Below are 44,975 nucleotides of genomic sequence, written 5' to 3'. Positions count from 1 at the left end.
CCTGCCCCGGCGGCGGCTGCCGGCGGTCCGGCGGGGGAGGGAGCTGCCCTCGGCGCGGCGCCACCTGCGTGTGCTGCTCGGGCGGCTGCCGGTGTGGTTGCTGCTCGGGCGGTTGCTGGCGGGGCGGTTGCGGCCGGCGCAGGGCTTGCGTCGGCTGGTGTTGCTCAGCCCCGGGCGGGTTCTGGACACGCGGGCGCACGCCCTCGAAGCGTTCGGTGGGCATGTCGTCCGGGTTGACACGCTTGCGCCGCACCGGCTGTTCCGGTTCCTCCGTCTTGGCCTTCGAGGGTTCCGGTTCCGGGACCTCGGGCTCGGCGACCGCTGGCTCGTCGACCGTCTCCTGCATGGCGATCTTCGCCGCCAAGAAGGTCGTGATCGGCACGGAGGCCACCAGACCGATGCTGCCGACCAGGGTACGCACGATCTCCTGGGCCACGGTCTCGGCGGTCAGCAGATCCGTGAGCCCGCGGCCGCTGGCCGCGTAGGCCAGCAGCAGCGGCAGGCCCGCGCCGGCGTAGGCCATCACCAGCGTGTTGACCGAGGACGACATGTGGTCGCGGCCGATGCGCAGCCCGGCGGCGTACAGGTCGCGCCAGCCGAGCTTGGGGTTGGCCCGCCGCAGCTCCCACACGGCGCTGGTCTGCGTGACCGTGACGTCGTCGAGCACACCGACGGAGCCGATGACGATGCCGGCCAGCAGCAGGCCTCGGGCGTCGATCCCGTGCCCCAGCACGGAGATCAGGTTGGCGGTGTCCTCGTCCAGGCCGGTCAGGTTCGCCACCACGGAGAACAGCCAGCCCAGCACGCCGATCAGGCCGAGGCTGACCAGGGTCCCGACCACGGCGGTGGATGTTCGCGCCGACAGGCCGTGCGTCAGGTACAGCACGATGAACATGATCACCGCGGCGCCGACCACGCCGACCGACAACGGGTCCTTTCCGGCGGCCATCGCCGGCAGTACAAAAAGGACGATGACCACGAAGGTGAGAACCAGCGCGCCCAACGCCTTCAGACCCTGCATCCGCCCCAGGATCAACACCGCCGCCGCGAACAGCACACCCAGCAGCGCCAACGGGAAACCGCGCTGGAAGTCCTGGAGCTGGTAGGAGCCGGGATCGTTGGGGTCGCCGCCGTTGTAGCCGAGCACGACCTTGTCGCCGACGGTGAAGCGCGGCGTCGACGGCTCGATCGGCATCGGCTCGGTGATGTTCTGCCGGTTGTCCAGCTGCACCGTGACGGCCTCGCACTGCTTGGCCCCGCCGCCGTTTCCGGCGCCGCCACCGCAGTCGCTGGCCACCACCTTCGTGACGACGCCCTGCTCGGTGACCATCGCCCCGCCCGCGGGCGTGCTCGTTGTGTGTCCGCTCCACGGGAACAGCAGCGCCACACCGACGACCGTCAGCGCGACCAACGGCAGCAGCAGGCCGATGACCAGCCTGCGCACCTTGGCCGACGCCGGGGCCGCCGGCTCGTGGCCGTGAGACCCGTGCCCGTGCCCGTGGCTCATCCCCACATCCTGACTGGTCCCCGTGCGGGGCCCGACTCGGGTGCGGTCTTTCATGTCGGGGCAGACTCCCGAACCACCTGTTCGGTTGCTCCGGACGCCGATCCGGTTGACGTTCGATCGAACATGTGTTCGACTGCTGGGGTGCGATGGGACGAGCAACGGGTGGACCGCGACGAACCTGCCCTGCTGGGCCTGTCCGGGTTGATCAGGTCGGTGCGCTCGCCGGAGTTCGCCGGCGTGGTCTTCCATGAGGTGCGGGCCAAGAGCGTGCTGAACAAGGTGCCCGGCGGATCGCCCATGCCGTTCGGCTGGACCGTCAACCCCTATCGCGGCTGCACCCACGCCTGCGTCTACTGCCTGGACGGGGAAACCCCGATCCTGCTGGCTGACGGCAGCACAAAAACGTTGGCACGGCTGGAAGTCGGCGATGACATCGTCGGCACCCAGGCCGTCGGCGCGCAGCGGCGCTACGTGCGCACGAAGGTGTTGGCGCACTGGCGGACCACCAAGCGCGCCTACCGGATCACCCTGCACGACGGCACGGAGATCGTGGCCAGCGGGGACCACCGCTTCCTCGCCGCCGACGGCTGGCGGCACGTCACGGGCTCCATGCGTCCACATCTGACGGTCGGCGCCCGCCTTGTCGGCACGGGGATGTTCTCCTTACCGCCGGAGGAAACCGAGAGCTACCAACGGGGTTACCTCTGCGGCATGGTCCAGGGCGGTGGCACGCAAGGCTTCCGGGTCGCGCTGGCCGGCGCCGAGGGCATCGACCGCACCGAGCGCTACCTGTCCGAGCTCGGCACCTCGGCCGTGCCGGAGGAATTGCCGCTCGCTCCCGGCCTCGACTGGCACAAGGGTCTGCTGGCCGGCATCTTCGACGCCCGGGGCAGCGTTCGCGACGGCGTGACCCGGATCTTCACCCGCGACGCCCGGCTGCTGGACGCGATCTGCCTGGCGTTGAAGGAACTCGACTTCTCCCACCAGGTCAGCGAGGACCGGCGGGCCGTGGTGCTGACCGCGGATCTGGGGGAGCGGCTGCGGTTCCGGCAGACCGTCGGCCCGGCGATGGCCGACCGCCTCGCCGTCGACGGCGAGCTCGCCCCGGCCGCGGACCTGATCGTCACGAACATCGAACGCCTGGAGACCCGGCAGCTCTACGACATCACCACCGGCACCGGCGACTTCATCGCCGACGGCGTCGTCAGCCACAACTGCTTCGCCCGCAACACCCACACGTATCTCGATCTGGACTCGGGCCACGACTTCGACAGCCAGGTCGTGGTCAAGGTCAACGCCGCGGAACTGTTGCGGGCCAAGCTCTCCTCGCCGCGCTGGACCCGTGAGCACGTCGCCATGGGCACCAACACCGACCCGTACCAGCGGGCCGAGGGCCGCTACCGGTTGATGCCCGGCATCATCCGGGCGCTGGCCGACACCGGCACCCCGTTCTCGATCCTCACCAAGGGCACCACGCTGTCCCGGGACATCCCGCTGCTGGCCGAGGCGGCCAAGCGGGTGCCGGTCGGGCTGGGCGTGTCGATCGCCTTGCTGGACAAGGAGATCCACCGCACGCTGGAGCCCGGCACGCCCACCCCGCAGGCCCGGCTGGAGCTGGTCCGCCGGATCACCGACGCCGGGCTGCCGTGCGGCGTGTTCATCGCGCCCGTGCTGCCCGGGCTCACCGATTCGGAGCAGCAGCTGGACGATCTGCTCGGCGCGATCGCCGAGGCCGGGGCCACCGGCGTGAGCACGCTGGCCCTGCATCTGAGGCCGGGTGCGAAAGAATGGTTTGCGCAGTGGCTGAAACGGGAACACCCGTCATTGGTCCCTGGCTACCGCCAGCTCTACGGCAACGAGAGTTACGCGGACCGTCGTTACCGGAACCGGCTCGCGGCCCGGGTGGAACCGTTGGTGCGCAAGCACGGCCTCGCGGCGAAGGTCATGAGGAACGAGCCGTCCGGCGTGCCCGGCGACCAGGACGCGACCTGGCCGGCCGGGGCGCTGCCGGTCGACGCGGTGGCCCCTGTCCACCGCGTCGACCAGGAGCAGTTGACCCTGTTGTGACTACGAACCTGTTGTGACTAGGGCTTGCGGCCGATGCCGCCGACGATGCAGTACTGCACCGGGTCCATCGGCTTGATCTGCGGGCCGTCCGGCCACCAGCGCACGCACTCCACCACGCCCGGCTCCACCATCTCCAGGCCCGGGAACATGCCCTCGATCTGGGCCCGGGTGCGGAACACGCCGCTGCCCATCGGGCTGTGCACGAACATGTCCTCCATGCGGCGGGCCAGTTCGTTGTACTCCTCGGTCTGCGGGTCGTAGAAGTGGCTCAGCCCCACGTACGAGCCCGACGGCAGCGCGTCGACGTAGGTCTGCATGATCTCCTGCGCCCGGTCGCCGGTGTAGTGGTGCATGGTGCCCATGTGGAACAGGGCCAGCGGCTCGTTGAAGTCGATGTGCTTGCGCACCACCTCGTCCTGCAGCACCTGCTCCGGCTCGAAGATGTCGGCCGCGCTGAAGTGGGTCTGCTCGTTCTCCTCCAGCAGCGCGCGGCCGTGCGCGATCACCACCGGGTCGTTGTCCACGTAGACGACCTTGGAGTCGGGGTTGAGCCGCTGCGCCACCTGGTGGGTGTTCTCCGCCGTGGGCAGGCCCGACCCGCAGTCCAGGTACTGGGTGATGTTGGTCTGGCTGGCGATGAACCGGGTCGCGCGGATCAGGAAGTTCCGGTTGTCGATGGCCAGCAGCGCCGCCTCCGGGGCGACCGACTTCACCCGCCGGAACACCTCCCGGTCGACCTCGTAGTTGTCCTTCCCGTTCAGGAAGGCGTCGTAGACGCGGGCAATGCTGGCCTTGGTCGTGTCGATGTGAACTGGTGCTTTGGGAGTGGGCATCTCCGCCTCGCAGACCGTCAGGGTGGTTCCGACAACCGAGCGAGTAAGCCTATTGGTGCGCCACCACTGCGGTAAACGGCGGTGCGCTGTCGGGCTCGGCCCGCCTCGGTGTACGTTGAGTAGTCGGGTTCGCCGGCAAAAGGCCCTGATGGAAGCACCTGGAGCGGGGCCGGGCAGCCGGGGCGACCCGGGTTTCGAGGGCGTGAGGGAGGAGCCGGAATGGGCGCGATTGACCCCACCAATTCATCCGAAAGTGGTAATGGCCGCTCGGTTGAACACGGTGCAGGGCCGACCGCGCGGCGGATCGTGCTCGGCTCGCAGCTGCGTCGGCTGCGCGAGGCGGCGGAGATCACCCGGGCCGACGCCGGCTACGCCATCCGCGGCTCCGAGTCCAAGATCAGCCGTCTTGAGCTCGGGCGCGTCAGCTTCAAGGAGCGCGACGTCGCCGATCTGCTCTCGCTGTACGGGGTGGACGATCCCGGCGAGCGCGAGGTCTTCCTCGACATGGTCAAGCGGTCCAACGAGCCCGGCTGGTGGCACCGCTTCACCGACCTGATGCCCGACTGGTTCCAGGACTACGTCGGCCTGGAGGAGTCCGCGGCCCGCATCCAGACCTACGAGTCCCAGTTCGTGCCTGGGCTGCTGCAGACCGAGGACTACGCGCGGGCCATCGCCACCCGCGGCCGGCCCGAGTCGGCCAGCGACGTCGTCGAGCGCCGCGTGCGGCTGCGCATGAAGCGGCAGGAGCTGCTGACCAGATCCAACGCGCCTCGGCTGTGGGCCGTGCTCGACGAGTCGGTGCTGCACCGGCCGATCGGCGGCAAGGAGGTGATGCGGGCCCAGCTCAAGCGGCTGATCGAGTTCACCAAGCGGCCCAACATCACCATTCAGGTGGTTCCGTTCGATCTGAGCGGGTACGCGGCCGAGGGATCGTTCACAATGCTGCGGTTCGCCGAGCCCGAGCTGCCCAACCTGGTCTACATCGAGCACCTGACCGGCGCCCTGTACCTGGACAAGCGGCAGGAGATCGAGCAGTACAGCCGGGTCGTCGACCGGCTCATGGTCGACGCCGAGACGCCTGAGCGCAGCCGGCGTTCCCTGGGCGAAGTCATGGACGCGCTTTAGCCCTCCCGCGGAAGATCACCCCACCGGCCCAACTTCGGTGTCGCGCAGATGCACGTGCATGTGGTCGTGCTAGTGTGACGCAGCGCTCAGATGCACGTGCAGCTGCAAGCCCGAACGTAGGTCTGGAGGCTGGGGAGCATGGCCGACGTACACGCCGCGCGCCCCATGGGGGCCGCTGTTCGGTGCACGAGCGTGTTCAGCTGCTACCCGGCTGGCCCGACCGTCGCCGCGGCCGCCCCCGGAGAATGGCGAATTCGATGACTCCCACCACTGAGGCTCCGAGCTCAACCGACCTGCGCCTGGCCGAGCTGGTCACCCGCGGGTTCCGCTTCATGCACCCCCGCAATCCCGACGGCCATGTCGTCGCCGTCATCGGTGTGCGGGCCCACCACAACGTCATCGACGTCGTGTGGCTGCGCGGCGAGGACGACGTCGTCGCCACCCGCATGCCCGGCGACGAGACGAACTTCCTCACCCCCACCCGCATCACCTGGCGCTCCGCCGGCCCCGCCGGCGAGGTCCTGGCCGAACTCCTCAGCCTCCCCGACGACCGCACCCCCGGCACGGTCCTGCTGCGCCACGCCGTCGCTTCCTGAGCGGTCCGGTCCGGCCCGACTACCATCGCCGGATGCCCGCGGTGCGCCGGATCAAGATCATCGCCACCGGTCTCGCGCTCGTCCTGCTCGCCGTTGAACTCTGGTACGGGGCTCCCAGCCTGGCCTCGGCGCTCGCCCACCTCCGGACGCCGAACTGGTCATTGCTCGGCCTCGCGGTGCTCGCCGATCTGGGCTCGATGAGCCTGTTCGCCCGCATGCAACGCCGCCTGCTGCGCGCTGCCGGGACGCTGGTGCCGATCCAGCGCGCGGTCGCCCTCGCCTATGCCGCCCACTCCCTGAGCGTCACCCTGCCGGGTGGTCCTGTCTTCTCCACCGCGTTCAACTTCTCCCAGATGCGGCGATTCGGGGCGACGTCGGCGGTGGCGTCCTGGGCGGTCGCGGTCAGTGGCCTGCTGTCCACCGGAACCCTGATTCTCATCGGCGCGGTCGGCGGGGTGCTGACCCGCGGCGGCCACGGCTGGCTCGCGCTGGCCGGCGACGTGGTCGTGGCGATCGGCCTCGCCGTCTGCCTGCGCACGTTCGTGCAGCACCCGAACTGGCTGCTTTGGTTGTGCGGCAAGGTGTTGACCGGTTTCGCCCGGGTCACCGGGCGGTCCGCGGAGCGAGGCACGCGCCTGGTCAGCGGCGCCGTCGAGCAACTGTCGGTGATCCGGATGTCCACCCGGGACCTGCGGGTGGCGATGGGCTTCGCCGCCGGGAACTGGCTGCTGGACGCCGTGTGCTTCGGCCTGTGCTGCCTCGCCGCCGGCGCGCAGGGCCTGTCGGTCGCGCAGATCTTCGTGGCGTACACGGCCGGTATGGCCGCGGCCAGCGTGCCGCTGGTGCCCGGTGGCCTCGGCGTTGTGGACGGGGCGCTGACGCTGGGTCTGGTGGCCGGCGGCACGCCGATCGACGACGCCGTCGCCGGGGTGATCCTGTACCGGCTGATCAGCCTGGTGCTGGTGATCGGCGTCGGCTGGGTGCTGTGGGCCCTGCTCCGCCGACCGCGCGAAGCGCTGTCCGAGATCGCCGAGTGAGCGATCCGGTGTTGTCAGGGGTGCCTGGGGTTCGGGTCCGATGGACAACGACGACGTGGCCGAGCTGCGTCAGGCGCTCAGCTCCTGAAGCCGGAGGGTCAGGAAGGCCCGCTCCGTCGTGTTCTCCGTGAGGCCGATGGCCCGGCGGTAGGCATCGGCCGCCTCGTGCCCGCGGTTCAGGCGCCGCAGCAGGTCCGCCCGCACGAGGTGGAACACGTGGTACGACGGCAGTTCCAGGTCGTCGACGAGGTCCAAAGCCGTCGCGGGCCCGGACACCTCGGCGACCGCCACCGCCCGGTGCAGCGCGACAACGGGCGTGGGCGTGAAGTGCAGGAGCTGGTCGTACAGCTGGACGATCTGGCCCCAGTCGGTCGGGGGATCGCTGTGCACGGCGTTGATCGCGGCCTGGATCTGGTACGGGCCGGGCCGCCGCCAGCGCAGGCACCGGCGCACGATGGCCTGCCCCTCGGCGACGAGCCGGGCGTCCCATCGGTTGCGATCCTGGTCGGCCAGCAGCACGAGGTCGCCGGACGGCGTGGTGCGGGCGTCGCGGCGGGAGTGCACGAGCAGCATCAGCGCCAGCAGACCCCACGCCTCGGGCTCGTCGGGCATCAGCTCGGTCAGCACCCGGGCCAGCCGGATCGCCTCCGCGCACAGGTCGTCCCGGACGAGCTCCGCGCCCGAGCTCGCGGTGTGTCCCTCGGTGAAGATCAGGTACAGCACCGCGAGCACGGCCCGCAGCCGGTCGGGGAGGTCGGCGTCGCGCGGCACCCGATAGGGGATGCCGGCGTCGCGGATCTTCGCCTTCGCGCGGACGATCCGTTGCGCCATGGTCTTTTCCGGCACCAGGAACGCCCGCGCGATGGCCGGCGTGGCCAGACCGCCCAGCAGCCGCAGGGTCAGCGCCACCCGCGTGGACGGGGCCAGCGCCGGGTGGCAGCAGGTGAAGATCAGCCGCAGCCGCTCGTCCCGCACCGGCCCCTCCTCCACGAAGTCGTTGGCGTGCAACAGCGCCGCTTGGGCGTGACGGTCCTGCCGGGACGACTCCCGGCGCAGCCGGTCGATCGCCGCGTGCCGGGCCGTCGTGATGATCCAGCCCGCCGGGCTCGGCGGCGTGCCGGTCTCCGGCCACTTCCGTACCGCCGTCGCGAAGGCCTCCTGCACGGCCTCCTCCGCCACGTCGATGTCGCCGAACACCCGGACCAGGACCGCGACCGCCCGCCCGTACTCCGCCGCGAACACGCCCTCGACGCTCACTGGAACGGTCGGACCTCGATCGGCAACGTCGTCGCCGCGGCCAGCTTGCGTCCCCACTCCAGCGCCGCGTCCAGGTCCGCCGCCCGCACGATGGTGAAGCCGCCCAGGTGTTCCTTGCCCTCCACGTACGGGCCGTCGGTCATGCCGACGTCGCCGTCGGTCACCCGCACCACGGTCGCGGTGTCCGGCGGGAACAGCCCACCGTCGAACACCCACGCCTCGGCCGCCCGCATCTCCTCCTTCAGGGCCGCCACGGTCGTCATGATCGGCCCCAGCACCTCGGGGCCGGGGGTCGGGCCATCCGGCTGGTACACGCTGAGCAGGTAGTTCTTCATGGTGAGCGCCTCCTTGAGGTGGATTCTCACCCTCTACACGAACGGACGGCGCCCCGATCGACACCGGCCGCGAAAATCACGCCTGCTGGGCCTGCGCGAGGTTCGCCTGATGGGGGCGGGCGAGCCAGTCCTGGTCAAGGCGCGGATCGACGGGGTCGGTGCCCTGCCGCAGGGCGTCGAGGTAGGTGCAGTCGGCGGCGAAGCGGGCGGCCACCTCGGGACCTGTGGCGACGGTGCCGTGGCCGGGGATCAGGACGTCGACCTGCTGGGCGGCCTGGCCGAGGAGTTCGAGGGAGGCGGTGTAGGCGGCCAGCTGACCGGTGCGGCGCGGGTCGAACAGCGGGATCAGGACGTCGGAGAGCATGTCGCCGGCGATGAGGACGCCACGGTCGGCCAGCAGGATCGCGGCGTGGCCGATGGCGTGGGCGCCGTGCTCGATGATCTCGCCCGGTATGGGTCCGCCGTCGGCCGGCAGCGGGGTGAGCAGGGCGACCAGGTCGAGCGGGACGCCGACCGTGCTCTCGGTGGCCATGGCCTGCGCCCGTTCGCGGGCCTGGGCGGCCAGCTGGGCGTTGGCGGCGGTGGCGTAGCGCGGAACGTCGCCGAAGCGGGAATGCCAGAGCAGGTGGTCCCAGTGCGGATGGGTGGAGAACCCGGCGACCACGGGCAGTCCCAGCCCGTCGATGTCGTCGGCGAGCTGGTCGAGGTCGGCGCCGGAGATGCCGGGGTCGACCAGGATCACTCCGTCGTCCCCGCGCACCACGGTGGCGTTGCTCTGCACCCACTCGCTCTGCCGCACCCAGACGCCGTCGGCCACCTCGCTCAGCATTGCTGCACTCTGCCAGGCGGCCGGGGCCGAGGCGAGCCGTCACTAACAATCAGTCTTGACTGTTTGTTAGTTGGGGGCCACACTCGCAGCCATGGCACCGGAGCTGACGCGGCAGCGGCAGGCCGACCGGAGCAGGGAGACCAGGCGCAAGCTGATGGAGGCGACGGTCGACTGCCTGGTGGAGCACGGCTGGTCGGGCACGACGACGACGCAGGTGGCGGAGCGGGCGGGCGTCTCAAGGGGAGCGCAGCTGCACCACTTCCGCACACGCAACGAGTTGGTGACGGCAGCGGTGGAGTACGTGGGCCATGAGAGCGCGGAACAGCTGCTGCGGGAGTCGGAGCGCGTGACGGCGGCACCGGACCGCACCCGCGCGGTCGTGGAGCTGGTGGTGGACTTCTTCGCCAGCCCGATGTTCACGGCGGCGCTGGAGCTGTGGGTGGCGGCGAGGACGGACCCGGAGCTGAAGCCGGTGGTGGTGGAGCTGGAAGCCCGCCTCGGACGGCAGTGCCACCGGCTGACGGTGGAGCTGCTGGGGGCCGACGAGAAGCGGCCTGGGGTCCGCGAGACGGTCCAGGCGACGTTGGACCTGGCCCGCGGCCTGGCGCTGGCCAACCAGCTGACGGACGATTCGCGCCGCCGGGCCAGGATCGTCCGGCAGTGGGCGTCGATGCTCGATGACGTGGTGAACACACAGGAGCAGTCATGACGGACATCTCCGCCCTGTTGGCGGATCTGGTGGCGGAGAGCGCGAGCGTCGACACGCTGGTGGCCGACCTGCCCAAGGACGCCTGGGCGACGCCGACGCCGGCGCCGGGCTGGACGATCGCGCACCAGGTGGCGCACCTGGCCTGGACGGACCGGCAGGCGGCGATGGCGGCCACCGACGAAGAGGCCTTCGCCGACTCGCTGAAGCAGGCAACGGCCAACCCGACCAATTACGTCGACCGGGCGACCGAGGCGTGGTCGCAACAGGATCCGGCGGAGCTGCTCGACGAGTGGCGGCAGGGCCGGAAAGACCTGGCGCAAGCGCTTGCCGGTGTCCCGAGTGGACAGAAGCTACCGTGGTTCGGGCCGCCGATGGCGCCGGCGTCGATGGCCACCGCGCGGATCATGGAGACCTGGGCCCACGGCCAGGACATCGCCGACACGCTCAAGGTCCGCCGCGAGCCCACGGGCCGTCTGCGGCACGTGGCGCACATCGGCGTGCGAGCCATGGGATTCGCTTTCCAGGTCAACGGCCTGCCCAAGCCGGCCGAGCCGGTCCGTGTCGAGCTGACCGGGCCGGACGGCGAGTTCTGGACCTGGAACGACGAGGACGCCGACAACCGGATCACCGCGCCGGCACTGGACTTCTGCTTCCTCGTCACGCAGCGACGGCACCTCGATGACCTCGACGTCACGGCGGTCGGCCCGGTGGCCGAGCAGTTCCTCCGCGTGGCGCAAGCGTTTGCCGGCCTGCCGGGCGCCGGTCGGAAGCCGGGGGAGTTCGTGTGACCTACCGCATTGGGAATGCCTCGGGCTTCTACGGGGACCGCTTCGACGCGGTCCGCGAGATGCTCGAAGGCGGCCCGCTGGACGTGCTCACCGGCGACTACTTGGCCGAGCTGACCATGCTGATCCTGGGCCGGGACCTGATGAAGGACCCGAGCAAGGGCTACGCCAAGACCTTCCTGCGCCAACTCGAAGGCTCGCTGGGCACGGCCGTCGACCGGGACGTGAAGATCGTCGCCAATGCCGGCGGCCTGAACCCGGCCGGCCTGGCGACGGCGATCCGCGAGCTGGCCGACCGCCTCGGCATCACGGTGTCGGTGGCGCACGTCGAAGGCGACGACGTGCGGTCGAAGTTCGACGGATTCCTCACGGCCAACGCCTACCTGGGCTGCTGGGGCATTGTCGAGGCGTTGAACGCGGGCGCCGACATCGTCGTCACGGGCCGGGTGACGGACGCTTCGCTGATCGTCGGCCCGGCGGCGGCGCACTACGGCTGGGCCCGCGACGACTGGGACGCCCTGGCCGGGGCCACGGTCGCCGGCCACGTGATCGAGTGCGGCGCCCAGGCCACCGGCGGCAACTTCGCCTTCTTCACGGAGATCCCGGACCTGCTGCACGCCGGCTTCCCGATCGCCGAGATCGCCGCCGACGGCTCGTCGGTGATCACCAAACACGCCGGCACCGGCGGCGCGGTCACCACGGAAACCGTGACGGCCCAGCTGCTCTACGAGATCGGCGGCCCGAACTACCTCGGCCCGGACGTGGTCAGCCGGTTCGACACCATCACCCTGACCCAGGACGGCCCCGACCGCGTGGGCATCACCGGCGTCAAGGGCACCCCGCCGCCGCCGGACGCCAAGGTGTGCCTGAACAAGCTCGGCGGCTTCCGCAACTCCATTACGTTCGTCCTGTGTGGACTGGACGTCGAGGCCAAGGCGGACCTGGTGCAGCGCCAGCTGACCGAGCGCATCGGCGCGGACGGCATGACGTGGAGCCTCGGCACCGTCGCGCACGACGACCCGCCGACCGAGGAATCCGCGAGCGCGCTGCTCCACGTGACGATCAAGGACGCTGACGGTAAGCGATCGGGACGAGCGTTCTCGCAGGCCGCGGTCGAGCTGGCGCTGGCCTCCTACCCGGGCTTCCACGTCACCGCGCCGCCCGGAGACGCCACGCCGTTCGGGGTGTTCTCGGCGGCCTTCCTTCCGCAGCAAGCGATTGCCCACACAGTCGTGTTGCCCGACGGGCGGCGTGTCGAGGTGACACCGCCGGTCACGACCGCAACCGTCGAGCCAGCAGTCAGCGTCGATCCGGACGGCGAACCCGTTGCGACGGCACGGTTCCGCATCGGCGAACGGTTCGGGGCCCGCTCCGGCGACAAGGGCGGCGACGCCAACCTCGGCGTCTGGGCCCGCACCGACGAGGACTACGCCTGGCTGGCCCGGACCCTGAGTTCCGCGCGGCTCAAGGAGCTGCTGCCGGAGCTCAAGGACCTGAGCGTGCAGCGGTATCCGCTGCCCAATCTGCGGGCGGTCAACTTCGTGGTCCGCGGCCTGCTCGGCGAGGGCGTCGCGGCCAGCACCCGGTTCGACCCCCAGGCAAAGGCGCTGGGGGAGTGGCTCCGATCGGTCGAGGTGAGTGTGTGAGTCCCTGGGAGACTCCGGAACGACGGCAGTTGCGCGACACCGTGCGCGCGTTCGTCGAGCGCGAGGTGCGGTCCGACATGGACCAGTGGGAGCGCGACGGCGAGTTGCCGAGGTCGTTGCACCGCAAGGCCGCCGAGGTCGGTCTGCTCGGTGTCGGCTTCGACGAGAAGATCGGCGGCAGCGGCGGCGACCTGCTCGACACGGTGGTGGTGACCGAGGAGCTGATCCAGGCCGGCGGCTCGTCCGGCCTGATCGCCGGGCTGCTCACGCACGGCATCGCCATCCCGCACATCGTCGCGGCCGGCGATCCCGACCACGTGGAGCGCTTCGTCCGGCCGGCGCTGGCCGGCGAGAAGATCGGCTCGCTGGCCGTCACCGAGCCCGACGGTGGTTCGGATGTCGCCTCGCTGCGCACCAGGGCGGTCCGCGACGGCGACCACTACATCGTCAACGGCAGCAAGATGTTCATCACCTCCGGCACCCGCGCCAACTTCGTCACCACCGCGGTGCGCACCGGCGAGCCGGGCTACCAGGGCGTGAGCCTGCTGGTGATCGAACGCGGCACGCCCGGCTTCACCGCCAGTCGCAAGCTGGAGAAGATGGGCTGGCACTGCTCCGACACCGCCGAACTGTCCTTTTCGGACGCCCGGGTGCCGGCGGCCAACCTGGTCGGGCCGGAGAACGGCGGCTTTCCGCAGCTGATGCAGCAGTTCCAGGTGGAGCGGCTGTCGCTGGCCGTGCAGGCCTACGCCACCGCGCAGCGTGCCCTCGACCTGACCGTGGACTACGTCCGCAACCGCGTCACCTTCGACCGGCCGCTGATCAGCCGCCAGGTGGTGCGGCACAAGCTGGTCGAGATGACCCAGCGCACGGCGCTGGCCCGCACATACACCCGCGAGGTCGCGGTCAAGGTGGCGGCCGGCGAGGAGGTCATCGCCGAGGTGTCGATGGCCAAGAACGCCAGCACCGACGCCTGCGACTTCGTCGTGAACGAGGCCGTGCAGCTGCACGGCGGCGCGGGCTACCTGCGGGAGTCCGAAGTGGAACGACACTACCGGGACGCGCGCATCCTCAGCATCGGCGGCGGTGCCCGCGAGGTGATGGCCGAGCTGGCCGCGCGCAGGATGGGATTCGCCTGATGACCGCGTGGAAGTCCACTGTGGACGCGAACAGCGTCGAGCACAAGGAGAACCGCGAGGCGCTGCTGGACAAGCTGGCCGCGCTGGACGCCGAGCACGCCAAGGCGCTGGCCGGCGGCGGCCCGAAGTACGTGGAGCGGCACCGCAAGCGCGGCAAGCTGCTGGCCCGCGAGCGCATCGAGCTGGTGGTCGACCAGGACGCGCCGTTCCTGGAGTTCTCCGCGCTGGCCGCGTGGGGCAGCGACTACCAGGTCGGGGCCAGCGTGGTCACCGGCATCGGCGTGGTCGAGGGCGTCGAGTGCCTGATCGTGGCCAACGACCCGACCGTGCGCGGCGGCGCGAGCAACCCGTGGACGCTGCGCAAGACGTTGCGGGCCAACGACATCGCCGTGGCCAACCGGCTGCCGGTGATCAGCCTGGTCGAGTCCGGCGGCGCCGACCTGCCCAGCCAGGCCGAGATCTTCATCCCCGGCGGCCAGATGTTCCGCGACCTGACTCGGCTGTCGGCCGCCGGCATTCCCACCGTCACGGCGGTGTTCGGCAACGCCACCGCCGGCGGCGCTTACGTGCCGGGCATGTCCGACTTCGTGATCATGATCAAGGAGCGCTCCAAGGTCTTCCTCGGCGGCCCGCCGCTGGTCAAGATGGCCACCGGCGAGGAGGCCGAGGACGAGGCGCTGGGCGGCGCGGACATGCACGGCCGCGTCTCGGGGCTCGCGGATTACGTTGCCACGGACGAGGTCGACGCGATCCGCAACATCCGCCGCGTGGTCGCCCGGCTGAACTGGCGCAAGCGTGGGCCGGAGCCTCGGGCGAATGTGCTCGAACCCCGTTACGACGCCGAGGAACTGCTCGGGCTGGTGCCGACCGACCTGCGGATTCCCTTCGACCCCAGGGAAGTCATCGCCCGTATCGTCGACGACTCCGACTTCGACGAGTTCAAGCCGCGCTACGGCGACAGCCTGGTCACCGGCTGGGCCACCCTGCACGGCTATCCGATCGGCATCCTGGCCAACGCCCGCGGCGTGCTGTTCAGCGAGGAGGCGCAGAAGGCGACGCAGTTCATCCAGCTCGCCAACCGCGCCGACACACCCCTGCTGTTCCTGCAGAACACCACCGGCTACATGGTCGGCGCCTCCTACGAGCAGGCCGGCATCATCAAGCACGGCTCGATGATGATCAACGCCGTGTCCAACTCCAAGGTGCCGCACCTGACCGTCGTGATGGGCGCGTCCTACGGTGCCGGCAACTACGGCATGTGCGGGCGGGCCTACGCGCCGCGCTTCCTGTTCACCTGGCCCAACGCCAAGTCCGCGGTGATGGGGCCGGCGCAGCTGGCCGGTGTGCTGTCCATCGTGGCGCGGCAGGCCGCCGCCGCGAAGGGCCAGCCGTACAACGACGAGCACGACGCCGCCATGCGGCAGATGGTCGAGGGGCAGATCGAGTCGCAGTCGCTGGCCGCGTTCCTGTCGGGCCGGCTCTACGACGACGGCGTGATCGACCCGCGCGACACCCGAACCGTGCTGGGCCTGTGCCTGTCCGCGGTGTACAGCAACGACGTGAAGGGCGCCGAGGGCTTCGGCGTCTTCCGGATGTGAGGGCCATGATCTCCCGACTGCTGGTGGCCAACCGGGGCGAGATTGCCCGCCGGGTCTTCCGGTCCTGCCGACTGGCCGGCATCTCGCCGGTCGCCGTGTTCTCCGACCCGGACGCCGACGCCCCGTTCGTCGCCGAGGCCGACCACGCCGTGCGGCTGCCCGGCGCCGCGCCGTCCGAGACGTACCTCCGAGTCGACGCCCTGATCGCCGCGGCCAAGGCGACCGGGGCCGACGCCGTGCACCCCGGTTACGGCTTCCTGTCCGAGAACGCCGGCTTCGCCCGGGCGGTGCTGGACGCGGGGCTGACCTGGGTCGGCCCGTCGCCGGAGTCCATCGAGGCCATGGGTTCCAAGGTGGCGGCGAAGAAGCGTGTCGCCGCCGACGGCGTGCCCGTGCTGGCCGAGCTCGACCCGGAGACGGTGACCGAGGACGACCTGCCGGTGCTGATCAAGGCGTCGGCCGGCGGCGGCGGGCGCGGCATGCGGATCGTGCGCGAATTGTCCACGCTGCGTGAGGAAGTCGCCGCAGCGCGTCGCGAGGCCGAGTCCGCGTTCGGCGACGGCACGGTGTTCTGCGAGCCGCTGCTGGAGGGCGCGCGGCACGTCGAGGTGCAGATCCTCGCCGACTCGCACGGCACGGTGTGGGCGTTGGGGGAGCGAGAATGCTCCATTCAGCGGCGGCACCAGAAGATCGTCGAGGAGACCCCGTCACCGGCGGTGACACCGGAAATCCGGACGAAGCTGTTCGACGCCGCGGTCGCCGCCGCCCGTTCGATCAGCTACGTCGGGGCCGGCACGGTGGAGTTCCTGCTGTCCGCCAAGGGGAGCATCCACTTCCTTGAGGTCAACACCCGGCTCCAGGTGGAGCACCCGGTGACCGAGTGCGTGTACGGTATCGACCTGGTTCGCTGGCAACTGGCCATCGCTGAGGGTGCCCAGTTGCCGGCGGACCGCCCAGAGCCCCGCGGCCACGCCATCGAGGTCCGGCTCTACGCCGAGGACCCCTCCCTGGACTGGCGTCCGCAGAGCGGTGTGCTGCACCGGTTCGCGCTGTCCGATGTGGACGCGGAGTTCGCCGTGCCTCGGGAGTTCGGTCTCCGGCTGGACAGCGGCGTCGAAGACGGGTCGGTCGTCGGCGTGCACTACGACCCGATGCTGGCCAAGGTCATCGCCTGGGGCCCGGACCGGGCCGCCGCCGCCCGTCGGCTGTCGGCCGCGCTGGCGTCGGCGAAGATCCACGGCGTGCTGACCAACCGTGACCTGCTGGTGAACGTGTTGCGCAGCAAGGAGTTCCTGGCCGGCGACACCGACACCGGCTTCCTGGACCGGGTCGGCCTCGACGTGCTGGCCAAGCCGCTGGTGTCCGATGTGGACCGCAGCGCCCTCGTTGCGGCCATCGCCCTGGCCCATGAGCGCAAGACTCGCTTCCCCCTGGGGTGGCGGAACATCCCGTCCCAGCCGCAGCGGACCGCGTTCGAGCAGGCCGAGGTCACGTATCGCTTCGACCGCAACGGAAAGCTCGTCGAACCGGCCGGCATCGAGCTGGTCAGGGCCTCGGCCGACGAGGTCGTCCTCGATGCCGACGGTGTGCGGCAGCGCTACGAGGTCGCCCGCCACGGCGACACCGTGTACGTCGGCCCGGTGGCGTTGACGCTGGTCCCGCGCTTCCCGGACCCGACCGACAAGGTCGCCGATGGCGCCACCGTGGCCCCGATGCCCGGCACCGTGGTCCGGGTGTCGGTCGAGCCCGGCGCCGTGGTCGAGGCCGGCGCGGAGCTGCTGGTGCTGGAGGCGATGAAGATGGAGCACCGGGTCGTGGCCGCCGCCGGCGGCACCGTGGCCGAGGTGCTTGTGCAGGCAGGTCAGCAAGTCGAGGCGGGCGCCGTGCTCGCTGTGGTGGAGGGTGAGCAGGCATGAGCTTTGTCGAGAGCGAGGAGCGGCAGGCGCTGCGCAAGGCCGTCTTCGAGTTCGGGTCCCAATACGGCTCCGAGTACTTCACGGCCAAGGCGCGGGCCGGCGAGAAGACCACCGAGCTGTGGTCCGAGGCCGGCAAGCTCGGCTATCTCGGCGTCGCCGTGCCCGAGGAGTTCGGCGGCGGTGGCGGCGGCATCGGCGATCTCGCCGCCGTGTGCGAGGAACTGGCCGCCGCCGGCAGCCCGCTGCTGATGATGGTCGTGTCGCCGGCCATCTGCGCCACCATCATCGCCCGCTTCGGCACCGCCGAGCAGAAGCAGCGGTGGCTGCCCGGCTTCGCCGAGGGCACCACCAAGATGGCCTTCGCGATCACCGAGCCCGACGCCGGCTCCAACTCGCACAAGCTGTCCACCGCCATCCGCCGCGAGGGCGACGAGTGGGTGCTCAACGGCCGCAAGACCTACATCTCCGGCGTCGACGAGGCCGACGCCGTGCTCGTCGTCGCCCGGCACGTGGACTCCAAGGGCCAGCGCCTGCTGCCGTCCCTCATGATCGTGCCGACCGACGCCCCCGGCTTCGAGTGGCAGCCCATCGAGATGGACATCGTCTCGCCGGAGAAGCAGTTCACCCTGTTCTTCGACGAGGTCCGCCTGCCCGCCGACGCCCTGGTCGGCGCGCCCGACGCCGGCATCGGGCAGCTGTTCGCCGGCCTCAACCCCGAGCGCATCATGGCCGCCTCGTTCTCCACCGGCCTGGCCCGCAACGCCCTGGGCCGCGCGACCGAGTACGTCAAGACGCGCAAGGTGTGGGACACCCCCATCGGCGCCCACCAGGGCCTTGCCCACCCGCTGGCCCAGTGCGCCATCCAGGTCGAGCTCGCCCGCCTGATGACCCAGAAGGCCGCCGCGCTCTACGACGCCGGCGACGACAAGGGCGCCGGCGAGGCCGCGAACATGGCCAAGTACTCCGCCGCCGAGGCCGCCACCGCCACCGTCGACCAGGCCATCCAGTCCCACGGCGGCAACGGCCTGGCCACCGAGTACGGCCTCGGCGCCCTGCTCGGGGCGTCCCGGCTGGGCCGCATCGCCCCGGTCAGCCGGGAGATGATCCTCAACTACGTCTCCCAGCACACCCTGGGCCTGCCCAAGTCGTACTAGCCGCTTCGAGCCGCCCCCGAATCAATCCAACCGGATCAACCTGGGAATGCCGGCCGTCAGCGATCGACCAAGATCGCTCCGGTCGGCATTGTCAGGCCCGGGGTCTAGGCTCGATTCGGGGGCTGCTCAGTCCGAGATCGCCCTGACCGCAGCATGATCGGGGGATCCGTTGCCGAAAGTGCCCGACGCCCGCAGAACCGGCCGCGCGGCGGTCAACGCGCTGCGAGCGCTGCTGGAGCGGCACAACCACATCGTCCAGGAAGTCGACGGCCAGAACGACTTCGGTGAGGACCTGCACGTCACCTTCACAGAGAACGGCATGGTCACCGGCGACGTAGTCAAGATCCAGGTCAAGGGCGGCCGCTCATGGCGCCGCGCCGACGGATTTGGCGTGCCGGTCGGCGACCACGGCGAGAACTGGGCCGACGGCAACATCCCGGTGCTCTGCGTCGTGCACGACCCGGACGCCGACGGGCTGTACTGGGCCAACGCCACCAAGCAACTGCGGTCGGCCCGACGCAACCGCAAGGTGCTCAAGACGATCAACGTCGTCCATCAGGTAGACGACGACTCCATGGCGGACTTCGTCGCTCAGGTCAGGGCCTATCTCCACAGCTATCGGGGCATCCACGGCCCGTTGGGAGAGATGGCGGGCGTCGAGTTTGGCCCGACGGACGTCGTCCAGCACCACGTGAACATCCACGGCGAAGACATGATCTTCTGGCAGCGCCGGGGCGAGGGCTTCGCGACGCTGCTCCACAGCGATCTTGACTGGTACCCGGAGCACTTCGGCCCCGAGCACTTCTTTCCCGATGGTCGACCGGGCCTGCTGCGCGGCATGGCCGTAGTGTTGGACACGATTCTGGAAAAGCCTGAGGCGCAGTGGTTGGCGGCATGCTTGGACGCGGCTCGGTGGGCCGACAGGCGCGCCGACGAGCCGCCGCTGCGCACGAACCTCGACGCGCGTGACAACTACGTGGCCAGGCGCGTCGAGCACCACCTCCGTATGGAGCCCGACTCGCTGACCCGGTCGATCAAGAAGCTCCACGGCGAAGCCGAGACCGACCACGAACTGGCAGCCATGGCCACAGAGTTGGAGTCGGATGCCGAGGTCTGTGCCGAAGCACGGTCGAAGCCGTGGCGCGAGATGTCAGAGAAGGCGCGCCGGCTCGTCACGTTTTATGTGGTTAAAGAGCTTAAGGTGAGCGTACCGGCGTTGCCGATCGACGAGCAGTTCCGGATCGAGTGGCGATGCCCTAGGCCGGCCGAGGAGTACAGCTTCGATGCACGAGTAGGACGACCGAGCTTTCGCAAGTCGCCGCACCGGGAGTTCGTGTCGCCCTATGAGCTCCGGCCGGGCGACCGGATCTACTGGCTGAGCCGGTATGGGAATGAACGTGGTCGGACCGTGCGAGCCGTCTGGGATTCCGAGGACACGCCGGGAGCGGTCTGCGTGCAGTTTGATCGGCTATGGCTGGGGGACACCTTCTGGCCCGAGGAGAGATTCGTACGGAAGGCGTCGACCGGCTGATCCACTCCCCCGCCAGCCCGGCCGGGCGATGCACCCTTTCCACCTGCCCGGCCGGCCGATCCACCCTCTCCACCTGCCCGTTCGCCCACCCTGGGAATGGAATCGCCAACCCTCGCGGTTGTGTACGACAAAGGTCGTACAAAGGGAGGGTGGGCCATGGGCACGACGGCGCAGCTGGGCACGGGTTGGCGGCTGGGCGAGCTGGCCGCACGGCCGGGGACGCCTTCCCGGGAGCGTCTGCCGGCGGGTCGGCACGAGTTCGGGGACGGGGTGCTCCAGGTGCCGGCGGGGCTGGCCGATGGGCCGGTGCCGCTGGTGGTGCTGTTGCACGGGGCTGGTTCGACCCCTGAGCGGGTGCTGACCGTGATGAAGGACCGGCCGGCGCTGGTGTACGCGCCGAAGTCCGGCGCCAGAACGTGGGATGCGATCCACGGGAACTTCGGGCCGGACGTGGAGGCGCTGGACCGCAGCCTGGTCGAGCTGTTCGAGCACTTCGAGGTGGGCCGGGCGACGATCGCCGGCTTCTCGGACGGGGCTTCGTACGCGCTGTCGTTGGGGCTGGTGAACGGCACCCTGTTCGAGGACGTGGTGGCGTTCTCGCCGGGCTTCGTCGTGCCCGGTGCTCGGGCCGGCAGGCCCGAGGTGTTCGTGTCGCACGGTCGCCAGGATGGCGTGCTGCCGATCGAGGGCACCAGCCGTCGCATCGTGCCCGCGCTGCGCATCGTGGGCTACCGCGTCGACTACCGTGAGTTCACGGGCGGGCACGAGGTGCCGCCGAGCGTGGCCGACGCCGCCTTCCGGCGAATCGTCTGAGTCGAAAAACCGTTATCCGCTGGTGAATCGGCCAGTGGAATTGAACACGTGGAGCGCTCCCGGGCGTAGGTGCGAGCATGCGGAGGAATCCGCCTCGCGTCCGGGAGTGATGTTGTGAGCGACGACTGGGACCTGGTCATCGCGGCGCGCAAGGGCCGCGATGACGCCCTCGACGAGCTGGTGGCGGCCTACCTGCCGCTGGTCTACAACATTGTGGGCCGGGCCATGGCCGGGCACCCGGACATGGACGACGCCGTCCAGGACACCATGCTCGCCGCCCTGGACGGCCTGCACAGCCTGCCGGACCCGGCGGACTTCCGCTCGTGGCTGGTGGTCATCGCCGTGCGCGAGGTCCGCAAGCGCCGCCGCGCCGGCGAGGGTTTCCCGCCCGTGCCGCCCGACGACGTGGCCGATCCGGGCGCGGATTTCGTCGACCTGACCATCGACCGCCTGCACTTGGCCGACCAGCGCAAGGATCTGGTCGAGGCGACGCGGTGGTTGGAGGACGACGAGCGCGAGCTGCTGTCGCTGTGGTGGCTGGAGGCCGCCGGCCGGTTGACTCGGGCGGAGGTGGCGGCGGGCTTGGGTCTGACGCCTCAGCACACGGCCGTGCGGTGCAGCGGATGCGCGAAGCTGGACGCCGCCCGGCTGGTGGTTTTGACACAAGGCCACATATCCTGATATACTTTGCGATGGGCCTAAACCGTTCTCAGTTACACACCTCCCAGACGGGCCGCTCAACACCGTAGTCTACCGAGTCGACTACAAGTTGACGATTTGGTGCCGTGTGAGATTTGACTTCATCGAAATACCTCGGACACATACGCGATTTTCGACAATCATGCAACGCCAGAGGCCGCACAGACACGTTGGGCTCTTCGACTGATACCACAGCGGACTACAGAGTTAGTGGATCTGTTAGTGTCAGTAGCAGGACATGAGGACCGTCATCGGCACTTCTAGAACAGAATTCACCTCATCATGACAAATGGTATCCTGATGCTCAATTTTTACCTCACCTCGCTAGATTGTCCGCACTTGCCACTGTGGCGCAAGCGAATCGCCCGTCACGTTCGTGATTGCGTCCGCTGCCGTCGTGACGACCTGATGCCTGCCGAGCGTCTCTTGTTGGGTATCCCTCTGGTGCCGATCCCGGCCGACTTCGGTGCCGTCCCCACCTCGGCGCCGTCTGTGCCGCCCAAGCGCTGGTGGCAGCACGCCGCCACGAAGCCCTTGGTCGCCGCTGCCGCCGCCATCGCCGTCGTCGCTGCCGTCCTCGTCCCGAAGTACGCGGCGCCCCAGCCGATCGCCGTCGCCGCCCCGATCACCACCACGGCTGTCGCGACCACGACGGCCCCGACCGCGACCAGCGCATCGCCGCCGCCGACCTCGACCACCACGTCGACCAAGCCGGCGTTGAGCAGCCGCGCGGTGCCGCAGCAGCAGTCCCCGGCGCAGAAGTCGGCCCGCAAGGGCGTCAGCACGTGGGCGTTCGGTGCCGCCACGGCCTCGCTCAAGGATGTCGGCGCGAGTTGGTTCTACGACTGGGATTCCAACCACAACACCATTGCCGCCCCAGCCGGCGTCGAGTTCGTGCCGATGATCTGGGGCACCAAGTCGGTCACCGCCGACACCTTGGCTCAGGTCAAGAAGCAGGGTTCCCAGTTGCTCGGCTTCAACGAGCCTGACATGGCTCAGCAGTCCAACATGACCCCCGCCCAGGCCCTGGACCTTTGGCCTCAGCTTCAGGCCACCGGCTTGCGTTTGGGCAGTCCCGCTGTCGCTTTCGGCGGTGACCGGGCCGGCGGTTGGCTTGACCAGTTCATGTCCGGCGCCGCTTCTCGTGGCTACCGCGTCGATTTCATTCCTTTGCACTGGTACGGCTCCGATTTCAGCGCCGCCGCCGTCAGCCAGCTCCGGGGCTATCTCCAGGCCGTGTACGCCCGCTACCACAAGCCCATCTGGCTCACCGAGTTCGCTTTGATCAACTTCTCCGGCTCGCCCAAGTTCCCCACCCAGGCCCAGCAGTCGGCTTTTGTCACCAATGCCGCCGCGATGCTGGATTCGTTGCCTTTCTTGGAGCGCTATTCGTGGTTCGCCCTGCCGTCCGAGGGCGAGGACACGGGCCTGTACCGGTCGTCCGGGCAGCCCACCGACGTCGGTCTCGCCTACCGGGCCGCCTCTTAGCCGATCGCGTCCGCGATGACCCTTTCGAACTCCGGGTACCGTTCTCGGGCCAGGGCAATAACTTCGGCCGCCGTCTTCCGTGCCTCCGCCGCCCACCGCTCCGCGATCGCCGTTAGCTCCGCGTTGGGTTTCGACGCCCGTTCCGGCTCTTCCACCGCTTCGTACGGCCCCGATCCGTCGGCCAGCAGCCAGAGGAAGTCGCCCAGGTCGCTGGCGATCACCCCGTGCTCGCCTTCGGATCCCACGAACACCACCGGCTGCTCGCTCACCGCCGCGCCCTCCTTGGCCCGCCAGATGATCGCGTAGCCCCCGCTGCCGTCTTGCCCGATCACCAGGAAGTCTTTGGGATCCAGCCGATCCGTGCCTGTCCAGAGCGGCAGCCAGTGCGCCGTCTCTTCGTCCGGCCGGAACTCCCCGTACGGCTCGAAGTCGACGTCTTCGTCGCCGTCGTAGGGAAAGTCCACCCGCGCGACTTCCGCCAGCGCCGCCGGGAACGCTTCGTTGCTCACCGCCGCATCCTATCCTCGTGCAACGTCCAACCCATCGGAGAACACCGGCCGATGGTCCACCATCGTCACCGTCCACCGACTGTGGTGGATCAACCTATGGTGCGCCCCGCACAGCAGCACCATGTTGTCCAGGCTGGTCGGCCCTCCGTCAGCCCACTCGACCACGTGGTGGGCGTGACACCGCGCCGGTTCCGTGTGACACCCGGGGAACGCGCAGCTGCCGTCCCGCTCGATCAGGGCCTTGCGGATCCCCTTCGGGGCTGTGCGCTGCTGGCGGCCCACATTCAGGATCTCTTTGCCGGCTCCGAGCACCAGGCGCATCACCGTGCTGTCACAGGCGATCCGCCGGGCCTCCGCCGCGCTCATCACGCCACCACCCTCGACCTTCGCCACACCCGTGTTGTCCATGAAATCCTGGAACGACATGGACAACGTCAGATGGGGCCGCTCGCCGCCCTGCTCCGGCAGGCCCTCACTACGGGAGGCCAGCTCGATGATCTCCGCGAACGCGTCGCCCTGCCGCTCGGCGGTGGTGCGGGGGTCTGTGCTGGAGGTGGGCTTGGCCAGCGCACTGAGCATCGCTGCGATCTTCGCACCGTACTCCTGGTCGAGCCTTCCCCAGAACACCATGCTGCCGTCCAGCTTGCGTTCGAAGCGGAACTCCCGCTTCGGCTCCCGCAACTCCCGATCATCCGGCGCCTTGCCGTCCTGGTCGAGGTGAAACAGGATCCGCTGCGCGATGTTCTTGAACTCACCCTCGTCGAACGGGACGTTCTCCAACAGTGATGCCTCAACCCGGTTCCGCTCGACCGCCGGCGCTATCCGCAGCGTCTCGTGGATGATCTTCAGGTGCTGCCGGTCCAACGCCCCAGCGCGGCCTGCTTCGCGGATCGCCTCGCTGTGGAACAGTTCCGCGTACCGAAGCCGCTCACGCGCTTCCCTGATCGTGAGCCGCCAGTGGAGCACCATCGACGACACGATCGAGGTCCGGTCCTCCTTCGACCGGCACGACCGGTCCCAGACTTCCCACACCCGCTCCAGCTGCTGGATGTAGAGCGCCCGATACAGGGCTTCGGCTTCCTTGCCCGCTTGCCACAGCTCCAGTTCGCCGTGCTGCCACCCTTCGGTGTCGGCAGGGAATTCAGGATTCGCTGACATACCCCCATTCTACTCCCGATATGTGATCGACTTCCGTTACACGCCAACCTATACACGATCGTGGCGGCTCAAATCGCCCTGGTCGGAAAGCGCTTTCCAGCCTCCCTTTCAACGCTTCCCTCTCCATGATCGAACCCCTACCCTTCGGCCCGTCCCAAGCCATCAGTAAACGCGCGCACCCGCCCATCCGAAGCCGCGCAACGCAACCCACTCACCCACCCACCTGGCGCCCCCTCCACTCCAGCACCGCATGCCGAAGAGAGCCCGACTGTGTTGTGCCGGCGGAGTCCGCCCGACCTCAACGCTGCCCCAAAGTGCAGCCCCTCACCCCAAACGACCCGAAAAGGCGCTTCGCCGGCCGACGTTTCCGCCTACGCTGGCCGGCATACTGGGGCGCGAAGGGGGTTTGGCGTGCGGCACGTCGTGATCGTGGGGGCTGGGCAGGCGGGTTCGCTGTTGGCGTTGGGGCTGCTGGCCGAGGGTTACCGGGTGACCATGGTGTCGGAGCGGACGGCGGAGGAGATCGAAACCGGCCGGATCCTCTCCAACCAGTGTGTTTTCGAGCCGGCGCTAAGGCACGAGCGCGCCCTGGGCCTCAACCACTGGGACGACGTAGTGCCACCCGTGGTAGGCATCGCCTTCGACGCGGGTATGCCTGGTGCGCAGGATCCGTTCATCTCGTGGGTGTCGCCGTTGGACGAGCCGGCGCAGTCGGTGGATCAGCGGCTGAAGATGTCGTTCTGGCTGAACGAGTTCGTGGCCCGCGGTGGCGAACTCCGCACGCACAAGGCGACGCCGGAGGATCTCGCCGACTACACCCGAGAAGCGGACCTGGTGCTCGTGGCCGCCGGGAGAGGCCCCCAGTTCGACGGAATCTTCCCCCGTGACGACAATCGTTCCCCGTACACCGAGCCCCAGCGCGGGATCAGCCTGCACCTCGTGAAGCACAAGACCGACTTCTACCAAGGCGTGACGTTCGGGCTGGTGCCCGGCGTGGGCGAGTTCTTCGTGCTGCCGGTGCTCACGGCCGACGGCCCGAGGATGGGCCTGTACTTCTCGGCGATCCCGGGCGGCCCGATGGACGTCTTCACGGGCGTGACCGACCACAACCAGCATCTCGAACTGTGCCAGGAGCAGCTGCGAAGGTTCTTCCCCTGGTCGACCGCCGCGGCCGAAGGGGCGGAGTCCGGTGGCCCGCTGGAGTTCCTGACCGGCCGGATCGCGCCGGTGGTGCGGCACGGCGTCGGCAGGCTGCCCACCGGTGAGCACGTGCTGGCCATGGGCGACACGGCGATCACCAACGACCCGATCGCCGGCCAGGGCGCCAACAACGCGGTGCACTGCGCCCGCATCTACCAGCAGCTGATCCTCGCGCACGGGGATCGCCCCTTCGATGCCGACTTCATGCAGAACTGCTTCGACCGGTACTGGGACTACGCCCAGCACTCGACGCGGTTCAACAACGACCTGCTCGCGCCGCCGCCCGTGCACATCCTGGAGACCCTCCAGGCCGCGCAGGAGCATCCGGAGGTGGCGCACCGCTTCGCGCACCTGTTCAACGATCCCACGGACTACGTGCCCTGGCTGGGCGACGAGGAGACGGCCCGGACCTACCTCCGCGAGGTCGCGGCGCGGGTCGCCTAGCGCCGCGAGCACAACAGAAGCCGACGGCGATGCGCACCGACGTGACAACTCCTCGAAACCACGGATGAACTGACTCACACGGCGCGACCGAGTCGTCCAAACGCTGGCTACGGTCCAGGCAATTCCGTTGCGAGAGAGGAATTCCCATGGGTCGTCACAGTGTGGTCCGGCGGTCGGCGCTCAGCGTCGCCGTCGGCGGCGGAGTGGTCGCGGCGATGATGATGCTGCCGCTGGCCGGTTCCGCCAGCGCGAGCACGGTGAACAACGAGCCGACCGACTTCACCGACGCCGGCATCACCGCCGGCGAGCAGCTCGGGTCGGGCCTCGGCGGCTTCGCCGGCGGCACGGTCGGCGCGGTGGCCGACGGCATCTTCGGCGTGAAGGACGGGTCCGGGCAGAAGGCCGGCGAACAGTTCGGCCAGCAGACCGGGTCGGTGCTGGGATCCACCGCCGGCGGCGGGCTGGGTGGCGCGGTGGAAGGCGGCATCGGCAGCGTGACCGGCACGGCGACGGGAACGGCCACTCCCCCCAGAAACATCGGCAAGGCGGTGGGCGGCCCGTTCGGTGGCGAGGCGGGAGGGGCGATCGGTGGTGCAATCAGCGGCGCGATCGCCCCGCCGGCGGCCCCGATCGGCACGGCCATCGGCACCGCGGTCGGCACGGCCGGCGGTCAGCTGGCCGGCGCGGCGGGGTGGCGCGGCGGGCGGCGCTTTCGACGGCGCCGTCAAGGGTTACGAGGACGCGACGGGTCAGAAGCCGCCGTTCCTGCCGGGCCAGCTGGTGCCGCTCAGCTGATCCGGGCTGTGCCTGATTGCGCCGCCTTCGGCGTCGCGGCTCGGCCCCTGGTGACCGGTGCCTCGCCCTTGCCGGATTTAGTCCGCCGCGTCGGCGTAGGTGGTGGGGCGTGTCGCTAGCGGCGGCCGAAATCCGGCAACCGGACGAAGCACCGGCGGGGCCGACCGGATCCCGGTCGCCGCTTCGTCGTCCCGGCGGATCTCCTCGCGCAGGTAGCCGGAGAACCGGCCCGCGCCCTGCGACGAGAAGGACGTGCTGCTGAGCAGGCCCGCCGGGGCGACGTAGTCGGCGAGATAGTCGTGATCGGAGACCAACGGCACCCGGGTGTCCAGCGACAGCACGGTTGTCGTGGCGTCCAACAGTTCGAAATAGGACACTCGACGCAATCCGCCGCGCACCCGGAAGCGGCCGTTGTCCGAAGCCAGCGCGCGGCTCGGCACGTTCAGCAGCGCCGCCGCGTCGCGGTGCAGACCCCAGTACGCCGACGCCGCCGCCTTGCGCAGCGCGATTCCGCACGGCAGGCCCACGTTGTGCAGGGCCTGGCCGGAGCTGAACCGGACGGTCGCCTCGTCGAGGTGCAGCTCCTCGGCGATCATGCGGCTGGCCGCGGCCTGAGCCACCGCGTCGAAGGCGATGTCCCTGCTGTACAACAGGATTTCGCCCGGCCGCAGGATCAGCCACGCGTCCGGCGCCGGCTGCGGCGCGGCGTCGCGCTGGAAGGTGAACCCGACGGCCAACGCGCCCGCGGTGCGAGCCCGGCCGAGGCGCGGCCGGCGGCCGCTCGGGGCCAGGGCGGTACGGCAGGCATTGGTGCTGGATTGCATGATGGCCTCGTTAGAACTGTGCACGCGGTCACACGTATTGGTCGTGTCGACAGCGAACCTACGCGCCCGGAAGCTGGCGGTCAGCCAATCCTGGCTTGTCGGTCGTCGATTCCTGCCCCATCGGCGAATTGTGTATCCGGCGGGAATTTCCCCGCACCTGTAGAGGTTGCACGCTGGACGCGCCGTCGGGGGCCGACCCGTCCTGTTCTACGCTGGCCGGGTGGTGAACCTGCGTCTGCTCGTCCTGCCCGCCGCCGCATTGCTCCTGGTCACCGCCGGGTGCAGTCGGGAGGCCGGCCCCACCGGGCCGCCGGTGGCCAAGTACGGGCCGTCGGTGCAGGACCTTTCGGTGAAGGTCGACGCCCTGGAGGCCGACCAGTGCCAGAGCGTGGACGCGGCCCGGGTCTATCCGGAATGCGAGCGCTACGCGACGCAGGTCGTCAACTTCGGCAACAGCGTGGTCTCGGAGACGGCCGGAAGCAAGCAGGCCGACGCCATCAAGGCCGCCGTGGACAAGGTGCAGGCCGCCGTCGCCGACTACGAGAAGCGCACCTGCGGTGTCGGCACGCAGAATCCGGGCGTCAACAACGCCGACCCGAGCACCGCCGGCCCCAACGCCGCGCCCTGCGCCGCCGCCCTGACAACTGTCAGGGAACAGGTGGAGACGATCGCCAAGCTGCTCAAGCAGATCGGCTAAAACAAGAATATCTTTCACGGAATTACCTGGCCGTGTCCATTGGGGCAACGGTGACGGGACTATATGCTCTGTATGGTCGGCCCCGCGATCACCTGGTGCGATTGTGGACGGGTAGCGGGGTTTTCGCAGGCCGGAGGGGGTCCTGCCGGTGATGTCGACCGGGTCGGTGACAGCAGGTGCGGTGCATCCTGAGGGTGCGCCGGGTGATCGCCTGCTCGACGACGGCATTCTTCAACTGCTCGACGGGCTCAATCTCCGCAAGCACAGCGCCTCGGTGCTGGGCGCGCTGGTGGCGGCGATGCCGCGCAACGAGCGGCTGCCGGCGGTGGTGCGCACGGCGGCCAAGTACACGGCCAAGCGCTGCGAGCGGGAGTCGATGGTCCTGCCGGGTCTGCACTTCGGCCAGTCGGGGGCGGTGTGGGCGCTGCTGGACGCGGCGCGGGCGCTGGCCGATCCGAAGCTGATGGCGCGGGCGGTCAAGCTGGCCACGGAGATCCCGATCGTGAGCACGAATCCGGACGTCTGCGACGGCTCGGCCGGCGCGGGCCTCACGGTGCTGCACGCGTGGCGGGTGACCGGAGATCTCCAGTTCCTCGACCGGGCCGCGGAATGCGCCCGGCATCAGGATACCGATCAGGGCAAGTACGGCTTCGGCCACGGCATCGCCGGCATCGCGGCGTTCCTGCTGGACTACGCGCTGGTCACCGACGACAAGCTCTGCCGCATCAAGGCGATCCGCCTGGCCGACGCCCTGTGCGACGGCGCGATGTGGGACCGGACGGCGGCGCGCTGGCCGTCGGGTCCGGGGGAGAGCATCCCGCTCGGCGGCTGGTGCGGCGACGCGGCCGGCGTCGGCAGCTTCCTGGTCCGAGCCTGGCTCGCCACCGGGGACGAGCGCTACCGCAAGGTCGCCGACGCCGCCGCGGCGGCGGTGCGGGCCGATCAGTGGACGATGGCCACGGCGTCCTGCCACGGCGTCGTCGAGAACGTGGAGTTTCTTCTCGACATGGCCGAAGCGACCGGGGACGGCCGGCACCGCGACTGGGCGCTCAAGACCATCGGCACCCTCGCCTGGCCGGACGACGCCGGCCTGCCGGTGCTGGTGGCCGCGCTGGTGCGCATGGTCGTGCCGGGCGCGCAACGGCTGTGGATGCCGCCACTGCGCCCGTCCTGAACACAAAGAAAAGCCGGGCAACAGCCCGGCTCTTCTTATTGCTGCTTAGACAAAGGCGCTCAACCCGGTGATCGCCCGGCCGGTGACCAGGGAGTTGATCTCCCGCGTGCCCTCGTAGGAGTACACCGCCTCGGCGTCGGCCACGAAGCGGCCGACGTTGTAGTCGAGCACGATTCCGTTGCCGCCCAGGATCTCCCGGGCCCAGCCGACGGCCTCCCGCATCCGCGAGGTGCAGAACGCCTTGGCCAGCGAGGAGTGCTCGTCCCGGTACACGCCCTCGTCCTGCAACTGGGCCAGCCGCACGACCATGCCCAGTGACGCGGTCACGTTGCCGAGCATCTTCACCAGCAGGTCCTGCACGAGCTGGAAGCCGGCGATGGGCTTGCCGAACTGCTTGCGCTCCTTGGCGTAGGCCAGCGCGAGGTCGTAGGCGCCCATCATCACGCCGACGGACTGCCAGGCCACGCCGCCGCGGGTCTGCCGCAGAATGTCGGCGGTGTCGCGGAAACCGTGCGCGTTCTGGAGGCGGTTGGCCTCGGGCACGCGGCAGTCGACCAGGGTGATGTCGGCGTTCTGCACGGTGCGCAGGGCCATCTTGTGCTCGATCTTGGTGGCGGTGAAGCCGGGCGTGTCCTTCTCCACCACGAAGCCCTTGACCTTGTTGTCGGCCTCGTCCCGCGCCCACACCACGACCAGGTCGGCGAATGTGGCGTTGCCGATCCAGCGCTTGGCGCCGTTGAGGATCCAGTCGTCGCCGTCACGCCGGGCGGTGGTCTGCAGGCCGCCGGCCACGTCCGAGCCGCCGTTGGGCTCGGTCAGGGCGAAGGCGCCGATCTTCTCCATCCGCGCCATCGCCGGCAGCCAGCGCTCCTTCTGCTCGTCGGAGCCGCAGCGGTTGATGCTGCCCATGGCCAGTCCACTGTGGACGCCGAAGAAGGTGGCGATGGACGGGTCGACGCGGTTCATCTCCAGGGCCAGCCAGCCGGTGAGCAGGCTGCGCGAGCCCCGGTAGGCCAGGCCGGCGATGTCCAGCTCGGCGAAGCCCTTCACGATCTGGTGCGGGAACTCGGCGTTCGCCCACGACTCGTTGGCGATCGGCGCGACCTCGCTGCGCAGGAACTCCCGCGTCTTCGCGACGATCGCCTTCTCGTCCTCGGTCAGCAAACCCTCGAAGTCGTAGAAGTCACCGGACATCGTCGTCACGCTCCTTCAAGCTGATGATCCCAAGCTGTTCGCGGTCGCGCTCGGCGGCTCGCCTTTCGTTGTCGGCCAACGGGTACACGGCTTCGGCCTGGTCGGCCAGCCGGGCCTGCACGTCGGCCGGGATGTACGGCATGAGGTGGGCCATCATGTGCCGCAGCCCGCCCGGGCCGCCACCGAGGTGGAAGGCCAGGAACGGCCCCACGGTCGCCCAGCGCACGCCCACCGAGTTGGTGACGATGTCGTCCAGTTCGGTCATGGACACCACGCCCTGCTCGACGAGGTTCACGCACTCCTCGAACAGCACGCGCTGCAGGCGATTCGCCACGTGGCCGCGGACCTCCTGGTGCACCACCACCGGAACCTTGCCCAGCGACAGGTAGAACTCCTTGGCGCGGGCCACTTCCGCCTCGTCGGCGCCGACCAGTTCCACCAGCGGCAGAAGGTGCGGCGGGTTGAACGGGTGCCCCACGACGAGCCGTCCCGGCGACACCATCTTCGACGACATCGACGACGGCGTCAGGCCCGAGGTGGACGACAGGATCAATGCGTCGGTGGGAGCCGCCTTCTCGATGGTGGCAAAGAGATCCCGCTTGAACTCCAGGCGCTCCGGCCCGTTCTCCTGCACCGCCTGGACACCGTCGACGGCGTCCTCCACGGAGCCGACGATCTCCAGACGGGACAGCAGTTCCTCGGCGTCACCGGTGAAACCCGGCACGGTCGGGGCGAACTCGCGGACGGCGTCCCGAACCGCGGACTCCAGGTCCGGTCGGGGATCCGTAACGCGCACGGTGTGTCCCTTGGCCAGCATCAGGGTCGTCCACGACAGGCCGATGGTGCCGGCGCCGACAACTGCGACAGTCATGGTCAGCGCTCCTTGAGGTAGTCGAACACCGGCTGGACACCGGACAGCGTCAGGTCGGTGATGATGTGGTTGGCCGACACGACCTCCAGCACGGGCAGGTCGGCCAGCGGGGCCAGGACGTGCTGGAACAGCTGCAACCGGGCCGGCCCGGTCCAGGCGGCCTTCACCGTGATGTCGGTGATCTGGGTGCGGACCAGTTCGGCCACCCGCGGCTCGCGCTCGTAGCCGGGCACGATCTTGACCATGTATGTGGGCAGCGTCAGCTCGGCGCGGGCCTCGTCCAGGTCCATCGGGTAGTGCTTGTACCCCATGGTTCCCGTGGCCACCCGCTGCGTGCCGACGTCCAAAGTGCCCACGAGCGCGCCGGCCTCGGCGAACAGCCGGGGCGAGCCGGCGGTCTTCGGATACGCGCTGATCTCCCGGCCGGCCACGGTCGCGGCCACGTTGTCCAGGTACATCGCGTGCAGGTACTCGCCGCGCTCCTCGCCGAACCGGACCGGAATTACCTGGCCGGATTCGGTGTAGGGGCCGTAGCTGGTGCTGTCGCCCATCTTCATGACCTCGAACCGGACGAGCGGTTCGTCGATCTCCAACGGCTCCGGCACGACGGCCCGCAACGCCTCGGGATCGGTGCGGTAGACGATGTTCAGGTACTCCCGGTCGGTGAACCGGGCCCGGACCGGGGCCCACGCGGGCGCGGTCAGCGGGGTCGCCAGGCGGCGGGCCACTTCCGATGCCTTCACCACTACCTCCTCACCGTGACGCCGGCCTCGGCCAGCTCACGCAGTTCGTCCTCGGAGTACCCGAGTTCGCCCAGCACCTCGTCGTTGTCCTGCCCCAGCCGCGGCGCGTGCCTTCGCACACTCGCAGGCGTGGCCGAGAACTGCACGGGGGAACCGATCACCCGATAGGTGCCTTCGGTGGGGTGCTCGGCGCACTCCAGCAGGCCGACCTCGGTGACATAGGGATCCTCGGTGACGTCGTCCAGGTCGAGCACCGGGGCGAAGGGGATGCTCAGCCGGGCGCAGGTCGCTTCCCACTCGGCCGTGGTGCGCTCCGCCGCGAACTTCTCGATCAGGTCGTAGAAGGCGTCGAAGTTGGCCGCCAGGCTGGCCGAGTCGGCGAAACGGGGGTCGTCCAGCAGCTCGGCGTGCCCGACCTCGGCGAAGAAGTCGTCGATGTTGCGCCGGCTGTAGGGCAGGATGCAGGCCCAGCCGTCCTTCGTCTTCACGGCGCGGTGGCCGGGGGACAGCGAGCGGGAGAAGCCCATCAGGCCGGCGGCCGGCTCGAACGTGCGGCCGGCGAGGTGCTCGACCAGGTTGAAGGCCAGCATGGTGTCGGTCATCGGCACCTCGACGCGCTGGCCCTCGCCGGTGCGCTGCTTGTGCAGCAGGGCGGCCAGCACGGCGTAGACGATGGTCAGGCCGCTGACCTTGTCGCCCAGAATGGTCGGCATGTACGTCGGCGTGCCGGTGGCGCGGCGCATCAGGTCGGCGGTGCCGGACGCGGCCTGCACGATCTCGTCGTAGGCGGCGCGGTCGGCCAGGGACGAGTCGCTGCGGAAGCCCTGCGCGTTGCAGTAGACCAGGCCTGGGTTGACCTCGGCCAGCTGCTCGTAGTCCAGGCCCAGCCGGCGCAGCGCGCCCGGGCGCATGTTGGTCACCAGCACGTCGGCCGTCTTGACCAGGTCCAGGAAGACCTGCTTGCCGCGCTGGTTCTTCAGGTCGATGGCGACCGCTCGCTTGTTGCGGTTGACGTTGAGGGCCAGCGAGCCCATGCCCTCGTTGCGGTACGGCGCGGCCAGTCGGCTCGAATCGCCGGTCGGCGGCTCCACCTTGATCACGTCGGCGCCCAGGTCGCCGAGGATCTGCGTGGCGTACGGCCCCATGACCACGGTCGCGAGGTCGATCACCCTGATGCCGTCCAGAGCCCCCATGCTCTCCGCCTCCTCAGTTGTTTGCCTTACATGAACTACCTTGCTCCGCTCCTCGGCTTTACGCAATGTGATACGGTTCTACCTATATAGGTAAGGAGTGGATCATGTCCGAGCTGCGGCCGCACCACCGGGCGGTGGACCGGATCGCGGAGATCCTGGAGGCGGTGGTCACCGAGCGGTCGGGGCTGACGCTGACCCAGCTGGCGCTTCGCCTGCACGCCCCGGTGTCGTCGGTGCAGAAGCTGGTCAACGGCCTGGTCGCCGTCGGCTACCTGGAGGAGGACGACAAGCGCTTCCGTCTCGGCGCCGCGCCCTATCTGCTGGCCATGCGCTCCGGGCAGCGGCTCGTGTCCACCGTGGGGCATGCCGACCTGGTCGACCTGCACAACCGGACCGGCCTGAGCGCCGTGCTGGCCGTGCGCACCGGCGACACCTCCGTGTACGCAGACTGGGCCGGCACCGACGACCCCTTCAACTACCTGACCGTGCAGCAACTCCGCACTCCGTTGCCGGAGACGGCAGTAGGTCGCGTCCTGCTTGCGTTCATGCCCGACCGCGAACGCCACGAGCTGGTCGCGGCGGCCTTCCCCGACGACCGCCCCGGCGCGCTGGCGTTGCTCACCGAGCTGAGCAGCGTCCGGGAGGCCGGCTACACCATGGGGGACAGCGGCCCCATGCTGCGCGGCATCGCGTCCGTGGCCGCGCCGGTGTGGGAGCAGGGCCTGGTCGTCGGGGCCGTCGCCCTGGCCGGGCCGCATGATCAGGCCATCGGGCGGCTGCCGGAGTTCGTCGAGCTACTGCTGGACGCCCTGCACAAGTTCAGTCGGCGGCGGGTGAACTGACCCAGGCGGCGATGTCTTCGATCACCTGCTCGTCCACGTGTGTTCCGTTGTCGGGGAAGAACATGTGGTCCAGCTCCGGGAGGATCCTGATCTCCGCTCGCGGCACCCGGCGCCACGCCGGCAGGTCGTCCTCGACCGTCACCTGGTAGTCCCGGCCGCCTTGCAGCACCAGCATCGGGCGGTCGGCCTCGATGGCCGTCGCGACCTGGTCGTACGCCTTGAGCTCCAGCCAATACGTCGCCGGAAAGCCGAACAGCAGCTCGCCGGCCGGGGTGTCGGCGGTGACGTCGGCGGTCCGGGCCGCCACCTCGGTGAGGTCCTGCCCGAGGCGTCGGCCCACGCGTACGGCGGTGTCGGTCATCGGTTGGGTGTCGGCGGCCATCAAGACCAGACCTGACACCGCTGGCGCCGCCAAGGCGACCTTGGGTGCGACCTTGCCGCCGGCGCTGTGGCCGACCACGAACACCCGATCCACGTGCTCGCGGAGCAGTTCCACGCCGGCGACCGCGTGCGGCACGTACTCCTCGGTCAAGGTCGGCGCGTCCACCGGCTTGTCGAACCGCACCGACGCGACGCCCCGGCCGGCCAGCCCCCAGGCGAGGTCCTTCAACGGCTTCATCGCCCCGGCGGTGCCGTCCCGGTCGAACGGCCCGCCGCCGCTGAGCAGCACCACCCCGATGCCGTTTCCCTTGCGTGGCAACGCCAATGCGCCGGGTCGCTGACCGGCCAGCACGTCGGTTTCCGTGAAGAGGTGCGGCTTGGCGTAGGGCGGCGGCGTCCATTGCGCGGCGGCGGCCAGCCGCAGCCCGCTCACCCGGCCCTGCTCGTCGAACGACGCGAACAAGTCGACGTTTCCGTTGAGTCGCACGCTGAACGTCCCGGAACCGAGGTTCACCGGCTCGCCGACCGACCTCAGTTCGCCGACCTCCTTGGCCCAGGCCAACCGAACCAGGTCGGCCGACGCCGCGGCCCGCAGCTCAGGCGTGAAGCGGTCGGCCAGCTCCTCGAAGCGGTCGGCGGCGGCCAGGTCAACTACCGTTCTCAACATATGCGAACGGTAGCACGATGTGAGAACATCGGACCTGTGATGGAACTGCTGGCCCACCCCGTCCGGATGCGGATCGTGCATGCCCTGCGGGGCCGCGAGCTGACCACCGGCCGGCTGGCCGAGCTGCTGCCGGACGTCTCCAAGGCGATGGTCTACCGGCACGTCGAGGCGTTGGCCGGCGGCGGCGTCATCGAGGTGGCGCAGGAACGCCGGGTCCGTGGCGCGGTGGAGCGGACCTATCGCTTGCACCAGGCCACGATCGACACCGAGGACCTCACGACCGAGGACTACCGCCGCGGCTTCGACCTCGCCCTGGCCACGCTGCTGGCGGAGTTCACCGCCTACCTGGACCGTGGCGGCGTGGACCCGACCGCGGACCTCGTCGGCTTCCGTCAGCACGCGGTCTGGCTCAGCCGTGACGAGCTGGAGGCGCTGATTTCCGACCTGCGCAAGGTGATCGTGCCCCGCCTGGCCCAGGAGCCGACCGCGGACCGGCGCCGCTACCTGCTGAGCCCGATCTTGTTCCCCGCCGAGGACGCCGCCGCCGGACGAAGCGAGCCAGACCCAGAAAAGCCGCGAGTCCCGCGCTCAGGCAACTGAATGTCGAGTTACGGAACTCGACACATGGCTGCCCGAGAGCGGGACTCGCGGTGGGAGAAGGATCAGCCGAGGCCGGACTTCATGGCGGCGGCCAGCTCGCCGTTGCTGGTGTCGCCGTCAGCGGACCAGAAGAAGGCGCCGCCGAGGCCCTGGGTCTTGGCGTAGCTCATCTTCGACTTGACGGTCGCCACGGTGTCGTAGCTCCACCACTGGCTGCCGCACTTGGCGTACGCGGTGCCGGCGATGGTGCCGGTGGACGGACAGGACGTCTTGAGCAGCTTGTAGTCCTGGATGCCGGCCTCGTACTTGCCGGGGGCCGCGCCGGTGGCCTTGCCGCCGGGGGTGGCCTGCGTGACGCCGGTCCAGCCGCGGCCGTAGAAGCCGATGCCCAGCAACAGCTTGGACGACGCGACGCCCTTGCCCTTGAGCTTCTGGATCGCCGCGTCGGCGTAGAAGTTGGCCGTCGGGATGCCGCTGTAGTTGGTCAGCGGCGCGTGCGGCGCGGTCGGACCGGTCGGGTTGAAGGCCCCGAAGTAGTCGTAGGTCATCACGTTGTACCAGTTCACCGAGGCAGCCGCGCCGGCGTAGTCGGCGGCGTCGATCTTGCCGCCGCTGGTGCCGTCCGCGGTGATGGCCGCGGTGACCAGCGCGCCGGAGCCGAACTTGGACCGCACCGCCGACATCACGTTCTTGAATGCCGCCGCGCCGCTGGCGTCGCAGCTCAGGCCGCAGGCGTTCGGGTACTCCCAGTCGATGTCGATGCCGTCGAACACGTCCGCCCAGCGCGAGTCCTTGACCATGCTGTAGCAGGAGCTGGCGAAGGCGGCCGGGTTCTTGGCGGCCTGGGTGAAGCCGCTGGACAGGGTCCAGCCGCCGACCGAGAACACCACCTTCAGGCCGGGGTGCATCTTCTTGAGCTTGCGCAGCTGGCCGAAGTTGCCGTAGAGCGGGCCGGTGTCGGCCTTGCCGTCCACGCTGCTGCCGGCGTCGAACACCTTCTGGTAGTCGGCGTAGGCGTCGGTCAGCGAGCACTGGCCGTTGGCCGTGCTGCCGAACGCGTAGTTGATGACGTTGAGCTTGCCCGCGGTCGCGCTGGTCTCCAGGTTCTTGACCTGGTAGCCGCGGTCGTAGATGCCCCAGTTGGTGAAGTAGCCGACCATCGTGTTGCCGGCCGCGGGAGCCGCGGTGGATGCGGGGGCCGCGCCCACGAGGCTGGCGGCCACCAGGCCGACCAGTGCGGCGGCGCCCGCCATGAGCCGCCGCTTTCCGAACGTAGCCATGCGTTTCTCCCTGAATCCGCAGGAGGGGTCGGCGCGCGGGGCGGCGGCGGAGGGCCCGTGCGTGACCCGTGAAAAAGGGACAAAGCGTGTGTCGTCCATCACCGTAGGTGGTCTGGACCACTTCGTCAACGGCACCGCGGCGAATGGCGTCGCGCGAGGTTGGCTAACCTGTCCGTTGACTCACAAGACCACGTCACCGAGGAGTGCTGTACCCGTGATGCGCACGCACGAGGCCGGGACGCTCCGGGCCGAGCAGGCCGGGCAGTCCGTCACCCTGACCGGGTGGGTGGCACGCCGGCGCGATCACGGTGGCGTCATCTTCATCGACCTGCGGGACGCCTCCGGCGTGGCCCAGGTCGTGTTCCGCGAGGGCGAGATGGCCGAGCGCGCGCACCGCCTGCGCGCCGAGTACTGCCTCAAGGTCACCGGCGAGGTCGTGCGCCGCCCCGAGGGCAACGACAACCCGGACATCGCGACCGGCCAGATCGAGGTCACGGTCACCGCGTTCGAGGTGCTGTCCGAGGCCGCGCCGCTGCCGTTCCAGCTCGACGACAACCTCGAGGTCGGCGAGGAGGCGCGCCTGCGCCACCGCTACCTCGACCTGCGCCGCACCGGCCCGGCCAAGGCCATCCGGATGCGCAGCGCCGCCAGCCGCATCGCCCGCCACGTGCTGGAGGAGCGGGACTTCGTCGAGATCGAGACGCCGACGCTGACCCGCTCCACCCCCGAGGGCGCGCGCGACTTCCTGGTGCCGGCCCGCCTCGCGCCCGGCTCCTGGTACGCCCTGCCGCAGTCGCCCCAGCTGTTCAAGCAGCTGCTGATGGTCGCCGGCATGGAGCGCTACTACCAGATCGCCCGCTGCTACCGGGACGAGGACTTCCGGGCCGACCGCCAGCCCGAGTTCACCCAGCTCGACATCGAGATGAGCTTCGTCGAGCAGGACGACGTCATCGAGCTCGGCGAGGCCGTGGTCAAGGCGCTGTGGAGCGAGCTGGCCGGCCACACCATCTCCGGCCCGATCGCCCGCATCACCTACGCCGACGCGATGGCCCGCTACGGAACCGACAAGCCGGACCTGCGCTTCGACCTGGAGCTGACCGAGCTCACCGAGTACTTCAAGGACACCCCGTTCCGGGTGTTCAAGGCCCCGTACGTGGGCGCCGTGGTCATGCCCGGCGGCGCCGACCAGCCCCGCCGCACGCTCGACGCCTGGCAGGACTGGGCCAAGCAGCGCGGTGCCCGCGGCCTGGCCTACGTGCTCGTCGCCGAGGACGGCACGCTCGGCGGCCCGGTGGCCAAGAACCTGTCCGACACCGAGCGCGAGGGCCTGGCCAAGGCCGTCGGCGCCAACGCCGGCGACTGCATCTTCTTCGCGGCCGGCGACCCGTCCGACGCCCGCGCCCTGCTGGGCGCGGCCCGGCTGGAGATCGGCCGCCGCGTCGGCCTGATCGACGAGTCGGCCTGGTCGTTCGTCTGGGTCGTCGACGCCCCGTTGTTCGAGTCGGTCGACAAGATCGGCGACGACGTCGCGGTCGGCAGCGGCAAGTGGACCGCGGTCCACCACGCCTTCACCTCGCCCACGCCGGAGTGGATCGACCGCTTCGAGGAGGACCCGGGCAAGGCCCTGGCCTACGCCTACGACATCGTCTGCAACGGCAACGAGATCGGCGGCGGGTCCATCCGTATTCACCGCCCCGACGTGCAGAAGCGGGTCTTCGCGATCATGGGCCTCGGCGAGGCCGAGGCCGAGGAGAAGTTCGGCTTCCTGCTGGAGGCGTTCAAGTTCGGCGCCCCGCCGCACGGCGGCATCGCCTTCGGCTGGGACCGCATCGTCATGCTGCTGGCCGGCGTCGACTCGATCCGTGAGGTCATCGCCTTCCCGAAGTCCGGCGGCGGCTACGACCCGCTGACCGCCGCGCCCGCGCCGATCACCGCGCAGCAGCGCAAGGAGGCCGGCGTGGACGCCAAGCCGGTCGTGAAGGGCGCCGAGGCCCCGAAGGGCGAGGCCGCGAAGGCCTGATCGCCGGTGAGTCCGCCGGGGGTACCCGATCAGGCGTCCCCCGGCTGCACCAACCCGTTACCAAGCCGTATTCCAGCGCGGTGATGCTCGAACATGACGGGTGCGTCGGCTGCTCCGGGTAGCCGATTGCACCGATCGTGTGGACGTGCTGTGCACTCGAAGGAGTAGGGTCGGAAGGGATGAGCGTGGAGACCACCGCCGGCCCCGCCAACGCCGCCGGGGCAGCGGACAACGAGGTCCTGGCGACCGTCGCGGCCGCCGAATCAGTGCTCACGAGGCGGTTCGGGGCGTCGATCAGACTGGCGGACCCGGAGGACCTACGCGGCAGCGGCAAGGCGACCGTGCTGCGGGTCCGTGTTGCGTCGACGCCGTTCTCGCTGCCACGAACGCTGGTGGTGAAGAGCTACGAGACGCCCCCGGCCGGGGAGCTGGTCGACCCGTTCCCGCACGAGGCCGTGAGCTATCAGCTGTTCACGGCGCTGGGCCAGGAGGATCGCATCTGCCCCGAGCTGATCGCCCACGACGGCGCCAAGCGCGTCATCGTGCTGGAGGATCTCGGGCGGGCCCCGACGCTGGCCGACAAGCTGCTGGAACACGACGCGCGCGGCGCCGAGCGGGCGCTGCTGGCCTGGGCCCGTGCCCTGGGCCGGCTGCATGCCACGACCGCGGGCCGCGAGGCCGATTTCGACGCGCTGACCCGACGGCTGGGCGGCCGCCCAGGCCAGGATCCGCTGGCCCGCCGGGCCAAGGTGGCGCTGGCCGAGCTGCCGGAGCTGCTGGAGTCGGTGCTGGGCGTGACCGTCGGCGCCGAGGCGCTGGTCCACGCCCGCGAGGGTGGCCGGCTGCTCACCAGCGGCCAGCACCGGGCCTTCAGCCCGTCGGACGCGTGCGCGGACAACAACCTGATCACCGGCAAGGGCCTGCGCGTGCTGGACTTCGAGGGCGGCTGCGTGCGCGACGTCGCACTGGACGCCGCGGCGCTGCGCATCCCGTTCCCGCTCTGCGGCTGCTCGTTCCGGCTGCCCAACGGCATGACCGAGGCGATGGTCGCGGCGTGGCGGGCCGAGGTGAGCCCCGTCTTCGCCGACCTGGACGACGACGAGGTGCTGATGCCCAAGCTGCTGCACGGCCAGCTGCTGTGGGTCTGGCTGTCCACCTGGATGTACCTGCCTCGACCCGGCGTGCCCGACGGTCCCATCACCAACCGCCTCGCCTCTCCCCGCCGCAGCAGCGCCCTGCACGCCCGGTGGCTGCGTCTGCGTGACGACGCCGCCCGCCTCAAGGTGCCCGCCGTAGCCGAGCACGCCGACCAGGTGGCCATCGCGATCGCCACCCAGCACGGCGCCGAAGCCGTCCACCTCCCCCTGTTCCCCGCCTTCAGCTGACCCGCTCCGCCGACCCAGCGACCGCTCGGCCCCGCCTTCAGCTGACCCCCAACCCCACAGAGCGCTCGGCCCCGCCCGCACACAACGCTCTGTTCTAAAGCGCGGCATCGGTCAACATTAGAATGCGCGCCGTTCTTCACCCGTTACTAGAGCGAAGAATCCAATAGCTTGCCCCTTGTCACCAATAGGGGCGACCAGGCCAACCGACCCTTACACACTCTGTATGGGACCAGCATAGCCACTGAGGTCACGGAGCCAAAGTTGCGCGCTGCAAACACCGGCAAGCACCCATCAAGACTTGCCTAGTCGTGCGGAAAGACTTGGTGGCGGCTAGTGTTGCATACCCAGTAGATTTGTATTCTTCGTTGGGAGCTCGCTAGAGACTTGAGTTTAACTAACTAACGCCGGTCGGGAGTAGATGGCATACATAGCTTAGCAAATCAGATGATCCCGAGTAACCCGCACTCACGCGCGGCAAAAAGCACAGTGCCGCGACGCCGAAGGCGGCGCCATCCAACACTGTTTTCCGAGCCGTCCCCGTCACGCCACCCGGCCATCACCGGGAGTGATTGTCCGGGGGTGATCGTGGACGGGTGACGGTTCAGGCGATGTCGGAGAGCGTGCCCGCCCGGCGTGCGGTCGGACGGCTCGTGGTGCTGGGGGACTCGACCAGCGTCGGTCTCGGTGATCCGCTGCCCGGGGGCGGCTGGCGCGGCTTCGGCCCGCTGCTCGCCGACGCGCTCGGCGGCTGCGATCTGACCAATCTGTCCCGCACCGGGGCCCGGATCGGCACCGTGCGGCACGAGCAGCTGCCCATGGCGGCGGCGCTGCGTCCCGACGCGGTGGTGGTCGTAGCCGGCATGAACGACACCATGCGCTCGGACTTCGACCCCGCCCAGCTGCGCGCCGACCTTGACCACATGGTCGGCAAGCTGCTCGACGTGGGCGCTGTGGTGGTGCTGGCCAGCTACCACGACCACGCCAAGGTGTTCCGGCTGCCGGCCCCGCTGCGCCGCGCCCTGCGCCGCCGGGTCGACGAGCTCAACGGCGTGATCCGCTCGGTCGTGGTGGCCCGCGGCGTCGGCTGCATCGACCTCGACACGCTGCCCGGGGCCTACGACCTGGCGGCCTGGAGCGTGGACCGGCTGCACCCGTCCGAGCTGGGGCACCGCATGCTGGCCACTGCCTTCGCCGGGGAGCTGGAGTTGGCCGGCTGCGCCATCGAGACGCCGGTCAGCCTGGAGTGCGCCGGCGGGGCCGCGATCGCCGCGTGGCAGCATGTGGCCTGGCTCGTGCTCAAGGGCATTCCGTGGCTATGGAGACGTGGTTCGGATCTGGTTCCTTATGCCTTCACGGTCTTGTGCCGGACCGCTATCGGCGATTCACGACATTCGTCGTGGGCCACCTGGACGAATTATTCACAAGAGAACTCCGTGAATAGTTGACGTAGGCCGGGTTTGTAATTGCGTGGGTACGCTCCCGATGTTGGACGTGTTCTTCCATTTCAGGAGGACAAGTGTCGGGAACGTTCGTCAGATCAACCTTGCTCGCCGTGGGCGCGACCGCCGTCGCCGCGCTCACCGCATTTGCCCCGGTCGCCCAGGCGGCCGGCGATCCGCACGCCGTCACGCCGCAGGTCCAGTCACTGCGGGCCCAGGTCCACAATGGGACGCTGCTGAAGACGCACGGCACCCTGGCGCCCTGCGCGTTCTGCCAGTCGAAGCTCATCACCACCGCACCCGGGTCGAAAACACCCCTGTCGACCACGGTTCCGATCGGTTACGGCGCTTCCGACCTGGCCGCCGCCTACCACCTGCCGGACGCCGCGACCGGCGCCAAGGGCACCATCGCCATCATCGACGCCGGCGCCTACCCGACGCTGGAGTCCGACGTCAACGCCTACCGCGCCCAGTACGGGCTGCCGGCCTGCACCGCGGCCAGCGGCTGCTTCAAGCAGGCCGACCTGAACGGCGGCCCCACGCTGCCGCCGTCGACCGACTTCCCGAACTCGTACTACGAGGAGCAGATCGGCGTCGAGACGGCGCTGGACATGGACATGGCCTCGGCGGCCTGCCCCTCGTGCAACCTGGTCGAGCTCCAGCTGCCGATCGGCGACGCGCTCAACGGCGACCAGGCCCACCTGGACGCCGCCATGGCCGACTTCGGCACCGCGGTCAACACCGCCGCCAAGCTCGGCGCGACCGCGGTGAGCATGAGCTACCAGTACCCCAGCGACACCGTCGTCGAGTTCGGGCAGGCCGGACGCGACCTGTTCCACCCCGGTGTCGCGGTGCTGGCCTCCTCCGGCGACTCCGGCTACGAGGGCAACGTGCACACCGGCTGGCCGCAGAACCTGCCGTGGGTCGTCTCGGTCGGCGGCACCTCGCTGCTGCAGAGCGGCGACAGCTACACCGACATCGCCTGGAGCGGGGCCGGCAGCGGCTGCGAGACCGACCTGCCCGCCGCCTTCGGCGCCCCGACCTCGGTCAGCGCCAACTGCGGCGGCCACCGCGCCGCCTCCGACGTGTCCGCCGTGGCCGACCCGAACACCGGCGTGTCCGTCTTCGACACGTACTCGCCGTTCTTCGGCGAGCCGCTGAATTGGATCCTCGTCGGCGGCACCAGCGCCTCGTCGCCGTTCGTCGCCGGCCTGTACGCCCGCGGCGGCCACACCTCCCAGGTGATCGGCCCGAACACCCTGTACACCGCGCCCAAGGGCGCCTTCACCGACGTGACGCTGGGTCAGAACGCCCCGCCGCACGCCTGCCCGACCGCGACGCCGGCGCTGTGTGTGTCCGGCAAGGGCTGGGACGCGCCGACCGGCATCGGCGTGCCGAACGGCCTGGCCGGGTTCTGATTCACCAGTGAATTGTGGCGGGCGGTTTCGGTCGCCGCCCGCCACGACTCCTGTCTGTGCTGAATTAATGCCCCCTTTCGTTGTGGTGCGGTCGGGGCAATCTCTTCACAGTGATGCCGTCGTGAATGGATTCCCGAATTGTCTCGGTAGGCTCGCGGTGTCGGTTCCGGTAATTCCTTTCCTGGAGGACCCGTGTTCGCGAGAAATTCCCTGTTCATCGCAGGCGCGGCCGTTGTCGCCGCACTGACCGCACTGGCTCCGGTCGCCTCGGCGGCCGGTGATCCGCACGCCGTGACCCCGCAGGTCCAATCGCTGCGCGCCCAGGTGCACAGCGGCACCTTGTTGAAGTCGCACGGACTGATGAAAGCCTGCGACGCCTGTCAGGCGCAGATCGTCACCACCGGATCCGGGTCGAAAACACCCCTGTCGACCCCGGCCCCCGCCGGATACGGCGCCGACGAGCTGGCCGCCGCCTACCACCTGCCCGCGGCCGGCACCGGTGCCAAGGGCACCATCGCCATCATCGACGCCGGCGCCTACCCGACGCTGGAATCCGACGTCAACGCCTACCGTGCGCAGTACGGGCTGCCGGCCTGCACGTCGGCCAGCGGCTGCTTCACGGTCGCCGGCTTCGACGGCGGCTCGCCGCAGACCCCGTCCACCGACCCGAACCTCCAGATCGGCGAGGAGCAGGTCGGCGTGGAGACCGCGCTGGACATGGACATGGCCTCGGCGGCTTGCCCCTCGTGCAACCTGGTCGAGCTCCAGCTGCCCATTCTCGACGCCTACTACGGCGACCAGGCCCACCTGGACGCCGCCATGGCCGACTTCGGCACCGCGGTCAACACCGCCGCCAAGTTCGGGGCCTCCTCGGTCAGCATGAGCTACCAGTACCCGAGCGACTCCGTCGTCGAGTTCGGGCAGGCCGGCCGCGACCTGTTCCACCCGGGCGTGGCCGTGCTGGCCTCGTCCGGCGACGGCGGCTACGAGGGTGACCAGCACGGCGGCTGGCCGGCCAACCTGCCGTGGGTGGTTTCGGTCGGCGGCACCTCGCTGTTCCAGACCGCCGACGGCTAC

Annotated in this window: 39 protein-coding genes and 1 pseudogene; 26 read left to right on the top strand and 14 right to left on the bottom strand. The window is 69.7% G+C overall.

The window, feature by feature from the left end; translation table 11 throughout:
• A partial coding sequence (locus KUTG_RS10705; protein WP_063753503.1) for a YibE/F family protein occupies positions 1-1,507 on the bottom strand: 1,507 nt, incomplete at its 3' end.
• Positions 1,508-1,669: 162 nt separating this feature from the next.
• On the opposite strand from KUTG_RS10705, the gene KUTG_RS10700 reads away from it, so the two are divergent.
• A complete protein-coding gene (locus KUTG_RS10700) occupies positions 1,670-3,574 on the top strand; it encodes an intein-containing Rv2578c family radical SAM protein (protein ID WP_232240746.1) in 1,905 nt (634 codons plus the stop codon).
• 17 nt (positions 3,575-3,591) lie between these two features.
• Here KUTG_RS10700 and KUTG_RS10695 read toward each other — a convergent pair whose 3' ends face one another.
• Complete coding sequence (locus tag KUTG_RS10695) at positions 3,592-4,407, bottom strand: SAM-dependent methyltransferase (protein ID WP_043716624.1); 816 nt, start codon at positions 4,405-4,407, stop codon at positions 3,592-3,594.
• 219 nt (positions 4,408-4,626) lie between these two features.
• On the opposite strand from KUTG_RS10695, the gene KUTG_RS10690 reads away from it, so the two are divergent.
• The 3 genes from KUTG_RS10690 (at position 4,627) to KUTG_RS10680 (ending at position 7,165) form a co-directional block, all read left to right on the top strand.
• Positions 4,627-5,532, top strand: coding sequence for a helix-turn-helix domain-containing protein (locus KUTG_RS10690; protein ID WP_043716623.1), 906 nt, complete (start codon positions 4,627-4,629; stop codon positions 5,530-5,532).
• Positions 5,533-5,789: 257 nt separating this feature from the next.
• A complete protein-coding gene (locus KUTG_RS10685) occupies positions 5,790-6,128 on the top strand; it encodes a hypothetical protein (protein ID WP_043728901.1) in 339 nt (112 codons plus the stop codon).
• Positions 6,129-6,160: 32 nt separating this feature from the next.
• On the top strand, positions 6,161-7,165 hold the full coding sequence (locus tag KUTG_RS10680; protein WP_043716622.1) for a lysylphosphatidylglycerol synthase transmembrane domain-containing protein: 1,005 nt from the start codon (positions 6,161-6,163) through the stop codon (positions 7,163-7,165).
• Positions 7,166-7,234: 69 nt separating this feature from the next.
• On the opposite strand, the gene KUTG_RS10675 is transcribed toward KUTG_RS10680, so the two are convergent.
• The 3 genes from KUTG_RS10675 to KUTG_RS10665 all read right to left on the bottom strand — a co-directional run bounded on the left by KUTG_RS10675 (position 7,235) and on the right by KUTG_RS10665 (position 9,586).
• Positions 7,235-8,422, bottom strand: coding sequence for an RNA polymerase sigma factor (locus tag KUTG_RS10675; protein WP_043716621.1), 1,188 nt, complete (start codon positions 8,420-8,422; stop codon positions 7,235-7,237).
• Complete coding sequence (locus KUTG_RS10670) at positions 8,419-8,757, bottom strand: YciI family protein (protein WP_043728898.1); 339 nt, start codon at positions 8,755-8,757, stop codon at positions 8,419-8,421. Before KUTG_RS10670 ends, KUTG_RS10675 begins: the two co-directional genes overlap by 4 nt.
• A gap of 76 nt (positions 8,758-8,833) precedes the next feature.
• Positions 8,834-9,586, bottom strand: coding sequence for an MBL fold metallo-hydrolase (locus tag KUTG_RS10665; protein WP_043716619.1), 753 nt, complete (start codon positions 9,584-9,586; stop codon positions 8,834-8,836).
• Positions 9,587-9,677: 91 nt separating this feature from the next.
• On the opposite strand from KUTG_RS10665, the gene KUTG_RS10660 reads away from it, so the two are divergent.
• The 11 genes from KUTG_RS10660 (at position 9,678) to KUTG_RS10605 (ending at position 23,064) form a co-directional block, all read left to right on the top strand.
• Positions 9,678-10,295, top strand: coding sequence for a TetR/AcrR family transcriptional regulator (locus KUTG_RS10660; RefSeq protein WP_043716616.1), 618 nt, complete (start codon positions 9,678-9,680; stop codon positions 10,293-10,295).
• Positions 10,292-11,083 (top strand): TIGR03084 family metal-binding protein, encoded by a 792-nt coding sequence (locus tag KUTG_RS10655; RefSeq protein ID WP_043716615.1) that lies wholly within the window; start codon positions 10,292-10,294, stop codon positions 11,081-11,083. The genes KUTG_RS10660 and KUTG_RS10655 overlap by 4 nt, the downstream gene beginning before the upstream one ends.
• Positions 11,080-12,726: an acyclic terpene utilization AtuA family protein gene (locus tag KUTG_RS10650; protein ID WP_043716614.1), complete on the top strand. Its 1,647-nt coding sequence runs from the start codon at positions 11,080-11,082 to the stop codon at positions 12,724-12,726. Before KUTG_RS10655 ends, KUTG_RS10650 begins: the two co-directional genes overlap by 4 nt.
• Entirely contained in the window at positions 12,723-13,865 is a 1,143-nt protein-coding gene (locus KUTG_RS10645) for an acyl-CoA dehydrogenase family protein (RefSeq protein ID WP_043716612.1), read from the top strand. Before KUTG_RS10650 ends, KUTG_RS10645 begins: the two co-directional genes overlap by 4 nt.
• Positions 13,865-15,463 carry an acyl-CoA carboxylase subunit beta gene (locus tag KUTG_RS10640; protein WP_043716611.1) on the top strand — a complete coding sequence of 533 codons (1,599 nt, stop codon included), beginning with the start codon at positions 13,865-13,867 and terminating at the stop codon, positions 15,461-15,463. The genes KUTG_RS10645 and KUTG_RS10640 overlap by 1 nt, the downstream gene beginning before the upstream one ends.
• A gap of 5 nt (positions 15,464-15,468) precedes the next feature.
• Positions 15,469-17,379, top strand: coding sequence for an ATP-binding protein (locus KUTG_RS10635; RefSeq protein WP_043728895.1), 1,911 nt, complete (start codon positions 15,469-15,471; stop codon positions 17,377-17,379).
• A complete protein-coding gene (locus KUTG_RS10630) occupies positions 17,376-18,533 on the top strand; it encodes an acyl-CoA dehydrogenase family protein (protein ID WP_043716609.1) in 1,158 nt (385 codons plus the stop codon). The genes KUTG_RS10635 and KUTG_RS10630 overlap by 4 nt, the downstream gene beginning before the upstream one ends.
• Before the next feature lie 178 nt (positions 18,534-18,711).
• Positions 18,712-20,064 (top strand): DUF4365 domain-containing protein, encoded by a 1,353-nt coding sequence (locus KUTG_RS55295; protein ID WP_063753502.1) that lies wholly within the window; start codon positions 18,712-18,714, stop codon positions 20,062-20,064.
• Positions 20,065-20,220: 156 nt separating this feature from the next.
• Entirely contained in the window at positions 20,221-20,877 is a 657-nt protein-coding gene (locus tag KUTG_RS10615) for an alpha/beta hydrolase (protein WP_063753501.1), read from the top strand.
• A gap of 114 nt (positions 20,878-20,991) precedes the next feature.
• Positions 20,992-21,558: an RNA polymerase sigma factor gene (locus KUTG_RS10610; RefSeq protein ID WP_052394304.1), complete on the top strand. Its 567-nt coding sequence runs from the start codon at positions 20,992-20,994 to the stop codon at positions 21,556-21,558.
• Between the two features lie 447 nt (positions 21,559-22,005).
• Positions 22,006-23,064, top strand: a complete 1,059-nt coding sequence (locus tag KUTG_RS10605; protein ID WP_232240744.1) for a glycoside hydrolase family protein — start codon at positions 22,006-22,008, stop codon at positions 23,062-23,064.
• Here KUTG_RS10605 and KUTG_RS10600 read toward each other — a convergent pair.
• Entirely contained in the window at positions 23,061-23,573 is a 513-nt protein-coding gene (locus KUTG_RS10600) for a hypothetical protein (protein WP_043716608.1), read from the bottom strand. The genes KUTG_RS10605 and KUTG_RS10600 overlap by 4 nt on opposite strands.
• A 9-nt stretch (positions 23,574-23,582) precedes the next feature.
• Positions 23,583-24,731 (bottom strand): HNH endonuclease signature motif containing protein, encoded by a 1,149-nt coding sequence (locus KUTG_RS53220; protein WP_052394302.1) that lies wholly within the window; start codon positions 24,729-24,731, stop codon positions 23,583-23,585.
• A gap of 411 nt (positions 24,732-25,142) precedes the next feature.
• Here KUTG_RS53220 and KUTG_RS10590 point away from each other — a divergent pair, with 411 nt between their 5' ends.
• Positions 25,143-26,375, top strand: coding sequence for a styrene monooxygenase/indole monooxygenase family protein (locus KUTG_RS10590; protein WP_043716606.1), 1,233 nt, complete (start codon positions 25,143-25,145; stop codon positions 26,373-26,375).
• A gap of 221 nt (positions 26,376-26,596) precedes the next feature.
• Positions 26,597-27,289, top strand: coding sequence for a hypothetical protein (locus tag KUTG_RS58255; RefSeq protein ID WP_198047088.1), 693 nt, complete (start codon positions 26,597-26,599; stop codon positions 27,287-27,289).
• Here KUTG_RS58255 and KUTG_RS10580 read toward each other — a convergent pair.
• Positions 27,248-27,994, bottom strand: a complete 747-nt coding sequence (locus tag KUTG_RS10580) for a hypothetical protein (protein WP_043716604.1) — start codon at positions 27,992-27,994, stop codon at positions 27,248-27,250. The two genes, KUTG_RS58255 and KUTG_RS10580, sit on opposite strands and share 42 nt — an antisense overlap.
• Positions 27,995-28,214: 220 nt before the next feature.
• On the opposite strand from KUTG_RS10580, the gene KUTG_RS53215 reads away from it, so the two are divergent.
• Positions 28,215-28,691, top strand: a complete 477-nt coding sequence (locus KUTG_RS53215; protein ID WP_052394301.1) for a hypothetical protein — start codon at positions 28,215-28,217, stop codon at positions 28,689-28,691.
• 181 nt (positions 28,692-28,872) lie between these two features.
• Positions 28,873-29,865 (top strand): lanthionine synthetase LanC family protein, encoded by a 993-nt coding sequence (locus tag KUTG_RS10570; protein ID WP_043716603.1) that lies wholly within the window; start codon positions 28,873-28,875, stop codon positions 29,863-29,865.
• Positions 29,866-29,910: 45 nt separating this feature from the next.
• On the opposite strand, the gene KUTG_RS10565 is transcribed toward KUTG_RS10570, so the two are convergent.
• The 4 genes from KUTG_RS10565 to KUTG_RS10550 are packed head-to-tail and all read right to left on the bottom strand — an operon-like array spanning position 29,911 to position 33,866.
• Positions 29,911-31,059 carry an acyl-CoA dehydrogenase family protein gene (locus KUTG_RS10565; protein WP_043716602.1) on the bottom strand — a complete coding sequence of 383 codons (1,149 nt, stop codon included), beginning with the start codon at positions 31,057-31,059 and terminating at the stop codon, positions 29,911-29,913.
• Entirely contained in the window at positions 31,049-31,930 is an 882-nt protein-coding gene (locus tag KUTG_RS10560; protein WP_043716601.1) for a 3-hydroxyacyl-CoA dehydrogenase NAD-binding domain-containing protein, read from the bottom strand. The genes KUTG_RS10565 and KUTG_RS10560 overlap by 11 nt, the downstream gene beginning before the upstream one ends.
• A gap of 2 nt (positions 31,931-31,932) precedes the next feature.
• Positions 31,933-32,673: an acetoacetate decarboxylase gene (locus KUTG_RS10555; RefSeq protein WP_043728868.1), complete on the bottom strand. Its 741-nt coding sequence runs from the start codon at positions 32,671-32,673 to the stop codon at positions 31,933-31,935.
• A gap of 2 nt (positions 32,674-32,675) precedes the next feature.
• Positions 32,676-33,866 carry a CaiB/BaiF CoA transferase family protein gene (locus KUTG_RS10550; protein WP_043716600.1) on the bottom strand — a complete coding sequence of 397 codons (1,191 nt, stop codon included), beginning with the start codon at positions 33,864-33,866 and terminating at the stop codon, positions 32,676-32,678.
• 104 nt (positions 33,867-33,970) lie between these two features.
• Between KUTG_RS10550 and KUTG_RS53210 the strand changes: the two genes are divergently transcribed.
• The gene (locus KUTG_RS53210) at positions 33,971-34,708 is read left to right on the top strand and encodes an IclR family transcriptional regulator (protein ID WP_052394300.1); all 738 of its coding nucleotides are present in this window, start codon (positions 33,971-33,973) and stop codon (positions 34,706-34,708) included.
• Here KUTG_RS53210 and KUTG_RS10540 read toward each other — a convergent pair.
• The gene (locus KUTG_RS10540; RefSeq protein ID WP_043716598.1) at positions 34,686-35,756 is read right to left on the bottom strand and encodes an alpha/beta fold hydrolase; all 1,071 of its coding nucleotides are present in this window, start codon (positions 35,754-35,756) and stop codon (positions 34,686-34,688) included. The two genes, KUTG_RS53210 and KUTG_RS10540, sit on opposite strands and share 23 nt — an antisense overlap.
• A gap of 39 nt (positions 35,757-35,795) precedes the next feature.
• Between KUTG_RS10540 and KUTG_RS10535 the strand changes: the two genes are divergently transcribed.
• Positions 35,796-36,356, top strand: a complete 561-nt coding sequence (locus tag KUTG_RS10535) for a helix-turn-helix domain-containing protein (protein WP_052394299.1) — start codon at positions 35,796-35,798, stop codon at positions 36,354-36,356.
• 62 nt (positions 36,357-36,418) lie between these two features.
• Here KUTG_RS10535 and KUTG_RS10530 read toward each other — a convergent pair whose 3' ends face one another.
• A complete protein-coding gene (locus tag KUTG_RS10530; RefSeq protein WP_043716597.1) occupies positions 36,419-37,636 on the bottom strand; it encodes a glycoside hydrolase family 18 protein in 1,218 nt (405 codons plus the stop codon).
• A gap of 214 nt (positions 37,637-37,850) precedes the next feature.
• Between KUTG_RS10530 and aspS the strand changes: the two genes are divergently transcribed.
• The 5 genes and pseudogenes from aspS to KUTG_RS60970 all read left to right on the top strand — a co-directional run.
• Positions 37,851-39,656, top strand: a complete 1,806-nt coding sequence (gene aspS, locus KUTG_RS10525) for an aspartate--tRNA ligase (RefSeq protein ID WP_043716595.1) — start codon at positions 37,851-37,853, stop codon at positions 39,654-39,656.
• 179 nt (positions 39,657-39,835) lie between these two features.
• Positions 39,836-41,041, top strand: coding sequence for a hypothetical protein (locus tag KUTG_RS10520; protein ID WP_043716593.1), 1,206 nt, complete (start codon positions 39,836-39,838; stop codon positions 41,039-41,041).
• A 593-nt stretch (positions 41,042-41,634) separates the two neighbouring features.
• Positions 41,635-42,486 carry an SGNH/GDSL hydrolase family protein gene (locus tag KUTG_RS10515; RefSeq protein ID WP_369794445.1) on the top strand — a complete coding sequence of 284 codons (852 nt, stop codon included), beginning with the start codon at positions 41,635-41,637 and terminating at the stop codon, positions 42,484-42,486.
• 107 nt (positions 42,487-42,593) lie between these two features.
• Positions 42,594-43,898, top strand: coding sequence for a S53 family peptidase (locus KUTG_RS10510; protein WP_157494445.1), 1,305 nt, complete (start codon positions 42,594-42,596; stop codon positions 43,896-43,898).
• Positions 43,899-44,090: 192 nt separating this feature from the next.
• Positions 44,091-44,975 (top strand): annotated as a pseudogene (locus KUTG_RS60970) (hypothetical protein); the annotation flags it as partial.

Origin of the sequence: Kutzneria sp. 744 (genome assembly GCF_000568255.1) — a bacterium.
GTDB lineage: Bacteria > Actinomycetota > Actinomycetes > Mycobacteriales > Pseudonocardiaceae > Kutzneria.
Note: the sequence above shows the minus strand (reverse complement) of the source record. Positions and strands in the feature narration are given on the sequence as shown.

Coding starts and splice junctions, on each gene's coding strand:
- KUTG_RS10695 (WP_043716624.1), bottom strand. CDS start 4,407: ATGCCCACTCCCAAAGCACCAGTTCACATCGACACGACCAAGGCCAGC.
- KUTG_RS10690 (WP_043716623.1), top strand. CDS start 4,627: ATGGGCGCGATTGACCCCACCAATTCATCCGAAAGTGGTAATGGCCGC.
- KUTG_RS10685 (WP_043728901.1), top strand. CDS start 5,790: ATGACTCCCACCACTGAGGCTCCGAGCTCAACCGACCTGCGCCTGGCC.
- KUTG_RS10680 (WP_043716622.1), top strand. CDS start 6,161: ATGCCCGCGGTGCGCCGGATCAAGATCATCGCCACCGGTCTCGCGCTC.
- KUTG_RS10670 (WP_043728898.1), bottom strand. CDS start 8,757: ATGAAGAACTACCTGCTCAGCGTGTACCAGCCGGATGGCCCGACCCCC.
- KUTG_RS10665 (WP_043716619.1), bottom strand. CDS start 9,586: ATGCTGAGCGAGGTGGCCGACGGCGTCTGGGTGCGGCAGAGCGAGTGG.
- KUTG_RS10660 (WP_043716616.1), top strand. CDS start 9,678: ATGGCACCGGAGCTGACGCGGCAGCGGCAGGCCGACCGGAGCAGGGAG.
- KUTG_RS10655 (WP_043716615.1), top strand. CDS start 10,292: ATGACGGACATCTCCGCCCTGTTGGCGGATCTGGTGGCGGAGAGCGCG.
- KUTG_RS10640 (WP_043716611.1), top strand. CDS start 13,865: ATGACCGCGTGGAAGTCCACTGTGGACGCGAACAGCGTCGAGCACAAG.
- KUTG_RS10635 (WP_043728895.1), top strand. CDS start 15,469: ATGATCTCCCGACTGCTGGTGGCCAACCGGGGCGAGATTGCCCGCCGG.
- KUTG_RS10630 (WP_043716609.1), top strand. CDS start 17,376: ATGAGCTTTGTCGAGAGCGAGGAGCGGCAGGCGCTGCGCAAGGCCGTC.
- KUTG_RS10615 (WP_063753501.1), top strand. CDS start 20,221: ATGGGCACGACGGCGCAGCTGGGCACGGGTTGGCGGCTGGGCGAGCTG.
- KUTG_RS53220 (WP_052394302.1), bottom strand. CDS start 24,731: ATGTCAGCGAATCCTGAATTCCCTGCCGACACCGAAGGGTGGCAGCAC.
- KUTG_RS58255 (WP_198047088.1), top strand. CDS start 26,597: ATGCTGCCGCTGGCCGGTTCCGCCAGCGCGAGCACGGTGAACAACGAG.
- KUTG_RS10580 (WP_043716604.1), bottom strand. CDS start 27,994: ATGCAATCCAGCACCAATGCCTGCCGTACCGCCCTGGCCCCGAGCGGC.
- KUTG_RS10565 (WP_043716602.1), bottom strand. CDS start 31,059: ATGTCCGGTGACTTCTACGACTTCGAGGGTTTGCTGACCGAGGACGAG.
- KUTG_RS10560 (WP_043716601.1), bottom strand. CDS start 31,930: ATGACTGTCGCAGTTGTCGGCGCCGGCACCATCGGCCTGTCGTGGACG.
- KUTG_RS10550 (WP_043716600.1), bottom strand. CDS start 33,866: ATGGGGGCTCTGGACGGCATCAGGGTGATCGACCTCGCGACCGTGGTC.
- KUTG_RS53210 (WP_052394300.1), top strand. CDS start 33,971: ATGTCCGAGCTGCGGCCGCACCACCGGGCGGTGGACCGGATCGCGGAG.
- KUTG_RS10540 (WP_043716598.1), bottom strand. CDS start 35,756: ATGTTGAGAACGGTAGTTGACCTGGCCGCCGCCGACCGCTTCGAGGAG.
- KUTG_RS10535 (WP_052394299.1), top strand. CDS start 35,796: ATGGAACTGCTGGCCCACCCCGTCCGGATGCGGATCGTGCATGCCCTG.
- KUTG_RS10530 (WP_043716597.1), bottom strand. CDS start 37,636: ATGGCTACGTTCGGAAAGCGGCGGCTCATGGCGGGCGCCGCCGCACTG.
- KUTG_RS10520 (WP_043716593.1), top strand. CDS start 39,836: ATGAGCGTGGAGACCACCGCCGGCCCCGCCAACGCCGCCGGGGCAGCG.